The 54,497-nt window shown below is 65.6% G+C and carries 60 protein-coding genes (2 of these 60 cut by a window edge); 23 read left to right on the top strand and 37 right to left on the bottom strand.

Translation table 11 applies throughout. The features are described 5' to 3' along the window. The 3 genes from EJ068_RS28695 to EJ068_RS28680 form a co-directional block, all read right to left on the bottom strand. Positions 1–154: the beginning of an amidohydrolase family protein gene (locus tag EJ068_RS28695; protein ID WP_129555043.1), read on the bottom strand. 1,055 nt of this gene lie to the left of the window's left edge; only the first 154 of its 1,209 coding nucleotides appear in the window; the start codon lies at positions 152–154; the stop codon falls past the left edge of the window. Positions 155–445: 291 nt separating this feature from the next. Further along, entirely contained in the window at positions 446–901 is a 456-nt protein-coding gene (locus EJ068_RS28690; RefSeq protein ID WP_127253385.1) for a GFA family protein, read from the bottom strand. Positions 902–1,139: 238 nt separating this feature from the next. Then, positions 1,140–1,697: an isochorismatase family protein gene (locus EJ068_RS28680; RefSeq protein ID WP_128315038.1), complete on the bottom strand. Its 558-nt coding sequence runs from the start codon at positions 1,695–1,697 to the stop codon at positions 1,140–1,142. Between the two features lie 142 nt (positions 1,698–1,839). Between EJ068_RS28680 and EJ068_RS28675 the strand changes: the two genes are divergently transcribed. After that, a complete protein-coding gene (locus tag EJ068_RS28675) occupies positions 1,840–2,367 on the top strand; it encodes a hypothetical protein (RefSeq protein ID WP_189342771.1) in 528 nt (175 codons plus the stop codon). A 12-nt stretch (positions 2,368–2,379) separates the two neighbouring features. On the opposite strand, the gene EJ068_RS28670 is transcribed toward EJ068_RS28675, so the two are convergent. Beyond that, on the bottom strand, positions 2,380–3,288 hold the full coding sequence (locus tag EJ068_RS28670) for a LysR family transcriptional regulator (RefSeq protein WP_127253387.1): 909 nt from the start codon (positions 3,286–3,288) through the stop codon (positions 2,380–2,382). Between the two features lie 96 nt (positions 3,289–3,384). Between EJ068_RS28670 and EJ068_RS28665 the strand changes: the two genes are divergently transcribed. Further along, positions 3,385–4,623 carry an MFS transporter gene (locus tag EJ068_RS28665; protein ID WP_127253388.1) on the top strand — a complete coding sequence of 413 codons (1,239 nt, stop codon included), beginning with the start codon at positions 3,385–3,387 and terminating at the stop codon, positions 4,621–4,623. A 167-nt stretch (positions 4,624–4,790) separates the two neighbouring features. On the opposite strand, the gene EJ068_RS28660 is transcribed toward EJ068_RS28665, so the two are convergent. Next, positions 4,791–6,806 carry an amidase gene (locus EJ068_RS28660; RefSeq protein ID WP_127386389.1) on the bottom strand — a complete coding sequence of 672 codons (2,016 nt, stop codon included), beginning with the start codon at positions 6,804–6,806 and terminating at the stop codon, positions 4,791–4,793. Between the two features lie 381 nt (positions 6,807–7,187). Here EJ068_RS28660 and EJ068_RS28655 point away from each other — a divergent pair, with 381 nt between their 5' ends. Continuing rightward, positions 7,188–7,289 (top strand): putative RiPP precursor, encoded by a 102-nt coding sequence (locus EJ068_RS28655; RefSeq protein ID WP_112130457.1) that lies wholly within the window; start codon positions 7,188–7,190, stop codon positions 7,287–7,289. Positions 7,290–7,429: 140 nt separating this feature from the next. Here EJ068_RS28655 and EJ068_RS28650 read toward each other — a convergent pair whose 3' ends face one another. Together EJ068_RS28650 and EJ068_RS28640 are read right to left on the bottom strand one after the other, a co-directional pair. Beyond that, a complete protein-coding gene (locus tag EJ068_RS28650) occupies positions 7,430–8,617 on the bottom strand; it encodes a hypothetical protein (protein ID WP_127253712.1) in 1,188 nt (395 codons plus the stop codon). Positions 8,618–9,242: 625 nt separating this feature from the next. Further along, positions 9,243–10,016, bottom strand: coding sequence for an exodeoxyribonuclease III (locus EJ068_RS28640; protein WP_127253711.1), 774 nt, complete (start codon positions 10,014–10,016; stop codon positions 9,243–9,245). A gap of 227 nt (positions 10,017–10,243) precedes the next feature. Here EJ068_RS28640 and EJ068_RS28635 point away from each other — a divergent pair, with 227 nt between their 5' ends. Further along, positions 10,244–11,170, top strand: coding sequence for an IS110 family transposase (locus EJ068_RS28635; protein ID WP_129554944.1), 927 nt, complete (start codon positions 10,244–10,246; stop codon positions 11,168–11,170). A 127-nt stretch (positions 11,171–11,297) separates the two neighbouring features. Here EJ068_RS28635 and EJ068_RS28630 read toward each other — a convergent pair whose 3' ends face one another. The 8 genes from EJ068_RS28630 to EJ068_RS28590 form a co-directional block, all read right to left on the bottom strand. Continuing rightward, the gene (locus EJ068_RS28630; RefSeq protein ID WP_127253891.1) at positions 11,298–11,951 is read right to left on the bottom strand and encodes an alpha/beta fold hydrolase; all 654 of its coding nucleotides are present in this window, start codon (positions 11,949–11,951) and stop codon (positions 11,298–11,300) included. 248 nt (positions 11,952–12,199) lie between these two features. Further along, positions 12,200–13,294: a tetratricopeptide repeat protein gene (locus EJ068_RS28625; RefSeq protein ID WP_127253890.1), complete on the bottom strand. Its 1,095-nt coding sequence runs from the start codon at positions 13,292–13,294 to the stop codon at positions 12,200–12,202. A gap of 11 nt (positions 13,295–13,305) precedes the next feature. Beyond that, positions 13,306–14,214, bottom strand: a complete 909-nt coding sequence (locus EJ068_RS28620) for a Ku protein (protein WP_127386473.1) — start codon at positions 14,212–14,214, stop codon at positions 13,306–13,308. Between the two features lie 397 nt (positions 14,215–14,611). Beyond that, complete coding sequence (ligD, locus tag EJ068_RS28615; RefSeq protein ID WP_127253786.1) at positions 14,612–17,107, bottom strand: DNA ligase D; 2,496 nt, start codon at positions 17,105–17,107, stop codon at positions 14,612–14,614. 265 nt (positions 17,108–17,372) lie between these two features. Beyond that, the gene (locus EJ068_RS28605) at positions 17,373–17,597 is read right to left on the bottom strand and encodes a hypothetical protein (RefSeq protein WP_126083307.1); all 225 of its coding nucleotides are present in this window, start codon (positions 17,595–17,597) and stop codon (positions 17,373–17,375) included. 96 nt (positions 17,598–17,693) lie between these two features. Beyond that, complete coding sequence (locus EJ068_RS28600; RefSeq protein WP_127253783.1) at positions 17,694–18,920, bottom strand: GNAT family N-acetyltransferase; 1,227 nt, start codon at positions 18,918–18,920, stop codon at positions 17,694–17,696. Between the two features lie 9 nt (positions 18,921–18,929). Beyond that, on the bottom strand, positions 18,930–20,237 hold the full coding sequence (locus EJ068_RS28595) for a hypothetical protein (RefSeq protein ID WP_126083309.1): 1,308 nt from the start codon (positions 20,235–20,237) through the stop codon (positions 18,930–18,932). Beyond that, on the bottom strand, positions 20,234–21,415 hold the full coding sequence (locus EJ068_RS28590; protein WP_127386329.1) for a glycosyltransferase family 4 protein: 1,182 nt from the start codon (positions 21,413–21,415) through the stop codon (positions 20,234–20,236). Before EJ068_RS28590 ends, EJ068_RS28595 begins: the two co-directional genes overlap by 4 nt. 356 nt (positions 21,416–21,771) lie before the next feature. Here EJ068_RS28590 and EJ068_RS28585 point away from each other — a divergent pair, with 356 nt between their 5' ends. The 5 genes from EJ068_RS28585 (at position 21,772) to EJ068_RS28570 (ending at position 25,249) form a co-directional block, all read left to right on the top strand. After that, positions 21,772–22,959, top strand: coding sequence for a DUF1972 domain-containing protein (locus EJ068_RS28585; protein WP_245463263.1), 1,188 nt, complete (start codon positions 21,772–21,774; stop codon positions 22,957–22,959). 25 nt (positions 22,960–22,984) lie between these two features. Continuing rightward, entirely contained in the window at positions 22,985–24,250 is a 1,266-nt protein-coding gene (locus tag EJ068_RS28580) for a cellulase family glycosylhydrolase (protein ID WP_127250985.1), read from the top strand. Between the two features lie 50 nt (positions 24,251–24,300). Beyond that, positions 24,301–24,435, top strand: coding sequence for a hypothetical protein (locus EJ068_RS33765; RefSeq protein ID WP_281059005.1), 135 nt, complete (start codon positions 24,301–24,303; stop codon positions 24,433–24,435). Between the two features lie 161 nt (positions 24,436–24,596). After that, positions 24,597–24,779: a type II toxin-antitoxin system HicA family toxin gene (locus tag EJ068_RS33525; RefSeq protein ID WP_245442571.1), complete on the top strand. Its 183-nt coding sequence runs from the start codon at positions 24,597–24,599 to the stop codon at positions 24,777–24,779. 59 nt (positions 24,780–24,838) lie between these two features. Then, positions 24,839–25,249, top strand: a complete 411-nt coding sequence (locus EJ068_RS28570) for a type II toxin-antitoxin system HicB family antitoxin (protein WP_127250987.1) — start codon at positions 24,839–24,841, stop codon at positions 25,247–25,249. Here the strand turns inward: EJ068_RS28570 and EJ068_RS28565 are convergent. Together EJ068_RS28565 and EJ068_RS28560 are read right to left on the bottom strand one after the other, a co-directional pair. After that, positions 25,208–26,491, bottom strand: coding sequence for a VpsF family polysaccharide biosynthesis protein (locus EJ068_RS28565; RefSeq protein ID WP_245463496.1), 1,284 nt, complete (start codon positions 26,489–26,491; stop codon positions 25,208–25,210). The two genes, EJ068_RS28570 and EJ068_RS28565, sit on opposite strands and share 42 nt — an antisense overlap. Before the next feature lie 55 nt (positions 26,492–26,546). Then, complete coding sequence (locus tag EJ068_RS28560) at positions 26,547–28,646, bottom strand: Wzz/FepE/Etk N-terminal domain-containing protein (RefSeq protein WP_127250988.1); 2,100 nt, start codon at positions 28,644–28,646, stop codon at positions 26,547–26,549. Positions 28,647–28,892: 246 nt separating this feature from the next. On the opposite strand from EJ068_RS28560, the gene EJ068_RS28555 reads away from it, so the two are divergent. From EJ068_RS28555 to EJ068_RS28545, 3 genes are all read left to right on the top strand, one after another. Continuing rightward, positions 28,893–30,419: a formyl transferase gene (locus tag EJ068_RS28555; protein WP_127250989.1), complete on the top strand. Its 1,527-nt coding sequence runs from the start codon at positions 28,893–28,895 to the stop codon at positions 30,417–30,419. Further along, entirely contained in the window at positions 30,416–31,624 is a 1,209-nt protein-coding gene (locus EJ068_RS28550) for an NAD(P)/FAD-dependent oxidoreductase (RefSeq protein WP_127250990.1), read from the top strand. The genes EJ068_RS28555 and EJ068_RS28550 overlap by 4 nt, the downstream gene beginning before the upstream one ends. 320 nt (positions 31,625–31,944) lie before the next feature. Then, complete coding sequence (locus EJ068_RS28545; RefSeq protein WP_127250991.1) at positions 31,945–32,442, top strand: N-acetyltransferase; 498 nt, start codon at positions 31,945–31,947, stop codon at positions 32,440–32,442. 6 nt (positions 32,443–32,448) lie between these two features. On the opposite strand, the gene EJ068_RS28540 is transcribed toward EJ068_RS28545, so the two are convergent. The 7 genes from EJ068_RS28540 to EJ068_RS28510 all read right to left on the bottom strand — a co-directional run bounded on the left by EJ068_RS28540 (position 32,449) and on the right by EJ068_RS28510 (position 36,893). After that, the gene (locus EJ068_RS28540) at positions 32,449–33,213 is read right to left on the bottom strand and encodes an ABC transporter ATP-binding protein (RefSeq protein WP_127250992.1); all 765 of its coding nucleotides are present in this window, start codon (positions 33,211–33,213) and stop codon (positions 32,449–32,451) included. After that, positions 33,206–34,357 (bottom strand): hypothetical protein, encoded by a 1,152-nt coding sequence (locus tag EJ068_RS28535; protein ID WP_127250993.1) that lies wholly within the window; start codon positions 34,355–34,357, stop codon positions 33,206–33,208. The genes EJ068_RS28540 and EJ068_RS28535 overlap by 8 nt, the downstream gene beginning before the upstream one ends. Positions 34,358–34,526: 169 nt before the next feature. Then, complete coding sequence (locus EJ068_RS28530) at positions 34,527–34,925, bottom strand: periplasmic heavy metal sensor (RefSeq protein ID WP_127250994.1); 399 nt, start codon at positions 34,923–34,925, stop codon at positions 34,527–34,529. Next, complete coding sequence (locus tag EJ068_RS28525) at positions 34,922–35,362, bottom strand: hypothetical protein (protein WP_127250995.1); 441 nt, start codon at positions 35,360–35,362, stop codon at positions 34,922–34,924. Before EJ068_RS28525 ends, EJ068_RS28530 begins: the two co-directional genes overlap by 4 nt. Next, a complete protein-coding gene (locus EJ068_RS28520; protein ID WP_127250996.1) occupies positions 35,359–35,955 on the bottom strand; it encodes a sigma-70 family RNA polymerase sigma factor in 597 nt (198 codons plus the stop codon). The genes EJ068_RS28525 and EJ068_RS28520 overlap by 4 nt, the downstream gene beginning before the upstream one ends. A gap of 91 nt (positions 35,956–36,046) precedes the next feature. Next, complete coding sequence (locus tag EJ068_RS28515; RefSeq protein WP_127250997.1) at positions 36,047–36,430, bottom strand: hypothetical protein; 384 nt, start codon at positions 36,428–36,430, stop codon at positions 36,047–36,049. A gap of 28 nt (positions 36,431–36,458) precedes the next feature. Next, positions 36,459–36,893, bottom strand: coding sequence for an EF-hand domain-containing protein (locus EJ068_RS28510; protein ID WP_127250998.1), 435 nt, complete (start codon positions 36,891–36,893; stop codon positions 36,459–36,461). A 231-nt stretch (positions 36,894–37,124) separates the two neighbouring features. Here EJ068_RS28510 and EJ068_RS28505 point away from each other — a divergent pair, with 231 nt between their 5' ends. The 3 genes from EJ068_RS28505 (at position 37,125) to EJ068_RS28495 (ending at position 39,331) form a co-directional block, all read left to right on the top strand. Then, entirely contained in the window at positions 37,125–37,547 is a 423-nt protein-coding gene (locus EJ068_RS28505; RefSeq protein ID WP_127250999.1) for an EF-hand domain-containing protein, read from the top strand. A 43-nt stretch (positions 37,548–37,590) separates the two neighbouring features. Continuing rightward, positions 37,591–38,013, top strand: a complete 423-nt coding sequence (locus EJ068_RS28500; RefSeq protein ID WP_127251000.1) for a BA14K family protein — start codon at positions 37,591–37,593, stop codon at positions 38,011–38,013. A gap of 316 nt (positions 38,014–38,329) precedes the next feature. Then, positions 38,330–39,331: an aldo/keto reductase gene (locus EJ068_RS28495; protein WP_127251001.1), complete on the top strand. Its 1,002-nt coding sequence runs from the start codon at positions 38,330–38,332 to the stop codon at positions 39,329–39,331. 70 nt (positions 39,332–39,401) lie between these two features. Here EJ068_RS28495 and EJ068_RS28490 read toward each other — a convergent pair whose 3' ends face one another. From EJ068_RS28490 to EJ068_RS32860, 3 genes are all read right to left on the bottom strand, one after another. Further along, complete coding sequence (locus EJ068_RS28490; RefSeq protein WP_126083329.1) at positions 39,402–40,031, bottom strand: glutathione S-transferase family protein; 630 nt, start codon at positions 40,029–40,031, stop codon at positions 39,402–39,404. A 293-nt stretch (positions 40,032–40,324) separates the two neighbouring features. After that, complete coding sequence (locus EJ068_RS28480) at positions 40,325–41,422, bottom strand: NAD(P)/FAD-dependent oxidoreductase (RefSeq protein ID WP_127251002.1); 1,098 nt, start codon at positions 41,420–41,422, stop codon at positions 40,325–40,327. Between the two features lie 169 nt (positions 41,423–41,591). After that, a complete protein-coding gene (locus EJ068_RS32860; RefSeq protein WP_189341959.1) occupies positions 41,592–41,756 on the bottom strand; it encodes a hypothetical protein in 165 nt (54 codons plus the stop codon). An 884-nt stretch (positions 41,757–42,640) separates the two neighbouring features. Between EJ068_RS32860 and EJ068_RS33760 the strand changes: the two genes are divergently transcribed. Continuing rightward, the gene (locus tag EJ068_RS33760) at positions 42,641–43,087 is read left to right on the top strand and encodes a helix-turn-helix transcriptional regulator (protein ID WP_348527618.1); all 447 of its coding nucleotides are present in this window, start codon (positions 42,641–42,643) and stop codon (positions 43,085–43,087) included. Between the two features lie 167 nt (positions 43,088–43,254). Here EJ068_RS33760 and EJ068_RS28470 read toward each other — a convergent pair whose 3' ends face one another. Then, positions 43,255–43,476, bottom strand: a complete 222-nt coding sequence (locus EJ068_RS28470; protein WP_127251003.1) for a hypothetical protein — start codon at positions 43,474–43,476, stop codon at positions 43,255–43,257. Between the two features lie 14 nt (positions 43,477–43,490). Then, positions 43,491–44,357 carry an RNA ligase family protein gene (locus EJ068_RS28465; RefSeq protein ID WP_126083331.1) on the bottom strand — a complete coding sequence of 289 codons (867 nt, stop codon included), beginning with the start codon at positions 44,355–44,357 and terminating at the stop codon, positions 43,491–43,493. A gap of 122 nt (positions 44,358–44,479) precedes the next feature. On the opposite strand from EJ068_RS28465, the gene EJ068_RS28460 reads away from it, so the two are divergent. Next, the gene (locus tag EJ068_RS28460) at positions 44,480–44,665 is read left to right on the top strand and encodes a DUF3606 domain-containing protein (RefSeq protein ID WP_042642958.1); all 186 of its coding nucleotides are present in this window, start codon (positions 44,480–44,482) and stop codon (positions 44,663–44,665) included. 178 nt (positions 44,666–44,843) lie between these two features. On the opposite strand, the gene EJ068_RS28455 is transcribed toward EJ068_RS28460, so the two are convergent. Both EJ068_RS28455 and EJ068_RS28450 read right to left on the bottom strand, forming a co-directional pair. Further along, a complete protein-coding gene (locus tag EJ068_RS28455; protein ID WP_126061481.1) occupies positions 44,844–45,047 on the bottom strand; it encodes a KTSC domain-containing protein in 204 nt (67 codons plus the stop codon). 97 nt (positions 45,048–45,144) lie between these two features. Further along, on the bottom strand, positions 45,145–45,378 hold the full coding sequence (locus tag EJ068_RS28450) for a hypothetical protein (protein ID WP_127251004.1): 234 nt from the start codon (positions 45,376–45,378) through the stop codon (positions 45,145–45,147). 191 nt (positions 45,379–45,569) lie between these two features. Between EJ068_RS28450 and EJ068_RS28445 the strand changes: the two genes are divergently transcribed. Next, positions 45,570–46,163: a DUF922 domain-containing protein gene (locus tag EJ068_RS28445; RefSeq protein ID WP_127251005.1), complete on the top strand. Its 594-nt coding sequence runs from the start codon at positions 45,570–45,572 to the stop codon at positions 46,161–46,163. On the opposite strand, the gene EJ068_RS28440 is transcribed toward EJ068_RS28445, so the two are convergent. Beyond that, positions 46,160–47,584 carry a LuxR C-terminal-related transcriptional regulator gene (locus EJ068_RS28440; protein WP_127251006.1) on the bottom strand — a complete coding sequence of 475 codons (1,425 nt, stop codon included), beginning with the start codon at positions 47,582–47,584 and terminating at the stop codon, positions 46,160–46,162. The genes EJ068_RS28445 and EJ068_RS28440 overlap by 4 nt on opposite strands. 168 nt (positions 47,585–47,752) lie before the next feature. Here EJ068_RS28440 and EJ068_RS28435 point away from each other — a divergent pair, with 168 nt between their 5' ends. From EJ068_RS28435 to EJ068_RS28430, 3 genes are all read left to right on the top strand, one after another. Next, a complete protein-coding gene (locus EJ068_RS28435) occupies positions 47,753–48,007 on the top strand; it encodes a DUF1127 domain-containing protein (RefSeq protein ID WP_127251007.1) in 255 nt (84 codons plus the stop codon). A gap of 170 nt (positions 48,008–48,177) precedes the next feature. Next, positions 48,178–48,345 carry a hypothetical protein gene (locus EJ068_RS32855; RefSeq protein WP_189439089.1) on the top strand — a complete coding sequence of 56 codons (168 nt, stop codon included), beginning with the start codon at positions 48,178–48,180 and terminating at the stop codon, positions 48,343–48,345. Positions 48,346–48,408: 63 nt separating this feature from the next. Beyond that, positions 48,409–49,938 carry a winged helix-turn-helix domain-containing protein gene (locus EJ068_RS28430; protein ID WP_127251009.1) on the top strand — a complete coding sequence of 510 codons (1,530 nt, stop codon included), beginning with the start codon at positions 48,409–48,411 and terminating at the stop codon, positions 49,936–49,938. Here EJ068_RS28430 and EJ068_RS28425 read toward each other — a convergent pair. Further along, entirely contained in the window at positions 49,928–50,347 is a 420-nt protein-coding gene (locus EJ068_RS28425) for a VOC family protein (RefSeq protein ID WP_127251010.1), read from the bottom strand. The genes EJ068_RS28430 and EJ068_RS28425 overlap by 11 nt on opposite strands. Before the next feature lie 262 nt (positions 50,348–50,609). Here EJ068_RS28425 and EJ068_RS28420 point away from each other — a divergent pair, with 262 nt between their 5' ends. Next, positions 50,610–51,818 carry an MFS transporter gene (locus EJ068_RS28420; protein WP_127251011.1) on the top strand — a complete coding sequence of 403 codons (1,209 nt, stop codon included), beginning with the start codon at positions 50,610–50,612 and terminating at the stop codon, positions 51,816–51,818. Between the two features lie 59 nt (positions 51,819–51,877). Here the strand turns inward: EJ068_RS28420 and EJ068_RS28415 are convergent, their stop codons facing one another. Both EJ068_RS28415 and EJ068_RS28410 read right to left on the bottom strand, forming a co-directional pair. Beyond that, on the bottom strand, positions 51,878–52,174 hold the full coding sequence (locus EJ068_RS28415) for a DUF1330 domain-containing protein (RefSeq protein ID WP_127251012.1): 297 nt from the start codon (positions 52,172–52,174) through the stop codon (positions 51,878–51,880). Positions 52,175–52,207: 33 nt separating this feature from the next. Continuing rightward, on the bottom strand, positions 52,208–52,723 hold the full coding sequence (locus EJ068_RS28410; protein WP_245463262.1) for a GNAT family N-acetyltransferase: 516 nt from the start codon (positions 52,721–52,723) through the stop codon (positions 52,208–52,210). Between the two features lie 203 nt (positions 52,724–52,926). On the opposite strand from EJ068_RS28410, the gene EJ068_RS28405 reads away from it, so the two are divergent. Next, positions 52,927–53,562, top strand: a complete 636-nt coding sequence (locus EJ068_RS28405; RefSeq protein ID WP_127251013.1) for an ankyrin repeat domain-containing protein — start codon at positions 52,927–52,929, stop codon at positions 53,560–53,562. A gap of 24 nt (positions 53,563–53,586) precedes the next feature. Here the strand turns inward: EJ068_RS28405 and EJ068_RS28400 are convergent, their stop codons facing one another. Both EJ068_RS28400 and EJ068_RS28395 read right to left on the bottom strand, forming a co-directional pair. After that, positions 53,587–53,883 carry a DUF1330 domain-containing protein gene (locus tag EJ068_RS28400; RefSeq protein WP_126083347.1) on the bottom strand — a complete coding sequence of 99 codons (297 nt, stop codon included), beginning with the start codon at positions 53,881–53,883 and terminating at the stop codon, positions 53,587–53,589. Between the two features lie 63 nt (positions 53,884–53,946). Further along, on the bottom strand, positions 53,947–54,497 hold the 3' portion of the coding sequence (locus EJ068_RS28395; protein ID WP_127253961.1) for a GNAT family N-acetyltransferase. Its footprint extends 13 nt past the window's final position; 551 of the gene's 564 nt are visible here — the last part of the coding sequence; its start codon lies beyond the right edge, outside the window; it ends in the stop codon at positions 53,947–53,949.

Here is a 54,497-nt window from a genome sequence, read left to right as displayed (position 1 = left end):
GTCCGGCGAGGTCGACGGCGCCGTCCGTCGGCGGCGTCGTGTTCGCCGCAGGCGCCACAGCGCTGAAGCGGCCGCCCTCGACAGTGAGATCAACGACCGTGCCGTCGGCGAGCCTGGCGTTGAGGAAATGAGTCTGGTTCAAGATGCATCCCATTGAAAGTGAACGCATCAGTGGTCGTCGCTTGGCTGGCCAAGGTCAATGCGGGATTGGATAGAAAGTGTTTCGCCCTTGCCTTCTCCCGTTGTGGAAGAAGCCAAGTACAACGCCTGTTATATACCGCTTTCGCGTAAGTTTCAGCGAGCGGCAAATGTGCCATGGTGAAGTCTGCGGTATGAGGCCGCCGTGGTCGACGCGGACGCCCAAGCACATCCCCAACAATGCGCCCCCAACGGACGCGTCGACCATGAACAGAATGCGACGGCGACCTTGCCCAGGGTCGCCGTTTTACTTTTGCGCTCCGGCGTATTCGGCGACCAGCCCCTCATATTCCTCGAAGGCAGGCAGCGCTTCGTAGCTGTGCACGGCCGGTGTCGCCGCCCAGGGCAGTTTCTCGGCCGTCCAGGTCTCGATGAAGGGCGCGAACCAGGCATGGTCGTCGAGCATGGTCGGGCGCAGATTGACGAACCAGTCGATCCCTTCCGGCCGCGTGAACATCCAGGTCATGCAGTAGCCGCAGAAATAGTGTTTTGAGGCGCCATGCAGGTCGCCGATCACCGGCTCGCCCTTCGTCATCTCGAAACCGTCCGAGGGGATCGCCGCGCTCAGCGAATAGGCGCTGGACGACATACGCTGGCAGCCGGTGCAGTGGCAGGCCATGGTGAGCAGCGGTTTTGCCGAAATTTTCAGGCGCACGCGGCCGCAGCGGCAACCTCCTTCGGCGGGAAGAGCGAGGGCGGGCAAGATAGGCTCCTTGGGTTGGATCGTCTGATCGAGGCTTCACTGACAAATGTCGGCGGGACAGCGCCCCTCTCTGTCCTGCCGGACATCTCCCCCACTTGGGGGGGAGATCAGACGTCGCCTTGGCTTTCGCCAATTTCCGACGCCGCAGAACAAAACAGGGCGCCAGGACAGCCAATCTCCCCCCTTGTTGTGGGAGAGATGTCCGGCAGGACAGAGGGGGGCGCGAAGGAACGCGGCCTTAGTTATTAGCCGCAACCAGCTCCGCCGTCGTCGTCATGCGCGCGCCCTGGCCGGCAAAGGCCTCATTGTGGCGGGCGATGATGTCGGGCGCCTTCTCCTCGAGCGAATCCAGCGTCGAATGCGCGTCGGAGACCACGGTGACGGCCAAGCCCTCGGCCAAGGCGCCCTTGACGGTTGCGGCGACGCAGAAATCGGTCTGGGCGCCGATGAGCACGACATCCTTCGCGCCCTGCCCCGCCACCCATTCGGCGAGTTCGGGATTGGAGAAGGCGTTGCCGATTTTCTTGCCGAAGGTCGGCTCGTCGGCCGCCTGGCCGAGCAGCGGCCAGACCGGCCAGCCGGAGGCGCCCGGCGCGAGCGGATCGCCCTCCGGCCCGTCATGGCGGATGAACGCCACCTTGCGGCCGGAGCGCCGCGCCCAGTCGATCAGCGTGCGCGAGCGCTCGGCGATGGCGTCGGCGTCATGGATCGGCGGGTCGAAACGACCGTCGAACATGCCGGTCTGCAGGTCGATGACGATGAGCGGCGCGGCGGCGGAGGGAGCGGCGTTCGGCATTGCGCGAGGATAACGTGGGTGTGGGCTAGGTCAAGGCCGAGGCAGGAGCCAGCAAGCAGCAACTCGCGTCAACACATACGCAATTTTCAGTTGCATTGATAAATCATTGCAACTAGTGTGATCACAGGATTGGGGGATGACAATGGATGAACAATACACCGTGTTCCTGATCGGAGGGGGCACGGGAGGTGACGAGCAGGCGGTGTTCACGCCGCAGAATGTGGGGACTCGGTGCAGGCTCACCTGCAGCTATCGCGACAAAGTCATCGTTGCCGAGGAAGACGATTATTTCGAAGCCCTATGCCAAATCCGCAAACAGCTCGAAGTGGATGGAATACTGCCCTTTTGTTATGGCGCGAGCGCGAATGTTTTCCCTGAAGGCACCGTGACAGGGATGAGTCGTGGATTGGTGGTCTGCAAAGTGAAAGCGGGGGAGCGTCCCAAGGAGAGCGACTTAGTCAATATATTTGACAAAGGTTACGATGTGATGCCCGTGTTCGTCTCCATGCAGCAGCAGTTTTGGGATTCGTGGCTCGCCTCCCTGCCCCGATCGCAAGACCCGGAAATAGCGAACTCGACGGACGTTGCGGCCCGCTCCCTCTGGCAATCTCTAACACTTGGGTTTGCCAAGATGCTGAGATCGGTTTTTCCACGGTCAGGGGGGAGATAACGCGCCTGGCTTTTACGACATCAGCGGCATCGGACCCTTCAGCGCCTCGGCCAGCGCGTCGCGGAAGACCGCGATCGGGCGCGCCAGCCTGCCGGCCGGCGGGCGGTGGAGCAGCCAGCAGCGGACCTGCGGCTTGAAGCCGGGGCAGTCGACCACCTCGACCGCGTCGCGCCATTGGCTGCCCGACAGCGCGCCGGGCGTGACGACGCCAATGCCGTGGCCACGAGCGACCAGCGACATTCTCAGATCCGCGCCCTGCGCCTCGACGCCGACATGGAAGGGCAGCCGCGCCGCCTCGAAACGGTGGCGGATGAAGGCGCGGAAGCCGCAGCCGGTTTCGTTGAGCACCCAAGGGTAGCGCGCGAGATCATCGAGCTCGGCCGGCTTCGGCACGCCGAGGCTTGGCGAGGCCACCAGCAGCACCGCCTGCACGCCGAGATCGTCGCCGACGAGTTCGGGCGTCGGCGCGACGCCCTCGGCGAGGCAGACGGCCACCGCGTCGATCTCGCTGTGCAGCACCTGCTCCACCAGGCGCGGCGAGAGGCTCGAGGTGATCTTCAACGTAAGTTGCGGGAAGGCCGCGCGAAGACTGTCGAGCGGCTCGGACAGCGCGCTGGTCGAGAGATAGGGCATGATGCCGAGGCGAAACTCGCCACGCACCTCGCCCGCCGGCGAGACGCCCGCCTTCAGGTCTTCCAGCGAGCGCAGAACGCGGCGGCCATGCTCATAGGCCTCGCGACCGGACGCGGTGGGTTTGAGCGGCTTCGACTGGCGGTCGAGCAAGGGCGTCGCCAGCCGCTCCTCGAGATTCTGCACGCGACGCGTTACGCCGGGCTGGGTGAGGTTGAGCCTCGCCGAAGCACCGACGATCGAGCCGGTTTCGACGACGGCGACGAAAGCTTCAAGGTCATGGATGTTCATGCGCAACTCGCATAATCATTATCAGGTCATTTCAATTGTAGCATTATGATTGCTACGAATAAACTCCTCGCGAAACATGCGGACAGCGAGGCCACCATGAACGGAACAGACAATGTGAGGATCACTACGGCCGAGCTCGTCGAACGGCCGCGACATACCGACGGCAGCACCATCACCCGGTCACAGACCCTGCTGTTCGCCGCTTCGGTCGGCATCATCGTCACCAATCTGTTCGCGCCGCAGACGCTGGTCGGGCTGATCGGCCCCTCGCTCGGCGCCGCGGCATCGAAGAGCGGCCTGGTCTCGATGGCCACCCTGCTCGGCTATGCGGCCGGGCTGTTCTTCCTGGTGCCGCTGTCGGATCTGGTCGAGAACCGCGTGCTGGTGCTGCGCATGCTGTGCGCGGCCGTGTTTGCGGCAGCGGTCGCTTCTTTCGCGCCGTCCGCCACCTCGCTGCTGGTTGTGCTGTTCATCCTCGGCGCCGCCTGTTCCTGCATCCAGGTGCTGGTGCCGGTGGCGGCCTCGCTGGCGCCGCCGGGCCAGGAAGGGCGCGTCATCGGCGACGTGATGAGCGGGCTGATGATCGGCATCCTGCTGTCGCGTCCGATCGCCAGCCTCGTCGCAGACGCTTTCGGCTGGCGCGCCTTCTACGGCATCAGCGCCGCGGCGGTGGCGCTGCTTGCCATCCTGCTCGGCCTCACCTTGCCGAGACGGCGGCCGCTGGCGCAGGCGCGCTATGCGGGGCTCATCGCCTCGTTGGTCCGGCTCCTGCGCCAAGAGCCGGTGCTGCGCCGCCGCGCCTTCACGGCGAGCCTGGTGATGGCCGCCTTCAGCGTGTTCTGGACGGCGGTGGCGCTGCGCCTCGCCGCTCCGCCCTTCGACCTAGGCCAGAAAGGCATCGCGCTTTTCGCGCTGGTCGGCGCCGGGGGCGCGGCGGTGACGCCGGTCTTCGGCCGCGCTGGCGACCGCGGCTTTACGCGCTCCGCCACGGTCCTCTGCCATCTCGTGCTGATCGCGGCGCTCGGGCTTGCCGCATGGGCGGGCGCGGCCAAGGCCGGCGGGGCGTGGCTGCCGCTCATCCTCATGGGCGTCAGCGCCGTGCTGCTCGATATCGGCGTCACCGGCGACCAGACGCTGGGCCGCCGCGCGGTGAATCTCCTGCAGCCCAAGGCGCGCGGCCGCATCAATGGTCTGTTCGTCGGCATCTTCTTCATCGGCGGCGCGATCGGCTCGCTGCTGGCCGGCCTCGCCTGGGCGTGGGCCGGCTGGAACGCGGTGTGCGCGACAGGCGCGGTATTCGGGGTGGTGGCGCTGGTGGTGGATTGGGTGGAGTAGCGCAATCTTTCCCTTCTCCCCTTGTTTGTGGGAGAAGGTGGCCGCGAAGCGGCCGGATGAGGGGTGCTCCAGGGAAAGCCAACGTCTCACTCCGCTGGAACACCCCTCATCCGTCTCGGCGCTGCGCGCCGATCCACCTTCTCCCACAAGGGGAGAAGGAGAGCGCCTCAGCCAATCCCGCCCGTCACAACATAGGCCCCGCCGACTATCCCATCCGGCGACTTCGCAATGGCCGTGACGATCGAGCCATATGAACCCCGCCAGACGCTGTGGAAACCTTGATGCGTCGCGGCGGGCACCACGATCCGGCCGGTGTAGCGATTCCCGCCGGCCCGCATGATCACCGGCTCGCCGTTGACGTAGACTTTCACGACCGTTTCCGGCTCCGCCCGCTCGATCTCCAGCGCGATCGTGATCTCGTCGGTGTCACCGGCGGGGACCGTTTCGGCAGTCAGCTTCAGGGCAAACGGCGCGTCGCTAGCGCCCCTCCTCACACCGCTGCCCGCCGCAAACACATCATCGGCAAGCGCGGGCGTGCGCGGCGGGGCGGTGCGGCGCTTGGTGGCGCGCTCATAGTCGCCGGCAATCATCAGCAGCGCCGTGTCGTCATAAGCCTTGCCGGCGAAGGTCAGGCCCACCGGCATGCCGATATCGGCCATGGCGCCCATCGGCACCGTCACCGTTGGGATGCCCAGATGCCGCCAGACAAGATTGCCATTGGCGACCCAGGTGCCGTTGCGCCAGGCGAGCCGGGCGGAGGCCTCGTTCACGTCGGCATCGGCCGGCCCGACATCGGCCACCGCCGGCAGCACCACGGCATCGAAGCGGTTGGCATCGAGCCACTCCTCGAAGTCGACGCGGCGCGTTGCCTCGAGGCCTTTCAGGCCTTCCCCTATGGCTGGGATATCTTCCAGTCGCGCCACGCCCCGCTTCGCCCGCTCGACATACTGCGCCAGATCGAAATCGGCCTCGCCGTAACGGTCGCGCAACGCGCCCGGCGGCTGCGGGAAGATCTTTGCGCCGTCGACCGAAGCAAGATCGGGGATGGCCGGGTCGGCATTGGCGCGCAGGAAATCGTCCCACGACCAGATCGACAGGTCCCAGATCTCGCGCTCGGCGAATTCCGGCGGCACCAGCCCACGGTCGACCATGGAGCGGGCGCCGGGACGATCGCGCTCGTAGTTGGAGACGACGGGGAAATCGACCTCGACCACTTCGGCGCCGAGCGCTTCCAGGTCGCGCGCCGCCTGCCGCCAAAGCTCCAGCACCGAGGCGCGCGTCTCGATCGGCCTGTCGGCGCCGTCATCCTTGCCGATATACATTTTGGGCACGCCCAGCCGCTTGCCCTTTAGCGCGCCTTGCAACGGAAGGGCGGTGTAGCTCGCCGGCCGCAGCGTCGAGACTTTCGGGATATCCACCCAGGGCTGGACGCGCCAGAAATCGCCGCGCGCCTTGGCATCGTCGGCGACGATCACGTCGAGCAGCACCAGCATGTCGGCGATGCTGCGCGTATGCGGCACCACCACATCCATGGTCGGCACCAGGGGCCAGTTGCCGCGCACCGAGATCACGCCGCGCGAGGGCGTGTAGGCGGTGAGCGCATTGTTGGAGGCGGGCGCGCGGCCGGACGACCAGGTTTCCTCGCCGAGCCCGAAAGCGGCGAGGCTGGCGGCGGTCGCGGTGCCCGAGCCGTTGGACGAGCCGGAGGCGAAGGCGGCGGTGAGGAAATCCTTGTTATATGGGCTCTCGGCGCGGCCATAGACGCCGCGCTGCATGCCGCCATTGGCCATCGGCGGCATGTTGGTGAGGCCGATCAGCACCGCGCCCGCGGCGCGCAGTTGGGCGATGGTGAAGGCGTCCTCCGTGGCGACGAGATGCTCGAAGGCGGGCGAACCCGCGGCGACCGTCAGGCCCTTTACCTTGTAGCTGTCCTTGGCGGTGTAGGGGATGCCGTCGAGCGGTCCGAGCGCCTCGCCCGCGCGGCGACGCCAGTCGGACGCTTCCGCTTCCCCGAACATGTTCGGGTTGAGGACGGGCACGGCGTTCAGCGTGATGCCGTGACGATCGTAATGGGCGATGCGCCGCAGATACGCAGCGACCAGCTCGACACTGGTGACGGTGCCCTCCTCCAGCGCGCGGCGCAGGTCGGCGATCGAGGCTTCGACGAGGTGGAGGGTGGGCATGGCACGTACCTTGGACTTGGCGGCCGGAACCGATCGAGGGGCCGCGTTCCGTCACACCCCCTCTGCCCTGCCGGGCATCTCCGCCGCAAGGGGGGAGATTGATGTCACGATCGCTTTCGCCAATTTCCGGGCTGGAGTGTAAGCCGGCGCATGCTGCTGACCCCCTGAGGGGGAGACGGCCGAGCTTTGCCAAGACTAAGTGCGGGACATCATCGAGGCGAAGAATGTGGCTCGATAGAGAACCTTACGACCCTGCCGGCCCACGACTGTGCGCGGAAAGCCACATTGCCCAGGAATAGCTGGACTGAACGGAAGGCGCATTGGTTGACAGCACACGATGTTATGGGATCATCCGGCAGGGATTTTGCAGGAGAGCTTGGCATGAAGAAAGTCTACGAGAAGCCCACTTTGGTTCTTAGAGGCAGGCTTGGGGCGATCACCGCCGCGAATGCGCCTGTGGTGTTGTCCAACCCGCCGCAATAATGCAAGGCATCCGCCGAAGCAGGAGCAAACATTCCTTGGCGTGATGGAATTCCAGAACGGCGTGCGGCCTCTTCCGGCCCCATTGCCGGGACAAGATGCCGATGGCAGTCCGCCGAAATGCCAAAGGGTGTCTACGCCGCTCAGCGCGCCAGCACTAGATCGTCCAGCACGAGCTGCCAGTGGTGCCTGGTGGAAACGCGCACACGCGTCACAGCCTTCAGCATGGGCGCGTAGTGAACCGGCGCCAATGCCGATAGCACCACCTCATCGCTGGCGACGAGTTCGTCGCCCAGCCAGCTTTCAATCAGCGCCACCTCGCCTTCCGATCTCAGCCAGGCGGCGGTCAACATGACCGAATGAAAGCCGAAGGGTGTGCTGCCGCCGAACTCGGCTGGGTGGCCGCTGCTGGTATAGGCTGCGTGGTTGCCGCGGATGCTGCCGTTGAGATAGCCTTCGCTCTCCTTGACGTAGTTTCTAGCGATGGCGTTGATGTTGCGCCACTCCAGGCCGGCATGGCCAGAAGGCACTTTCTTGAAGTCGAGTGATGTGACGTCGTCAAACCCGATCCGCGACAGCACGGCCTCGTCGGCGATTGCGTCCGGCCTCAGTTCGCCGAGGTCGGTCGGATAGGGACAAAGCGCCAGACGCCGCCCGATATCCGGGCCCGAAATCTCCAGTGTGTCGGCCACGTCCGGGAGGTCGAAGTGGAAGCTGCCTGCCGCAAGCGGCATGGTCTGCAGCAGTTCGCCCTTGCCCATCACCTTCAATGTCGCCTGCGCCGATGCCGGGGTCTTGCCGCGCAGGCTGCGCCCCGGGACCAGCCCGACAAGTCCAGGCAGATCCTCTCCCACCAGGCCGGCGGGCGACCCCGGCAGTTCGACCAGCCGCAACATCTGGCTCTCATTGCCCGTGCTGACGCGCCATCCCTTGGGGACGGACACCGAAAACCGGTAGAGTCCAGGCGCGCGGAGGCTTGCCCACCGCTTTCTGGTCGACATGAGGAAGTTGGCGAAGCCGGAGCTGTTGCTGGTGGCCGAGGTAATAAACGCGCCCTTGTCGTCGAACACCCGTACGACAATGCCGCCCATCGGCCGGTCGGCCTCGCCGAACCTGCCGTCGCCGTCGACATCCATGAAGACGAAGGACGAGTAATTCAACGCGTGGTCGCTTGCCGACCAATTGGCGCGGGCCCGATAATCGTGCGCGGGATCGGCGCTGCGGCGCAGCTTGCGCCGCTTGCGGCGCCGGCGTAGGGCGAGCGCAATGAGCGCGATGGCCCCCGCAACCACGAGAGCCGAGACGAAAAGGACAAGAGCGTTAGCAGCCACAGGCGCCGCGCTCCTGGCCGCGCAACCGATTGCCGGCGATCAGTATCGCCAGCGCCGGCAGCCTGTCAGTCGGTCTCTTCATCGGTCTCCCCCGCGCCTCTCGCCGTCCGATGGCGGCAGGCGGCCAACATCCTAGCCGAGCCTTCCGCCGTGGCTAAAGCATGTCTCTCGAAAGTGGGAACCGGTTTCGGGATAAAGACATGCGTAAAATCAAAAACCTAAAGCGCATGGAGCGAATCTGAAAGATCGCGACGCGCTTTAAGTGCCGGACATCACAGAGAGGCGATAAATGTGCCTCGATAGATCCTCCCGGCGATATATTCCGAACGCGGCTCCAGCCGCCGCGGCCATCACACTATTGGGCGGCGGTTATTTCAGTAGAACGCTGTCCCCAGAAACAGAACGGCCCGTCCTGGCCGCTTACTTGACAGGAACTCGTCGTATGAGATTATCGGACGGAATTTTCGAGGAGAGCAATCGCATGAAGAAGACTTACGAGAAGCCTGTTTTCGTCCGCAAGGGCAAGCTTTCGGCGATTGTGGCCGGTTCGCCGGCTCCACAGTGATCGAGAGCCCCAAAGCCTGATCTTTCAAGAATCCCCGCCACGGCGGGGATTTCTGTTTTCTCACCCCAGTTCCACCCACACCGGCGCGTGGTCGCTGGGATTGTCTCCTCCCCGCACCTCGCGGTCGACGCCCGCCGCTTTCAGCTTTCGCGCCAGCTTCTTCGACAGCAAGATGTGGTCGAGCCTGAGTCCCGCGTCGCGCGGCCAGCGGTTCCGGCGGTAGTCCCAGAAGGTGTAGAGCCTCTCTTCCCTTGGAAAGACCTTGCGCAGCGCGTCGGTCCAGCCCTGGCCGATCAGCGCGGCGAAAGCGGCGCGGCTTTCAGGCTGCACCAGCGCGTTGTCGTCATAGGAGCGTGTCTCATAGATGTCGCGAGGTTCGGGCACGATGTTGAAATCGCCGGCAAGCGCCACCGGCAGGCCGGTGTCGAGGAGCTCGGCCGCATGCGCGGCGAAGCGCTGGTGCCAGGCGAGCTTGTAGTCGAATTTCGGGCCCGGCCTCGGGTTGCCGTTCGGCGCGTAGAGGCAGGCGATGACGACGCCGTCGACCGCGGCCTCGATGTAGCGGGCCTGGCGGTCGGCATCGTCGCCGGGCAGCGCGTCACGCGTCAGCACCGGCTCGGCGCCGCGCGCTAGGATCGCCACGCCGTTCCAGGTCGGCTCCCCCTTCCACACCGCGCCATAGCCGGCGTGCGCAAGCCTGGTCAGCGGGAACTGCGTGTCGCGGGATTTCAGCTCCTGCAGGCAGACGACATCGGGTTTGGCGGCGGCCAGCCAGGCCAGAAGGTTTTCCAGCCGGCTGTTGATGTTGTTGATGTTGAAGGTGGCGAGTTTCATGTTTGGATGCCGCCGCTTCGCGCTTCGTCATCCTCGGGCTTGACCCTAGGATCCTGTGTGTTGGTTCTGGTGTATGGTTGAGGTGGGAAGGAGACCGAGTGGATCGTGGTCGTCCTTTCGGACAGGCCGTGGCATGGCCCGGTCCCTTCCCACCGGTGAACCATCAACCTGAACAGTTGCACGGGGCTGTTCGAAGCAGACCCCGCACCACAGGAAGAGGCGTGGACATGATAGCCCAGAACTATGTCGGCTGCGACATCTCCAAGCAGTGGCTCGACTTTTTTGATGAGACAAGCGGCCGTCTTCGGCGCATCGACAACCAGGCCGATGCGATCGCCGCCTATGTGGCAGGCCTTGATCCCAGTCGGGACTTCGTCGTCATGGAGGCGACAGGTGTCCATGACCGGCTGCTGCGCCATGCGCTGGCCAAGGCCGGCGTGCCGTTCTCGCGGCACAACCCGGCGCACACCCACCACTATTCGAAGTCGACGCGCCGGCGCGCCAAGACCGATCCTCTCGATGCCAGGATGCTGAGCGACTATGGCCGTCGCTATAACCCTGAGGCCGAGCCGGCGCCGAGCGAAGAAGTCGAGCGGCTTCAATCGCTTGCCGGCCACCGCGATCATTTGGTCGAGATGCGGGCAGCGCTGAAGAAGCACCTCGCCGAGGCTTTCGAGGAGGCCGTCATTGCCGATCTGGAAGAGACGATCGCCTTCCTCGACACGCGTATCAAGGCGTTCGAGAGCCAGATTGCCGAAGTCATTCGTCAAAACCAGGACACCGCTCGCGACCATGCGCTGATGGTCTCCGTGCCCGGTGTCTCCAATGTCGGCGCGCTCTCTTTGCTGGCGCTCCTGCCCGAGCTCGGCCAGCGCTCACCCAAGGCGATCGCCGCGCTCGCCGGCCTTGCCCCGTTCGACAACAAGAGCGGCAAGCTCAGCCGCAGGAGCCAGATCCGGGGCGGGCGATCACGCGTGCGTCGCGCCCTCTATATGGCTGCCCTCACCGCCATCAGAACCTGTGAGCGCTTCAAGACCTTCTATACCGCACTTGCTGCCCGCTCAGGGTCCAAGAAACTCGCCATCATCGCCGTCGCAAGGAAGCTCCTGGTCGTCCTCAACGCCATCATGCGCGACAAAACCGCATTCGCGTGAACACAGTTGCCATGCCGTGACCTTCGCCGTGGAACGCGGCGGAGAAGAATTTTGCCCCGTCGCAGCGCTCGTATGTAACGGCATGGATCCTAGGGTCTGCGCGCGTCGCTTCGCTCCTTGCTTCGCCCTAGGATGACGAAGCCGAGGGCTGCGCGAATTTAGCCACTATCGTCTCCGCCACCGTCTTCAAATGATCCGCCGTCGAAAAGCCCGAGATCGCCTTGCGCGGTTTCAAATCGTGGTCGCCATCCTCCAGCCAGACCACCTCTATCGACGAGGACAGCCCGTAGGTCGCGACCTCCTCCTTCGTGCCGAACTCGTCGCGCGTGCCTTGGAAGATCAGCGTCGGCGTTTTCAGACCGACGAGATGTTTCGTCCGCAACTGCTCGGGCCTGCCCGGCGGATGGAAGGGATAACCGAGGCAGACCAGTCCGACGATCTCACCTTTGGCGAACATCTCGTCGGCGACCATGGAGGCGACGCGGCCGCCCATCGACTTGCCGCCGATGATGAGCTTGCCGGTCACGCCTTTGGCGCGCAGATCGGCGATCGCCTTGATGTATTCGGGGTTGACCGTCTCGGCGCGCGGCGGCGGCTTGCGGTGGCCATAGCGGCGCGCGGCCATATAGTGGAACTCGAAGCGCGCGACCTGGAAGCCGGCCGCCGCGAGCGCCTTGGCGGTGGCTGTCATCGAAGGCGAGTCCATCGACGCGCCGGCGCCATGGGCGAGCAGGATGGTGACGGGAGCAGTGTCGAAGCCGTCGAAGAGGAAGTGGGTCATGGATGCGCCAACCTCGCCTTCTCCCCTTGTTGTGGGAGAAGGTGGCCGAGTGAAGCTCGGACGGATGAGGGGTGCTCCAGCTTGGCGGATACGCCCGCCAATATCCTTACTTGCGACAAGGTCACCAGCGCCTCATTCCTTCCAACACCCCTCATCCGTCTCGGCGCTGCGCGCCGATCCACCGCCCGGGGGCGAGCCACGGGTCTCGCCCCGTCCTTCGGACCCCACAGGGGGAGAAGGAGGAAGCGCTACCCCGCCGTGCGTGCCATATGTAGATCCACGAATTGTATCCCCTTTTGCGCAGTCCGCGCCCATTCGGACTCCGAGTCCAGCTCCAGATAGCGCACCCACAGCCGGCGGGCTTCCGTCAGATTGCCCGCATCGAACTCCAGCCGCGCCAGGTTGAACACCGGGTCGGCATAGGCCTTGTCGAGCGCGATCGCCTTCTGCAGGTGGCGCCTTGCCGACGCCACCTTGCCCTCGTCGCTCATCAGGCCGGCGAGGTTGAACCAGGCTTCCACAAAGCCGGGATCGAGCTTTATGGCGCGGGCATAGTCATGCGCCGCTTCGGCGATCCGGCCGGCGCCGCGCAGGCAGTTGGCGCGGTTGAAGGCGGCAATCGCGTCCTTCGGGTCGATCGCCAGGCAGCGCTGGTAGAGCGCGGCCGCATCGTCATGGCGCTCTTCTTCTTCCGCCATCTCGGCCTCGGTGAAGAGCTCTTCCAGCGTGTCGTCTTCCGGCGAGCCGAGGTCGAACAGCAATTGGCCGTCGAGCTCGCTCGTCCCATCGTCGAGATAGATCGCGTCCGGGCGGCCATGCTGCGAGCCGAGATTGAGGGATTTTGCTGTGAGCGATGCGACCGGGCCGGAGCGATGCACGGAACGCACGATCGCGCCCCAGGAGGCGCCGCTGGCGATCAGCCCGGCATATTTGCGCGCCAGGATAAGGTCGCGGAAGGAATAGGGCTGGCCGTCATGCTCGAAAGCGTCGAACAGCGAGAGCATGTCGAGATCGCCGCCCGTAAGCCGCGACTGGTCGATCAGCGACTGCCTGGAGAGCGACGAGGCGTCGGGCGCCTTCATCAGCCCGAGAAGACGCAGGAAACCGTTCTCGCTGATGAGTTGCCGGCCAGCTTCGCGTTCGGCCTTGGCGCGGCGCTCAATCTCGGCATCGCCGGATTTCGCCTTGCCGAGAAGCGCGCGACCGAACACGACATGGCTGGTGCGGCGGGTGACGCCGCGCCTGAGCTCCGCATGGCGGCGCTCGACCTCGCGCGCGGCGAGCCGCAGCGGAAAGGCGGCCAGCGCGCCGACGACGCCGAAGACGGCGCCTGGAACGATCACCGGCCCTCCCGTCACTTCTTGCTCTTGCCGACGGCCTTCAACAGGTTCGCCTTGAGCGGGTTCTCAGGCGCCCCGCCGGCAGCCGCCTTCTTGGCCGGCTTTGCGGGCGCTTCCTCGGCCTTGCTCTTCGATTTGGCCGGGGGCTTTGCCTGCTGCGACAGGCTGGCCTTCAGCGCATCCATGAGGTTGATGACGTTGCCGCGCTCGGGCGCCGCCGCAATGATCGGCTTGTGGCCCTTCAGCTTCTCGCGGATCATCGCCATCAGCGCCACCTCGTAGCGATCCTCATAGTTCTTCGGATCGAAATGGGTTTGCTTCTGCTTGATCAGCGCCATGGCAAGCTCCAGCATTTCCGGATCCGGCTTGCCGGCCGGAATGTTGCCGAAATATTCAGCCGTGCCGCGCACTTCGTTGGGATTCCTCAAGGTGCAGACGAACATGCCGTTCTCGCGCGCGCCGATGGTCACCACACGCTCGCGGCTGGAGAGGACCAGCCGCGCAATCGCCAGCTTGCCGGATTTGCGCATGGCTTCGCGCAGCACCGCGAAGGTTTCCTCGGCCATGGCGCCGTCGGGCGCGAGATAATAGGGCGAGTCCTGGTAGATGACATCGACCTCGCCCTCGTCGACGAAGGCCTCGATGTTCATCGTGTGATTGGATTCGATCCTCACCGCGTCGAGATCGGCGTCGTCGATGATGATGTACTGCTTGTCCTCATACTCATAACCGCGCACCAGGTCCGAGCGCTCGACCAGGCCGAGCTCTGGGTCGACCGGCTTCATGTTGATGCGGTTGTGCGTCTTCTTGTGCAACTGATTGAACGAGATGCGCTCGCTCGCGCTGGTGGCCGGGTAAAGCCGGACCGGACAGCTGACGAGGCTGAGCTTGAGGTAACCTTTCCAACTTGCCCTGGGCGCCATGAAACACTCCTACGCGGCCATGCACTGACACTAAGTTGGAGCATGGTCTTGTCGCGATCATGCTCTTGCAGCGCTTCGTCCGTAGGACGATTGAGGCTGCGGAAATCCTACACCGACCGGTGATGGTACTGCCTAATTCCTAGCGAAGTGTTTTCTGAGGCCGGTTGGCGCGGAGGATAGTTCAAATTGTAGCTAGCGTCGATGGAGTGGATTGAGACGCTGGAGATTAGCCGAAGCCCCGAAGCTTCGTCATCCTAGGGCGAAGCAAGGAGCGAAGCGACGCGCGCAGACCCTAGGATGACGAAATCCTAGCGCTTGCGCTGCCCTCTCAAGCCGCTGGCACTCCCTCTCCGGCCGCCACGCGGCCACCTCTCCCCCACTCCGTGGGGGCGAGGAACTAGCGTTCCACCACCGGCAAATCCCGCGCCGCCTCATCGATCTCAGCCCAGGGGTCGCCCGAGGTCTCCAGCAGGCCCGGCAGCGAGGCGTAGTTCAGGTCCTCCGGCGCGTCGATGGTCTCGAGGTCTGTCCAGCTCACCGGCGTCGAGGCCGGCAGGTTGGTGCGGGCGCGCAGCGAATAGGGCGCGGCCGAGGTGTGGCCGCGGGCGTTGCGGTGGAAGTCGATGAAGATGCGCTTCTTGCGGTTTTCCTTGCCCATGGTGGTGGTGAAGGTGTCGGGCGCGCTTGCCGCGAGCAAGGTGGAAATGGCGCTGCTCGCCTGGTGCAGTTTCTTCCAGTTCTGCTTCCGGGTCACTGGCACGGTGATGTGGATGCCCTTGCCGCCGGAGGTCTTCACGAAGGGCATCAGGCCGAGGCTCTCCAGCCCGCCCTTGATGTGGACCGCCGCCTCCACCACCTCGCGCCACGAGATCCCCTCGCCCGGATCGAGGTCGAAGACGATCTGGTCCGGTCGGTCGAGCCTCTGGCGGTGCGTGCCCCAGGTGTGGAACTCGACGACGCCGAATTGCGCCAGCGCCAGGTAGCCCTTGGCGTCCTCGACCGACAGATAGGTCTTCGTCTCGCCTTCCGAATTGACGCTATCGAACACCGCCACCGAAGGCGGCATGCCGGTGAAGGCGTGGCGCTGGAAGAAGCAGTCCTGCGGTTTTCCCGTCGGGCACCGCACCAGCGACACCGGCCGGCCGATGATATGCGGCAGCATGAAATCGCCGACCAGCGCGTAATAGACGGCGATGTCGAGTTTTGTCGGCCCGGTCTTGCCGAATAGCCGGCGCTCCGGATCGGTCACCCAGATGGTGGCGAGGTCGGATTCGGCGATCAGCCGCTTGCGTTTCACCGGCATCGGCGTGGTCAGCCCGCCGACATCGCGCAATCCGCGAAAGACGCCGTGGCGGATCGCATTGTCGGCGGTGCGGTTCGAATAGCGCACGCGCGCCGACAGCAGCGGCTTCACCCAATGCATCTCGCGCATGATCTCGCGCGGCACGCCTTCCGGCGGGCTGGCGCCGGCCGTCAGCCGCTCCAGCCTGGCAAGCAGCTCGGTCGCCATGTCGCGGTCGAAGCCGGTGCCGACCTTGCCGCGATAGTGCAGCTCACCATTCTCGAACTCGGCCATGCCGAGCGCGGCCAACCCTTCGGCACGGTCGGAGACGGTGTAACCGGCGATGACGAAATCATCCGTCTTTTGCGCCTTCACCTTGGTCCAGCTCTTGGTGCGGCCGCTCATGTAGATGGCGTCGGCGCGCTTGGAGACGACGCCTTCGAGCCCCAGCTCCGAGGCTTGATCGTACAGACCCTGCCCGTCGCCCTCGACATGGTCGCTGTACTGGATGGCGGCATTGGCGGCCTGGCCGGCGAGCAGCTCGGCAAGCAGCGCCTTACGCTTTATGAGCGGCGCTTTGCGCAGGTCCCAGCCGTCCAGATGCAAAAGATCGAAGGCGTAGAAATGCAGCTTTGAACCTGCGCCTTCGGCCAGCGCGTCCTGCAGCAGCGCGAAGCGCGAGATGCCCCTGTCGTCGAGCACCATGATCTCGCCGTCGATGATCGCCTGGGCGACCGGCAGGCGCGAAAAGGCCTGCGGGAGATCGCCATAGCGCTTCGTCCAGTCGATGCCGCCACGGGTGATCAGCCGCACCTCGCCATCCATCACATGCGCCATGGTGCGGTAGCCGTCGAATTTGATCTCGTGCAGCCAGAACTCGCCCGTCTTCTCCGCCGGCCCCTCGCCGCCCGGCGGTTTCGGTACCTGGGTGGCAAGCTGCGGCTCGATGCGGGTCGGAGGGGCGGCCTTGACGGCGCCGGGCAGTGCGCCCGGTTTCAGCGAACCGGCTTTCGGAGGCAGGCGCTCGCGCCGCTTCCTCGGCGGCGCCGCCAGTTCCTCGATGCGACGGCCGGACTTCACGCTTTCGGGCCGCTCGCTCAGGATGTCGCGTTTCGCATCGGCAGCGAGGTCGCGCTCCTTGAACAGCAGCCAGTTCTTCTTGTTCTCGTCCTCGCCGGGCTTGGGCTTCAGGCGCGTCAGCATCCAGCCGCCATTGAGCTTCTGGCCGGCCAGCCGGAACTTGAAGGCGCCGGTGCGCAGGCTTTTGTCGACATCCTCCATCGGCGCCCAGGTGCCGGTGTCCCAGACGATCATCGGCCCGCCGCCATATTCGCCTTCGGGGATGACGCCCTCGAAGTCGATATATTCGATCGGGTGGTCCTCGGTCTCGACGGCAAGCCGCTTGTCGGCCGGGTTGAGCGAGGGGCCGCGCGGGACAGCCCAGCTCTTCAGCACGCCGCCGATTTCGAGGCGCATGTCGTAGTGATCGGCGGTGGCGTGGTGCTTGTGGACGACGAAGCGGTTGGAGCCCTCGGAGGCGAGGCCGCCCGCGGGCTCGGGGGTGCGGGAGAATTCGCGCTTGGCGCGGTAGGGTTTGAGGTTGGCGGGCATGGATCAGGCGCCGAAGAACGCAATGGAATACGACGAACGCCGAGTTCCTTCGCCCCCCTCTCTGTCCTGCCGGACATCTCCCCCTCTAGGGGGGAGATTGGCAGTTTGAGCGCCGGCACCTCTCTTGCAACGGTGGCGATTGGCGAAACCGGCGGCGACATCTGATCTCCCCCCTTGAGGGGGAGATGTCCGGCAGGACAGAGAGGGGGGCTGTCCCGCCAGCATCTGAGATTTTCCTATAGCGCGGCGGAGCAAAGGAAAGAGATCAATCGTCGATCGCCGGCGTCAGTTCCAGCTCGGCCGGGGTCAGCCCCTGCCTCAGCTGGCTCAGCCGGAACTCGTCGACCCAGTAGGCCTCGCCGTCGACCAGCACGCGGGCGCTGTAGGTGCCGCCGGAAAAACGCTGCGCGGTGACATAGACCTTGTGGCGCTCGAGCGCGGACTTCACCGCGGCGCGGCGGGACTTTTCTCTGGAGACGGGACTGGCCATGGCCTCACTCGAACACGCTGCCGCCGAAGGATGCGGCTGTCACAAGCATGGCGGAGAGCGGAATGTGAGTCAATTTGGCCAGCGCAGGCCGCCCGCTCACCGCCCCGCCCGTAGCCGCCGCCAGCGCTGCATGAAGTCCTGCGCGAGCTTGAACAGGCGCGGGTTGTCGCGCACGAAGGCGACGCCCCGGCCGCGATATTTGATGGCGCCGCTCGCGGCCAGGCCCTTCAGCGTGATGCCGTAGCAAAGTTCGGACAGAACCGACTTCACCGCGCCCATATGCTCCTTGTAGCTCTGGTTGCCGACCGACAGGTCGAAATAGTCGAAGCCCTGCCCGCGGCCCCAGCGGATCAGCTCGCCCATGATGCACAGCCCGGGCGAAACGTTGGGCACCGCGGCCTGGTCGATCGAGACCAGCAGCGCATGCAGTGTGCCGAGATGGACCGCAAGGTACTGGACCGCGACCATGACGTCGCCGGCGCGCAGGCCGAAGACGCGTACCGAACCGTCCTTCAGACCGCGCTGCGCCGCGCTTCGGTAGAACTCGGCGACCGGCGGCCGCGCCAGGAGATCGAACCGGCCGAGCTCGCGAAAACGGCTGAGCCGCATTTCGACCAGCTTGCCGAAAATCGAGTCCACCAACGCCGGCGTGTCGGCTTCCACCAACGCCAGGCCACCATTGCGGTCCAGACGGCGCAGGTCCTTGTTGAGGGCCTTGACGAAGGACGGACGGCAGATGCGCTTGACGACGGTGTCGGCGTCGCCATCCATGGCGATGCCGTAACGGGAATGGATGGAATCGCGCGCCGGCGAAAGCAGCGCCAGGGGATTGGCGACGCCGCCGATCTCCTTCGGGATACCGGTGATGTGGATGCGGTCCGCCGGCGGCAGCACGGAAAGCACCGCCGCCCAGGCGGCCTCGGCGGACTGCCTTGTCCAGGGCGTGGCGTCGGCGAGCAAGGGTGCCGCGTAGTCGCAGACCCCGCAGCTCAACCACTCGACCACCCAATGGCCGAACGCGCGGCGCCGCATTAGCGGCACGAGCATGACCGGTTCGGCCGTCGCGGCGTCCCGCAATTCGACGATGGCCAGTTCGGCTTTCGGGGGCATGAGCCGCTCGACGATCCCCTCGGCCCAGGCGAAATGCTGGTGGCCGGTGCACACGCCGGTCGTCTCGAGACGCAGCCAGAGCGGCTTGGCCGTTTCGAGGCTGGTGTGCAACTGCGCCACGTAAGCGATGCCAGCGGCGCCGGCGTGCGGCGCGGCCTCGCCCTCGGCCAGGCCGGTCGTCATCGCGGCCATCGGCATTGCCTGGCTTGCCACATCATTCTCCTATCGTCTCTGCACGGCGAGCGTCGCCGCGCGGCGCCAGGCGCCGACCATCGTGGGGCGCTGCTCGTTGGGGTGCTTGAGGTTCCACATGCGGTTGGCCGTGAAATACCATGAGGCCACCAGCACGAAGGTCTCCGACACCGCGGCGCCGGCCAGCGCCCATGTCGACGGCGCGACGGCCAGCAGGATGCCGATCGTCGCCAGCCCGACGATCGCGCCGGCCATGGTGATGAAGGCGACGATGCGGAAATCGCCCAGAATCTCGAGGACCACGCGCGGCATCACATAGGCCATGATCGGCACGAAGTTGGCGATGGCGAAGAGCCCGATCAGGCCGACCGAGGCATGCTGCAGAGCCTGCGATTTGATCATCGGCAGGATGAACAGGACGCCGCAGCCATAGGCCAGGCTGCCGCAACCCATGACAAGCGCCCAGATCTTGGCCTGCGTCCAGACGCGGTCGAACTCCTTGTTGCGCACCAGCTTTGCAAGTTCCGGCTGCAGCATGTTCGAGAAGGCTAGACTGGAGATGCGCAGCGGCGCGAACAGCACCAGCACCGCCGCCAGCGGGGCGTAGGCGGCAGGCCCGGCGATGCCCGCGACCAGCAGCGCCAGGGATTGCCCCTGGATGTTGGTGGTGGTGGCGCTGAACCCCGACCAGCAGAGCTGCGGCCAGAGCTTTGCATAGCGCCGCCAGGTCGGCGCGCGAAACGAGACGCGCAGCCTGCGGCGCGCCAGTTTCACCAGCACCGCGATGCCGACGATATTGGCCGCGGCAAGTGCGTAGAAAGTGGTCTGAAGCGCGTTGGCGAAGAACCAGATCGCCGCTGCCGCCAGCACTATGCCCGCGATCGTGAATGCGGCGTCGCTGATGGAGACGACGAGTTGCATGCGGCGCGCGAAGAATGCCGTACGCATATGGCTGCGCAGCGACCAGGCGCAGACGAAGCAGGCGGCGCCGATGCCGCTCGGGTCGCCCAAGAGGCGCATCAGCAGCCCCGTGCCCAGCCCCATCAGCAGCGCCACCACCAGCGCCGCCGATCCGAAGGTCATGTCATACGCGTCGACGCCGGCGCTGTTGGTGCTCTTGCCCATCCATATTGCGGCCGGAACGGCGGTGAGCGAGCGGATATAGGACAGGCCGACGCCGCCCATCACCATGGCCAGCGCGAAGAGGCCGTAACCTTCGGCCGACAGAAGATGCAGCAACGCGATGTTGAGGGCGAAATGGAAGCCGCTCTGCATCGCCTCGCCGCCGATCATCAGCATGAGGCGCCGCACCAGATGGGCCGGGAAGGTGAACTTCACGGGCTCGTCTCCGCCTCGCGGGCGACGCCCGCCCGTCCCCGCCGCGGCGTGGCCTTCAGCTTGTCGGCCACGATCGCCACGATCGCGGCGGCGGCGATATGCTCGCTGAAGAGCGTCTCGTAGCGCGTACGGCCGGCGGCGGCGAAGCCGCGCCAGAGCTCCGGCCGCTGGATGATCTCGCTGAGCTTGCCGGCAAAGGCCTTGGCATCCCCCGGCGGCACATGCCAGCCGGTCTCGCCGTCGGCCACCACTTCCACCAGTCCGCCGATCGCCGACACCAGCGGCGGCCTGCCCCAGCCCATCGCCTCGATGGCGACGCGACCGAGCGATTCCGGGCGGCGCGACGGCACCGCCACGATATCCGCCCAGCGATAGTGGTCGGTCGGGTCGGAGACGAAGGGCAGCACCTCGACATGCCCTGTAAGCCCCATGCGCCCGACCAGCTCGGCGAGCGCCTGCTCGCGCTCGACGCTTTCGAAGGCGCCGCCGACGAGACGGACCTCGACGCGATTGCGCAACCCAGCGGGAAGCGAGGCGACTGCTTCGAGCAGCACCTCCTGCCCCTTGATGCGGTTGACGCGGCCAAGCAGCAGGACCCTGAGCGGGCGGCTGCCGTCATAGGTCACCGGCAGGGCGGCCAGCGGCCCGGCGACGCCGTTATAGACGACATGCGTGCGCCGCCCCCTGGCATCGATGGCCGGCGGATCGCCGAACGTTGCGCGCGTGGCGCGCGAGTTGAAGATCAGGTCCGCACGGCTCCAGCGCATCAGGGCGACAAGCACCTTGCGCAATATGCGCTCGGGGATTTCGTGGATGTGCAGCAGCGCCTTGCGCGGCAAAAGCCGCGCGGCCAGCGCATAGTCGGCGATGATCGAGGTGTTGATATAGGTCAGGTCGCTGCCCCGCATGCGGCGCCAGGCGCGCCAGAGCGCCGCGGGCAGTCGCGCCATCTCGACGGTGGCGAGCCTGAGCATCGCCTGGCGCCTGAGCACCCAGAGCGGCTCGAACACGATGCGGCTGGCATGCGGCTTGAGGATCTCGACGATCGGCCCCTGGCGCGGCAGCACGACCTCGATCTCGGCGGCCGGAAACGCGGCGCGCAGCGCAGCCACGCTCTCGGCGAAGCTGCGGTCCGAACCATAGAGCTCGTAGCCCTGATGAACGCAGGCAATGCGCATCACTTTCTTTCCACCTGCACCTCGAGTCCGCTCGGCACCGGGCCCTTCAAGCGCGGAAGAAACTTCATGCCAAATCCGCACGCCGCTCCACCCAGCGGTGGCCACTGCAGGCCCGGGAGCAAGGATCGTGCCGGCTTCCTGATTGCCCTGCTGCGGCCCTGGTACCCGACCGTGCCCCGTATCGACACAGATACGTCGCGAAGGTTGACCGATAATGAAGCAAGCCCCGCGCTCTGAAGAGAAATTTTACACCTTCATGCGAGTATCCACCCTGGGGGTACCCCTGGCACGGAAGTTGCTGGGCGGTCATTGACATAGCGACAACCATGACCGGACCCCGGGGGAATCCTTTTATTTTGAAACCGGAACTATCTTCCAACCCGATCGAAAAGCCTTCGATCCTGATCCTGGGGACACGCGGCATTCCGGCTTCCCACGGCGGCTTCGAGACTTTCGCCGAGCGGCTGGCGCTTTTCCTGGCCGGACGCGGCTGGAAGGTCGGCGTCTATTGCCAGAAGGAAGTCGAGCGCGTCGGCCAAAGGGTGACGAGCGACACCTGGCGCGGCATCGAGCTCATCACCATCGAGGTCGCCTCCAGCGGGCCGCGCGCGACGCTGGAGTTCGACTGGCAATGCGTGCTCGATGCCGCCAGGCGCCCCGGCGTGTGCCTGGTGCTCGGCTATAACGGCGCGGTGTTCCTGACCTGGCTCAGGCTCATGCGGCGCAGGATCATCACCAATATGGACGGCATCGAGTGGCGGCGGCCGAAATGGGGGCCGGCGGCGCGCGCCTGGTTCTGGCTCAACGAATGGATCGGCGCCTGGCTGTCGCAACGGCTTATCGCAGACCACCCGGCGATCGCCGACCATCTGGCGACGCGGCGGCCGCGCAGCGCCATCACCACCATCGCCTATGGGGCCGACCCGGTGACCTCGGCGCCGGAGGAACCCGTTCGCGCGCTCGGGCTCGAGCCCGGCAAATACCTGGTCTCGATCGCGCGCATCGAACCCGACAACAACATCCTGCCGATCATCGAAGCTTTCCGCCGCCGCGATCGCAGCGACATGAAGCTGGTGGTGCTGGGCACGCTCAACGACGAGATCCCCTACCATCGAGCCGTGCGCGAGGCAGCGAGCGACACGGTGATCATGCCAGGCGCGATCTACGACCAGGCGACCGTGAAGGCGCTGCGCTACCATGCGCGCGCCTATATGCACGGCCACACTGTGGGCGGCACCAACCCCTCGCTGGTTGAGGCGCTGGCTGCCGGCAACATGGTGATCGCCCATGACAACCGCTACAACCGCTGGGTCGCCGGCGAGGCGGCGATCTACTTCAACGACACCGACAGCCTGAGCGCACGGATCGACACGGCGCTGGCCGACGACGCGCTGGTGGCGCGTTGCAGCAAGGCGGCGCGGGCACGCGCCCGCGAGGCCTTCCGCTGGGAAGACGTGCTCAGCGCCTACGAGAAGGAAGCGCTGCAGCAGCTCGGCGGCGCCACGGCCGCGCCGGCGAAGGCCGACCGCGCAAAACACGCATGACTGGGGCACGCATGACTGGGCACGCATGACCGGCTGGTCTCGCCGCCGTCTGCTCGGCGCGGCGCTGGCCGTGGCGACGGCGCCGCTGGCGGTCCCGCCGCTTGTATCTAAAGCGCGCGCCGCCGGCGAATGGCCTTTCAGGCGCGGCGTCAACGCCTGGCCATGGTTTGCACTGACGCGCGAATTCCCCGCGCCCCGCACCGACTATGACTGGCCGCCCTTCCAGTCTCAGCGGCCGGTGCCGACGCCGGCCGACCTTGCCCGGCTGCGCGCCAGCGGGCTTGACTTCATCCGCCTGCCTGTCGATCCGGGCCCGTTCCTGGTCGCCGATGCGGACCGACGCGCCGACCTCATGGCGATGCTCAGCGCGGCGGTCGAAGCGGCTTTGGCCGCCGATCTCGGCGTCATCGTCAACGTGCAGGCCAATGGCGCCACCCATTACTGGAACCCCGAGCGCATGATTTCCAGCACCGGCGCGCCGGAATTCGCCCGCTACCGGGCCTTCGTTGCCGACGTGGCGGGCATGCTCAAGGACATAGCGCCCGGCGGGGTCGCGCTGGAGCCGGTCAACGAGCCGCCGCAGGACTGTTCTTCCGAGGTGTGGCCCAAGGTGCAGGCAGCGCTGCTGACCGCCGCGCGTGGCGCGGCGAAAGACCTGCCGCTGCTCACCACCGGCGGCTGCGGCTCGATGGTGCGGGGCCTCACCGCGCTCGATCCGGCGCCGCTGGCGGAATTCGAGCCGATCCTGTTCACCTTCCACTTCTACGAACCCTACCTGTTCAGCCATCAGGGCGCGCCATGGATGCGCGAGCCGGTCTATCGCGCGCTGAACAACGTGCCGTGGCCAGCCTCGGCGGGCTCATTGGAGCAGACGCTGGCCTCGGTCCGGGCCAGGATGGCTGAGGATACGGAGAGGTCCGACGAAGCCAAGAAGGCCGCCTATGCCGAGACCGAGAAGGTGCTGAAAGTCTATTTCGACGCGCAGCCCGACCGCGGCTTCATCGACGGCTACCTCGCGCAGATGAGCGACTGGGCGGACGGCCATGGCATCGCGCCCGGGCGCATCATCATGGGCGAGTTCGGCGCGCTGCGCACCGACGCCCGCTACACCGCCGCGCCCAATCCCGACCGCGTCCGCTACATCGCCGATGTGCGGCAGAGCGCCGAAGCCGCCGGCTTTCCCTGGGCGTTCTGGGACCTATTCGACGGCATGGGCATGATGGACGACACCACTCGCGCTCTCGATCCCGCCATGGTCGAGGCGCTGGGCTTGACGATGCCGCCAACTTGATTTTTTGAATCACCAAACCGTTCCAAGCGTTTGGTTTGATGCGGGAGCCGGTGGGTGGGAGACCGGTGCATTCTTGCGAGATCACCATCTGGCTGTCGGTGATAGCGATCAACCTGGTCGCGGTGCCGCTGGTGTTGCTTGGGACGCGGAGGCATGAGGCGAGCGGGGTGGCGGCCAATGCGTAAAGGCTGTGCTCGGTCGCCCTGTTCTGCTCCGGGTGATGAACGGCGCCCGCCGCCAATCGCTCGCCGCCGGGCAGCCAGAATGTACATCTATTTGCGCATTTTCGTTGATAGGTCGTGCAAATTGTGCAAATAATTGCACGTTAGCTTCCCAAGGAATCCTTGTGCCGGAGACCAACACCACCAAGATCAAGGCTCGGCTGGAACGGGAGGGCTGGCAGCTTGTCGGCGGCTCGAAACACGACAAATACAAGAAGGCCGGGATGCCGACGATCATGGTTCCCCGGCACAAGACGGTGACGCCCTTGGTAGCCCGGTCAATCGCAAAAGCGGCGGGCTGGGAATAATACCGACTCCTCACCACGCTCCATCAAGAGCAAGGCAACGAAGAACATAGGACCAGGACATGTCTCGCTATATCGCACTCGTGGATGCCGCGGACGGCATCGTCGGTGTGTCGTTCCCCGATGCACCAGGCTGCGTGGCCCAATCGGAAAACCGGGATGAGGCATTCAAGGACGCAACCGCGGCTCTGGCTGAATGGGTGGCTGAAGAACTGGCGGAGGGTCGTGACGCTCCCCGCCCTCGCAGCATGGACGAGCTTATGGCCGATGAGGCGGTACGATCGGCCTTGACCGATGGCGCCGTTTTGATCTCGGTCCCCCTCATACGCGACTATGGCCGGCCGGCCCGGGCCAATATCTCATTGGATGCAGGCCTGCTGGCCGACATCGACGAAGCAGCTCATCGACTGGGTGTCACCAGGTCTGCGTTTCTAGCTGCGGCGGCCAGGGAGAGGCTTAAGGAAACTGTCTGATCGTTCCTTCGCCGGCCTGTACAGCGCCAGCGCGATCACCACGAATTTGGTCATCAGCGTCGTCTTGGAGGCGATGCTTTCGGAGGTGTTGAGCAGGATGAGCCAGCCCAGCATCGGCAGCCAGATGCCCGGGTGGCAACGGCGCGCAACCTCGTGCATGAACAGCGCGAAGCCGAAGAAGATCAGAAGCGTGAAGAAGGCGCCCTGGTAGAGCGTCAGGCGCAGGATCGGGTTCTCGATGCCCTGCTCCAGGCCGCCGATGCGGCGCATGCTGTCGAGCAGGTCGACATCGGGTCCGACGATCAGGTCGCGCAGCTCCAGATGCCTGAAGAGGTCGAACATCTCGACGCGGGCATTGGCGCTGCCGCTGTCGGAGACGAAACGTTGGAGCAGAGCGTCGAAGAAGCCGTAATAGCCGGCGAGCGCGATCGCCAGCGGCAGCAGCGCGGCGAGCATGATCACCAGGGCGGCACCCAAGAGGTTGACACGCCCGGTCCTGAGCTGTGCCAGGCCCTGGATCAGCAAATAGACGCCGCCGAGCAGGGTCGTCAGCACCATGCCCGAGCGGCCGCCGAAGGCGACCAGCGCGCAGAACTGCAGCCCGACAAGCGCCAGCCTGAGCGGCGTCGACAGGGAGCGCGAACCCGACAGCAGCGACAGCACATAGATCGAAGTGACCGTGGCATTGGAGAGCGGATGCCCCTGCAGCGCGGTGGAGCGCAGATCATTGACGAACACGGCGCCGTCGAACCTGTAGGGGAACACCAGATGCTTGGTGCCGAACTCGAACAGTGCCATCAGCGCGTTCACCGTCATCACCGCATGGATGACGATCCGCAGCTGGGCAAAGGTCTTCTCATCGTCCTCGCTAAGCAGCAGCACGACCAGCGCCGGTGCGACGAACGTGTCGATCATGCCGGCCATGCCGGGGCGCTGCCTGAGGATGACGACGAAGAGAAGCACCGTCGAGATCACCGCCATCAGCATCGTTGCCGGCCGCTTGTTGGTGACATGGACCACGTAGCCGACCGGATTGCCGAAGGTGCAGGCGCGCCAGACGAAGACGAGCACGAAGAGATAGGTGGACGGGTGGATCTTGCTCAGCGGGCTGCCCTGCAGGCCGTCGTAATTGTAGCCGGCCAGCCACAGCATGCCGCCCGAGATGGAAAACAGAAGCAGCACCGCCACGGTGATGCCAAGACGGGTCAGCGTGTCGACCGGAACAGTGCTCGGGCCCGCCATGCCGTAGCCCGGGGCCGGGACAGGCCGGGCGGGACCCGCCAGGATCGAGGCCATGTCAGGCCGCCTCGTCGACCAGCATGGCGCCGGTCGGCAACCGTCCCATGACGGAGACCGCTTCGGAGGTCGAGGCGACGTCCCGCATCGGCGTCGCGTTCAGCCTGGCGACGAGCAGGATCTCGTCAGCCATGGCGACCAGCGGCAGGACGTTGAGGTCGTCGGCCAGCGCGCCGCCGTCGATGACGACGAGCTCGAAACTGCGATTGGCCTCGGCCAGCATGCGGTGGGCGAAATAGAGCGCCTGCGCTTCCTGGAACACCGCGGCCGGCCGGCCCCTGCCGATCAGCGCCACCGAACTGCCGGGAGCATAGCGGCTGACCGCGTCGAGCGGATATTCGCCGCGCAGCACGTCGAGCACGCCGGGCTGCGGGTCCTTCTGGCCCTTGCCGGCATTGATGTCGATGAACAGCACGCGGCGGCCCCTGGCCGCCGCCGCGTTGGCAAGCTGCCATGCAACCCTCGAGCGCTGCACCTTGTCCTCGGGCGGCGACGCCACCAGGATCGAGGGCACCAGCGGCCAGTCGGCCGGGCGCCTGGTGGCGGCGGCGATGCGCTGCAGCGCCAGCCCGGCCACGGCGTCGGTCTTCTGGGCGGCAGCGCCGGAGCGGCGGCGCCCCCGGCCCGGCAGCACGCCCAGCACCGGCGCCTCGATGGCCGACTGCATCTGGTTGGCGGAAAGCACGGTCGGCGAAAGATATTCGGCGATCAGCGCCATGCCGATGCCCAGCGCCAGGCCGCCGAACACAGCGCCGAAGACAAGCAGGCCCTTCGGCGGCCAGCTCTTCTTCAGCGCCGGCATGGCATAGGAGATGATGCGGGCATTGGTGCTGTCGACATTGGTCTGCTCGCGTGTTTCCTGGGCGCGCTGCAGGTAGTTGGCATAGACGGTGCGCACGGCGTCCAGGTCGCGCTGCAATTCGCGCAGGCGCACCGAAGCCTGGTCGGTATCGAGCGACTTCGACTTGAGCGCCTCCACCTTGGCCTGCAGGGCCTGCTGGTTGGCCAGTGACCGCTCATAGTCGGTCTCCGCGGCGGTGACGATGCGGCCAAGCTCGCGCTGGATCAGCACGCGCAGGTCGCGCAGCTGCTGCTGGGCGGCGATCATCGAGGGGTGGCGCGGCCCGAGCCCGGTGCCGAGCTGGGCGATCTGGTCGACCCGCGCCGCTTCCTGCGCCCTGAGGCTCGAAATCGTCGAGGAGCGCGTGGCTTCCGAGGTCGCGTCCGGCGCGCTGCCCTGCCTGCGCAACTGATCGACCTGCGCCTTCAGCTGCTGGGTGCGCGCCTGCGCGGCGGTCAGCTCGGCATTGAGCCCGGTCAGCTCCTGGTCGCTCACCAGATTGCCCTGGGCCATCACCATGTTTTGCTGCGAGCGGTAGGCTTCGACCGCATTCTCGGCCTGCTCGACGCGCTTGCGCTGTTCGTCGAGCCGCGCGGTGATCGCCTCGGAGGCCTTGGCCGCCTTTTCCTTGCGCGCGTCGGCCTGGTCGGCAAGGTAGGCGTTGGCGATGGCGTTGGCGATGTCCGACGCCTTCTGCGCGCTCTTGGCGGTGATGATGATGTTGAGCACCAGAACCTTGTCGTCGCGCTTCACGGCGAGCACGCGACGCAGCGAATCCAGCGTTGTCGCCGTTCTGTCGCTGCCATTGCCGCCGAAGAGCGCGCCCATCCAGCGGCCGAGAACGCCCTGCCCGTTGAACTCCGGATCCTCGGTGAGGTTCTCCGCCTTGATCGCGCGCAGCAGCACGCCGTTCGACTGCGCGACGCTGACCTGGCTCTCGACCTGGGTGATGCCGCCGTCGGGCGAGATGCGGCTCGGATTGACGTCGTTGGTGACGACCTGGAGGTCCTCGGGATCGACGATGATCTGCGCCGTCGAGGAATAGAGCGCCGGCGTCAGCATGGTGTAGACAAGCGTCAATCCGGTGAGCAGCGCGGTGACAGCGAGGATCAGGAAGCGGCGCCGCAGCAGGATGCGGCCGAGATCGCCAAGCTCGACCGTGGCAGCCGCTGGCGCCGGTGCGGGCGCGTAATAGGCTGGCGCCGGCGCGACCGCCTCCGGAGCGTTCTGCTGGGGCACCATGAGCAGGGGTGGTTGCAAAGGTCGCTCCGACAACGCTCCATCGGCCGGCAAGACGAGAAATGCGGCGTTGGCCTAGCTATTCCCGGCAACGATTAAAACACTGTTAATTATGTTCATAAATTGGGGCTGCCCTGGCACGAAGTTTGCACCGACACGGTGGAAATTAGGTGCAGCTGAAATTTGAGACATCGTGCGCATGCGGCGGGAACTAGAACCGGCGGGCCTGCCTGCCGGCTCCGGAGGCGAGTCGCCCGGGGACGGGCCATGCGCCTGAACCTGCGCCTCGACGGCGATCGCGTGCGCGCTTTCCATGTCGCGCTGGCCGAAAGGCTGTCGCGGCTGCCCGGTATCGAGCTTTGCGTCGACGCGCGTCCGGCGGCGGGCGGTGTGCCGCAGGCGGCCGAAGCGCTGTTCCAGCTTGAGACGCTTATCCACCGCCTGCCCGCCAATGGGACGGCCAGGCGTGTGCCAATTTCGATGCTGGCCGGCCATGCGAGGGCGTCCCAGCCGGCCGATCTCACCATCGACCTCGTCGGCGACGTCGAGCCGCAAGGCGGACAGGTCTGGCGGCTCGCCTATGACGGCGTCTGCGGCGAGGAAGCGCTGCTGGCGCTCATCCTTGCCGGGGGCACGCCGCTCGCCCGCCTGGAGCAGAACGGCGCTGTTGTCGCCGAGGGGCGGCTCGGCACCGAATATCACGGCATTGCGCTGGCATCCTTCCAGGACATGCTGGCACGCACGGCCAGCTTGATCGTGGCGGCGGTCAATGGCGCCGCGCGCTCGCACCTGCCTGTGCTGCCCGAACCGCCATCCGGGGCGTCGTCCCCGTCCATGCCATCGGCCACGAAGCTCGGCGTGCGGGCCGCCAAGGCGACGGCGCGGCGCATCGTCCAGCAGATCTATCATCTGTGCTACAACGCCCCGCACTGGCGGGTTGGCTGGCGCGAGACCGGAGGCAGCGACCTCTACGAACTGCGCGCCCATCCGCAATCGGGCTGGCGGGACCTCGCCGACGACGGCAGCCGCTTCTACGCCGATCCGTTCCCTGTGCTTTACCGCGGCCAGGTGACGCTGTTCGTCGAGGACTACATCCACCGCACCGGCAAGGCGATCCTGTCGGCGGTGGCTTTCGGGCCGAACGGACCGGCAGGCACCCCGAAGCCGGTGCTGGAACTGCCCTACCACCTCTCCTACCCCTTCGTGTTCGAGCGCGACGGCGAGATGTGGATGGTGCCTGAAAGCGGCGCCAACCGCAGCGTCGATCTCTACCGCGCCACCGCCTTCCCGGGCGGCTGGGTCAAGGAAGCGACGCTGTTGTCGGACATCGTCGCCAGCGACGCAACGCTCACTGAGCATGGCGGGCGCTGGTGGATGTTCGCCACCGTGCGCGACGGCGGCGGCGCTTTCTCGGACCAGCTGCATCTGTGGTCGGCGCCGGATTTCCGCGGGCCGTGGACACCACATCCGAAGAACCCGCTGCTGATCGACATCGCGTCGGCGCGTTCGGCGGGGCGCATGGTGAACCGCGGCGGGCAGCTTCTGCGTCCGGTCCAGGATTGCCGCAGGAGCTATGGCGCCGCGCTCGGCATCGCGCGGGTCACGCGTCTCGACGAGGGCGGCTTCGAACAGGTCGTCGAGACGATCCTCAATCCCGGCGCCGGCTGGGCCGGCCGCAAGCTACACACACTCAACGAAGCGGGCGGGCTGGAATTTATAGATGGTTCGGCAATGGCGCCGCGCTGGAAGCAGCGGCGGGAGAGCATGCCCCCGGGCCTTGGAGACAAGCAATGAGCACCACCGAGAACCGCGAAACGCCCGCAGCCCCGCCCGGCAGGACCGAGGCGGAAGTGGCGATCGTCGGCGCCGGGCTGGCCGGAACCGTTCTGGCGATAACGCTCGCCAAGGCTGGCCGCAAGGTGGCGCTGATCGATCCGCACCGTGTCCACCATGACGAATTCAGGGCCGAGAAAACCCGCGACGAACAGATGGGGCTGTTCGAGAAGCTTGGCCTCGGCTCGGTCTTCAGGTCGCTCTCCACGCCGATGACCGACCTCCATGTCTTCCGCTTCGGCCAGTTGTTCGAGCGCAAGCAGACCTTCGAATACGCCTTCTCCTACGCGCCGCTGGTCAACGGCATGCGCGCGGCGCTGCCTCCGGAAGTGCCGCTGACGGTGGGCAAGGTCGCCGAGGTGTCGACCGGGCCGGACCGGCAGCGCCTCGTGCTCACCGACGGCTCGGTCATCGATGCGCGGCTTCTGGTGGTGGCCACCGGCTATAGCGAGGCGGTGCGGCGCGCCATCGGCGTCGAGCGCATCGAGGAATCGAAGGCGCATTCGCTGTCGATGGGGTTCGATCTCGCGATCACGCCGCAGGAATTCGGCCTGCAGTCCCTCACCTTCTACGCAAGGCGGGTTGCCGATCGCATTGCCTTTCTTACCATCTTCCGGATCGGCGAGCGGCTGCGGGCGAACATGTTCGTCTATCGGACCGTGGCCGACCCGTGGGTGCGGGCGTTCCGCGAGAACCCGCAAAAGATGCTTCTGGATCTGATGCCGGAGATTGCCCAGCGATGCGGCAACTTCGCCGTCGCCAGCGAGGTCGAGGTGCGGCAGGTCAGCCTGACGACGACACAGGGCCATCGCCGCGACGGCGTGGTCTTCATCGGCGATGCGTTCGCCACGACCTGCCCTGCGCAAGGCGACGGCATCCACCGCGTGCTTACCGATGTCGATTGCCTCAGCTCCACGCATATCCCCGCCTGGCTCGAAACGCCCGGCATGGCGGCCGACAAGATCTGCGCCTTCTATGACGATCCGATCAAGGTCGCGGCCGACACCAGGGCTTTGCGGGCCAGCATCTATGCCAAGCGCATCACCACCGAGACGGGACTGGAATGGCGCCTGCGCCGCCTGCGCAACAACACCGCGCGGCAGTTGATGGTCTTCAGCCGACGTGTCCGCGAAGCGGGAAAACCGGCCGAGACGCGCGCGGCGTGAGAGGGGCGCTGCGCCGCCGGGCGCGTCTGGGAACGTCAACGTGAGTGAGCTTACGAATCCGTAAGTCGCGTCCCTGGCGATGCCCGCTTAAACCAAGGTGAGCAGTGTCTCCTGCTCGGCGGGACAGCGTCGCATCAATGGCCCGCTGCCGCCTCTATCGGTCCGGCAGCGGGCTATCGAGCAGGCAGGATCGTTTGCGCCGCCCGTGATAGCCGCTTGAACGCCCGAAAGGCACCGACTGGATCCGCGCCTTCCGCGCGCCCGGGGGTTGGCCGCGCACCGTGCTTCGCCCTATCTTCGGATTGAACAAGGACACGACCATGACCCGCATCCGGGCGATGACGAGGAACGATCTTGCCGATGTGTCGCGGCTGCTCGGCCAATCCTGGCGGCGGACCTACGCGCCGATCATGGGCGACGAGACCGTGGCCCGGCTCTCCGACGAAAGGCACGCGCCGGACCAGCTTGCGCAAGAACTCAAGGACGAGGACAAGATGTCCTTCGTCGCCGAACGCGCCGACGGCTCGATCGCCGGCTATGCTATGGCGGCGATGGACGCCAAAGGCGACGTCACGCTGGAGCGGCTGCATATCGAGCCGCAGGCGTTCGGGAGCGGGCTTGCGGTCGATCTTCTGCATGCCGTGCTTGCCGCCCACGCCGGCATCCCCTCGATCGCCCTGGAGGTGATCGATGGCAACGACCGCGCGATCGCCTTCTACCGCAAGCACGGCTTCGAGGTGGTCGAACGCCGCGAGACCGCCCACGGCGTCAGCGGCCACGCCTCGCTGATCATGCGCCGCATGCTGCCCATGGCTTAGATCGCATCAGGCGGCGAGCAGGCGCAGCGCCTGCATGACGCTGTCCTCGAAGCCGCCTGGCGCCCTGCCTGCCTCGGCCAGTTGCGCAGTATCCCAGCTCCGGCTCAGGCTTCCGTCGGCCATCAGGACGGCGCGGCTGCAGAGCGCCGGCACAGCCTCCACCACATGGGTCGACACGATCACGGCGTGACGGCCGCTCGCGCAGAGCGCGGTGATGACGCGTTTCACCTCCCAGGCCGCGACCGGATCGAGGCCGTTCAGCGTCTCGTCTAAGATCAGCAGCGGCGGCCGGCCGAGAAGTGCCGCGAGGATCGCGACCTTGGCTCGCGTGCCAAGCGAATATTCAGCAATCGGGCGGTCGATCCAGCGCCCGAGCTCGAGCCGCTCGAGGAGGTCGCCGCTCGGCAGATCGGCACTCGGCAGATCGGTACTCGGGAGATCGTTTGGCGCGCAGCCGCGGATCGAGGCGACGAGCTCCATATACTGGCGTCCCGACAGTGCCGCCGGCAATTCGTGCGGCTCGATGGCGAGGCCGAAGCCGGCCTTGGCGCGCTCCGGCGCGGCGGCAAGCGCGACGCCGTCGACCGCCACGCTGCCGCCGAGCAACGGGATCTGGCCGGTGATCGCCCTGATGAGCGTCGACTTGCCCGAGCCATTGGCGCCGAGCAGGCCGACTATGTCGCCCCGGCGGAGCGAGAGATCGATGCCGCGCACCACGGCGCGCCCGCGATAGCCGGCGCTGAGACCGCTGACGGCGAGGACTTCATCCATTGCGATACCTCTGTCGGGCCCGATGCCACAGGAAGAACACCAACGCCGCCAGGCCGATCAGCACGGTGCGTCCATATTCGAGCGTTTCATAGCTGGCATAGGCGAGCGCGCTGGCGAAGCTCAACATGGCAACGAATGGCGCGTTGAGGAAATAGGCGCCGAACACCGCATAGGCGCCGTTCAGCACCAGCAGCCAGAGTCCGCCCGCCACCGGCACGGCCCATGCCGACGGCTCGGCCGCGAGCGCCGCGCCGGCCGGCAGCAGGAAGAAGGCGAGCGACAATTGCAGTGGCAGTTGCACCAGCCGCAGCCACACGCGGGTGAAGCCGATAGGCGCCGTGCGCAGCACCGGCGAGCCGAGCGGCTGGCAGCGCAGGCTGAGCATGAAGACAAGAATGCCGCCCGCCAGACCCGCGACCGCTGCCGGCCCGGCCGTGCGGCCGGCAAGGCTTGCCCATGCGCCAAGGATGGCCGCGACCGCAAGCATGAGGCTGGCGGCGGCCAGCTTCCATGACGGCCGCAAACGGCCGCCCGGCAGTTTCCAGGCCCAGCTCGAAAGCCAGCGCGGGCACGCCCGGTCGAGGCGGCGCAGCCACGGCCTTCCAACCAACACGGCCTCGCTTGCCGCGTCATCGAGGAGAAGGCGTGGCCGCCGCAGGCGCCAAAGAGCGGCCGTGCCGAAGCCCAAGGCAAACAAGATCGCCGCGCCCAGGCCCCAGGCCGCCGGCAACGGCTGCCCAATGACTGCGCAGGCCAAGCCCGCAGAAACGGCAACCAGGGCGCCCAGCGGCGCGAAGATCGCCAGCGTCGCCCTGCCGGCCATGTGGCGGCGCTGTCTGGAGCCAAGCGGCAGCGCCTTGAGGAAGGGCGCGAAAGCGCGTTCAAGGCAGAGCCTGGCGACTGCGTTGCCTGCGAGCGCCCCGAGTACGGCCAGGGTGAGCGGCAGGCCAAGCGTCCACAGGAGCTGGTCGTCCCGCAATTTCGGCGCCGCGGCATGCAGGGCAAGCACGATATCGGCGATCGCATAGGCCAGCAGCGCGCCGCCGCCGAGCCCGATCCAGGCGAGATCGCGGCACCGCATCGCCCGCAGGCCGGCGACGAGCTCGCGCCAGAGCAATATCAGGACAAGCCGGTCGTGCCGCATTGGTTCGCCATCATGGTTCCGACACTAGAGCGGTTCAGCGTTTCACGGAATCGCCGAACCGCTCTAAGCCTTTGTATTTACGCAATTCCTGACGGAAAACCGCTCCGCACTTTTCCTGGAATTGCTCTAGAATAGGTCACGGCAATTGTGCCGCGAGTGGGGCGATGGCTCACCCGGCCGGCTTGGCGTTGACGTTCTTCATGGCGGCAAGCAGGTAGTCCTGCACCGTTGCCTGAAGGTTTGTGGTGGCGGCGCGCACCGCGGCCATCGCCTGCCTAACCGCCCCCTCGTCGAAAGGCTGCGCCTTCTCGGCCGCAGCCAGGTCGGCGCGCGCCGCGCGCAGCTGCCGCAGCGCCTCGAACGTGCGGCCGCGGTTGTCGCGCATAACCGCGCGGAACTCCTTGCGCACCTCCGGCGAGTAGGCGCCCGCGACTTCCGCCAGCAGCCCGCGCCCGACGGCCGCCTGGCGCAGGCCATGCGCGGCATAGCCGATAAAGAAGAAGTTGAGCGCGAGCGAAAGGGCAAGCACGACCAGCACGGCAGCCCAGATCCATGAACGACCGGTCATAGCGCGTCTCCCTCGCTCGCATCGCCGGCGATCGGCGGTCCGCCGTCGTCGGGAAGCCTGGCGCCCGCGGCGAGCGCCAGAAGCTCAGAATCCTGCGACTGGTCCTGAAGACGCGCCACCTGGTAACCTGCGACTGTCGCGGTGACGAGCAAGGCCGCGGCGCAAGCGGCGATGCCGGCCGGCGCGACGAGGAAGCGCGGCAGCAGCGAAGGACGCGCCGCGCCGCGATCGATGCGCGCCAGCACCTTGCGCGCCAAGGCGCGATCGTCGCCCTCGATCAGCGCGGCCTGCCGCACGAGCCTGTCGAGCGCCGCGTCGGCGCCGGCATCGCCGTCAAGCGCCATGAATGCCAGGGCGGGCCCTCTCAAGGGCGCCGGCCAGGCATCGATGTCGTCGCCGAAGCGGCGCCGGTTGTTCTCGAATTCCTCGCGTGTCATGAGGACTTCCTTTCGCGGCCCGCGGCCGCATCTGCCAAATGATCCCTGAGCGCGCGGCGCCCGCGCACGAGCAACTGTTCGACCGAGCCGGCGCTGGCGCCCATCACCTCGGCGATCGCACCGATGTCAAGCTCGCCCACCGCCCTAAGAAGCAGCGCCATCCGCTGGCGCTCCGGCAGGCGCGACAGGCCATCGCGCACGATTGCCAGCTCCTGCCTGGCCGCCGTCGCCGTCTCGGCATTGGCTTCCAGCGCGGCCGGCTCCTCCGCGACATCGTCCAGGCCGAAGAAATTGCGCAGCGCGCGGCGCCGGCGCTGGTCGATGCAGCGGTTGGCCGTGATCCGGTAGAGCCAGGTCGAGGCGCGCGCCCTGCCGGGATCGAAGCGCGCGGCCTGTTTCCAGACGGTCACGAACACCTCCTGCACCACGTCCTCGGCATCGGCCGCATGACCGAGATAGCGCGTGGCGAATGTGCGCAGCCCACGGCCGTGACGGGCCATGAGCGCGGACAAAGCCGCCTGGCTGCCCGCGGCGATGCGGGCCAGAAGCTCCTCATCGCCACCGACAGCTTCATCCCGCACGGCGGCGGGCACCGGTCGAGGAGCCTCCGGCGGCGAGGGAGAAATCCGCGACGATCCGGCTCGGGAGAAGAACGAATTCCGACGTCAAGTCCACCACCAGATGTCAGCGGCGCCAACGGCGGAAGCCGTGAACCGTGTTGCCGTTCGGGCCCGTGAAGCTGCCGACCGAACGGCCGCGAAACGGTCCGGCCGCGCTGTAGCGCTGACCTGAAACGGTCTTGCCATTCGGCCCGGTGGCAGAATAGCTCCTGGAGCAGCGGTCAACAACGCCGGCCTTGCAGGTTGAGTTCGACGTGTAGGTGCCGCCATTCGGTCCGGTGCGCGTCGTCGAGCCGGTGTAGATATTGCCGTCCCGGTCGACGCTGCGGCTCAGTTCGCCGCCATGCACGGTCTCGCGCGTCCACTCCTCGGCCGAGGCAGGGGAAGCGGCCGACCAGACAACCATCGCGCCGAGGCAAAGCAGCGGAAGTTTGAATGTTGAAAGCATGTCATTTCCTTTCTGGAAGGCAGGTTGGTCAGTTGGCGTGGGCGGCCACGATCTTGCGAATGGCCGCGATCTCGTCGGCGGAGAGCCTGCCGTCGCCATTGCGGTCGGCGAGATCGAAGAGCGGCGTGCTGGCCTGGAATTCGTCCTCGGTGACCTTGCCGTCGCCATTCCTGTCCATGCGCCGCCAACGATTGCCGAGGCGGGCCTCGGCTGCCAGGGCGCGGTCATCGATGGCCTGGCGGGCGGTCTCGATCTCGTTCTCGTCGACGACGCCGTCGCCATTGCGGTCGAGCCTTTTGAAGAGACGTTCGCGGGCGGCGAGCATCTCGTCCTTCGAGATCGCGCCGTCGCCATTGGTGTCGAGGCGCTGCAGGATGCGCTGGCCGGGCATGTCCTGCGCCGCGGCGGCGCAGACCGGAGCGAGCCCGAGAAGCAGGCCCGCAAGGATTGCTGAGTGTTTCATGGTTGGTCCTTTCGACTGTCACGTCGCGGGGGCGACTGTCGGCCAATACGCAGCCCGGTTCGTGCTCCTACGCCGACGTCCGGATTTTTTTGCCGGCCGCCGTGGCGCGGCGCCCCGTGCATCGAACTTTCCGAAAAATTCGCGGGCAGCGCGTAGGAGCCGTCGAACTTGCGCGTAGGAGGCGCTGCAAGGACGGTCCGCGGCGGGCCGTCGATTACAGCGGAGACCCGGATGACCAAGATTGTGACGGCCCTCGCCGGGCTGCTTCTGTGCGGCTGCAGCGCCTTCGCCGCCGACCAGGGCGCCCGGGAAGCGTTCCGGCGCATCGACACCAATGGCGACAGAAAGCTCGAATTCAGCGAGATCCAGGCAGCGCGGGCGCGGATGTTCGACCGGCTGGACGCCAACCACAATGGCGTGCTCGACCCCGACGAGGTGCGCGCGGCCGTGGAGCAGGTCAAGGCGAAGCGCGACGTCCAGGCCGCGCGTTTCGCGGGGCTGCATGCCGAGGCGAGCCGCATGGACCGCAACGGCGACGGCAAAATCTCGCGCGACGAATTCACGGCCGTCATTCCCGACCGGCTGCTGCAGGCGGACACCGATGGCGACGGCGCGCTTTCGATTTCCGAACTGCGGGCGCTGAAGCGCCCGTGATCCCCCCGTGATCCCAGGTGACACACAACAAAGGAGAGAGACGATGAAATGGATAGTGACGGCCCTTTGCGGCCTGGTGCTCGGCGCATCGATGCTGGCCTCGCCGGCCGAGGCCGTTCCGATCGTGCCCGCCCCCGGCCAGGCATCCGTGACCAGCCAGGCGACGCCGGTCTGGTACCGGCGCGGCTTCTACGTCGTTGGCGGCGTCTATTACTACAACGGCTACCGCGGCTATTGGCGCGTGCGCCCCGGCTACCGCTACTACAATGGCTACTGGTTCCCGGCCGCCGCCTTCGCGGCCGGCGTGGCGGCCGCCACGGTCGCGCCACCCCCGCCCCCAGCGGCGCGCCTGGCGGCCGCCCATGTGCGCTGGTGCTATGACCGCTACCGCTCCTACCGCGCCTGGGACAACAGCTACCAGCCCTATGGCGGCCCTCGCCAGCAGTGCCTGTCGCCTTATAGTTGAGCCGGGCGTACCGGCGCGGCGTGAACTCTGGATGCATAAAAAAGCGCGTCGCGCCGAAAACGAGTTCGGGCGACGCGCTACAGTCTTTGTCCGATATTACCAAACGTCGGTGTGGGTGGTTCCGTGAGTCCCCGAGGGAGTGGAGTCGGCCGGAACCACCCGCCCGCCTTGTGTCCTTCCCAAGACGGACCGACTATACGGCGCCGCCCTGCGGTTTCCTTGACCTGGATCAAACGCCGCCGGCTCGGCGCTGGACGTGTCCTGTCCCCGCCCTATACTTTCGCGAGCGCTGATTTTTCGCGGGAGACAAGGACATATGAGCCTCGGCAAACACAAACTCGGAAGCCAGGGGCTCGAAGTCTCGGCCATCGGCCTCGGCTGCATGGGCATGAGCCAGGCCTACGGCCCAGCCGACGAGGCGGAGTCGATCGCGACGATCCACCGGGCGATCGAGCTCGGCTGCACCTTTCTCGACACGGCCGAGGTCTACGGGCCGTTCGTCAACGAGGAACTGCTTGGGCGCGCGCTGCAAGGCCGGCGCGACCAGGTGACGATCGCGACCAAGTTCGGCTTCCGCATCGTCGACGGCAAGCAGTCCGGCACCGACAGCCGGCCCGACCATATACGGGAGGTGGTGGAGGCTTCGCTCAAGCGGCTCGCTACCGATCGCATCGATCTGCTTTACCAGCACCGCGTCGACCCCGCGGTGCCGATGGAGGATGTCGCGGGCGCGGTCGGCGAGCTGGTGGCCGAGGGCAAGGTGCGCTTCTTCGGCCTGTCGGAAGCGGGCATTGCCAACATCCGCCGCGCGCATGCCGCGCATCCGGTCTCGGCGCTGCAGAGCGAATACTCGCTCTGGGAGCGCAACCTCGAGCCCGAGATCATCCCGGCGCTGAAGGAGTTGGGCATCGGCCTGGTGCCCTTCGCGCCGCTCGGCCGCGGTTTCCTGGCCGGCGACGTCAAGCGCGCGGAGGACTATCCGCAGGGCGATTTCCGCCGCGGCGACCCGCGCTACCAGGGCGAGAATTTCGACTTGAATGTCGCGGCCGCCGCCGCGGTGCGCGACATTGCAGCGGCAAAAGGCGTGAAGCCCGGCCAGATCGCGATCGCCTGGCTGCTCGCCAAGGGGCCGGACTTCGGCATCGACATCGTGCCGATCCCCGGCACCAAGCGGCGGACCTATCTGGAAGAAAATGTCGCGGCGGCGGACATCACGCTCGACGCGACCGAGATACTGGGGCTCGACATGGCGCTGACGCCCGACAAGGTATCCGGGCCAAGGTATAACGAGCGCACGATGTCGCTGGTGGACCGGTAGGGGTCGAAGTCCTGAGGACTATTGAACGTCGGCGCGAAGGAACTCGGCGCCGACAGCTGGCAATCAGCCCTCACCCGCCCGAATGCGGATCGATGCTGTAGGGATGCACCGGATAGCCGGGCCCGATCGCCTCGCCCACTCTTTCCACCCAGCCCTCTACCGCCGGATAATCGGCGAGGGAGAAACCGCAATCCTCAGCGCGGTGGCTGTAGGCATAGACGGCGATGTCGGCGATGGTGAGCGTATCGCCGACCAGGAAAGGCGTGTCGGCCAGGCTGCGCTCCAGCGCGCCAAGCGCTCGCACACCCGCCTCGCGCTTGCCGGCAACCAGCGCCTGGTTGCGCTCCAGCCGGCCGGTCAGGCTCCAGAAGCGCAGCGAGCCGATGACCGGCTCGACATAATACTGCTCGAAGAACAGCCACTGCATGACCTTGGCGCGGGCAAGCCGGTCCGTCGGCAAATAGGGCGTGCCCTCGGCGACGAGGGTGAGGATTGCGTTGGACTCGGCGATCGCCTGGCCATTGTCCACGGCGAGCACCGGAACGGCGCCGGCCGGGTTGAGCTTCAGGAAAGCCTCCGTGCGGCTCTCGCCCTCGAAGATCGAGACCATGCGGGTTTCGTAAGCGATGCCGAGCAGGCCGAGCAGGACGCGGATCTTCCAGGCGTTTTGCGACGGGAGATAATCGTAGAGCATGAGCATGGCCGATCCCTCATTGGCAGCAATGGCTTCGCATGAGGTGGTCCGATGCGCCACCCGATTCAGGTGGCGGGGCTCAAAACACAGAAAGGTCTTGGCGAGGCCCCCCTCTCTGCCCTACTGGGCATCTCCCCCTCAAGGGGGGAGATTATATGTCATGTATGCTTTCGCCAATCACCAGCGCTGCAGGGAGACGGCCGTCGGAAGCTGCCAATCTCCCCCCTTGAGGGGAAGATGTCCGGCAGGACAGAGAGGGGGGCGAAGGAACCCGGCCTATCATGTTGGCCGCGACCTCCTCACCTCCCCGCAATATCCCTCGCCACTGCCTGCGCCTCGATGCCGATCTCGCGCAGCAGACCCGTGACGGGGTTGTAGAAGCCGACGAGATAGACGCCCAATTCGCTCGCCCGCGCGTTGACGCCGCTCTTGTCCGGTCTGAGCTGCGCCGGCAGGAAGGCGTCATAGGCCGGACGGTAGCCGGTGGCGAAAATGGCCGCGTCGAATTTCTTCTCCACGCCATCGACGAATGTCACGCCGTCTCCGGTGAAGCTTGCGATGTCCGGCGCGATGCCGATCCGACCCTGCTTGATCGCCGCCACGGTGCCGATATCGATAACCGGAATGCGGCCGGCCTCGATGCCTTGCAGGATGCCTTGCTTGGGCCGCACGATGCCGTATCGCTCCAGCCGGCCCAGCGCCCGGTCGAGGATCTTGGGGAACATCCAATCGTTCAGCGCCTGCGGCATGGTCCGGCTGGCGATGCCCACCATCTGGATCGGCACGCCGAACAGCTGGCGCGGCACGATGTGGACGCCCTTGCGCACCGAGATGGTGGGGTGAGCGCCGCTTTCGGCCAGATCGAGCGCGATCTCCGCGCCAGTATTGCCCATGCCGACGATCAGCACGTCCTTGCCGGCATAGGGCGCCGCTTCGGTGTAGGCGGCGCTGTGCAGCACCTTGCCCTTGAAATCCTCGATGCCCGGGAAATCCGGCATGATCGGCTGGGCGTTGTTGCCGGTGGCGACGACGACCTTCCTGGCGCTGATCCCGCCGGCGTCCGTCTGGACCAGGAATTTTTCGCCCTCGCGGCGGATGGATTTGACCGTGACGCCGAAGCGCGGCTCAAGGCCGAAGCGCTCGGCATAGGAATCGAGATAGGCCACCACCTTTTCGCGCGGAACGTAGCGGGGATGGCGTTTCGGGAACGGCACGAAAGGCAGCGAGGAGAAGGATTTCACCGTGTGCAGATGCAGCCGCCGGTAATGCCGCCGCCAGGACGGCGCAACCTCATCAGCCTTTTCGAGAATCAGGAAATCGACGCCCGCCTGTTTGAGGCAGGCCGCGACAGCGAGCCCGGCAGGGCCGGCGCCGACAATGACGACATTGGTCTCCAAAACGCTTTTCCTCCCGCCAAAGCGGCAAAACCTATGACGGGAGGGGTTGGAGGGGCAAGTAGGGAGAAGCACCCATGCTCCACCGCGTGGGATGGAGCGGGGCGCCCGGCGCCTCATCTTCGTGCATGAACGCCGCAGAGATGCATAAATCGCGATTTATTCGCGAGCGTCATACTCGAAAGCGCCGTTCGGCGCCGCGGGAGAGCACGCAGATTTCGGCTTCGGTCAGCGTAATCTGATAGCGCTGTTTGGAATTCTTCGAGTAGATGTCGTCAGTAACAATCGAGACGGTCACATCGCCGTTCTCGTCGATCTGTACATCCTCGATCTGCAACGGCGCCGAGTATATGCATTTCGGTGATCCTGGCTTTCGCGCAGGCTGAGCAGACAATCGCAATGTGAAAAGATCCCTTGCTGTGCCAGCAATTCGACCGACGCAAAATTGATGCCAGCAATTCGGTCCCGAGATGGGACGACGTTGGTCTACTCCCTCGTTCGTCCTTATGGATGCGTGCCAACTATTTCGGCAAGAGCGTAGTGTTTCGCCAGCCGGCGCCGCGTTCGCCACCCGAAACCCAGCGCCGGCTAGGCCCGGCGGTCATCCATCAACGCTACCCAACGGAACCGCCGGGCCGCTCTTATCGGCAAGTGCGCCTCGCCGGTGGAATGGCGGCGATAGCCGTGCCACGATGCTCGCCAGCGCCGGCCTAAAGCGCGTCGCGATCTTTCAGATTCGCTCCATGCGCTTTAGGTTTTTGATTTTACGCATGTCTTTATCCCGAAACCGATTCCCACTTTCGGGAGACATGCTTTAGCGATTCCGGCTTACTACCAACGGCAGCGTGCCGATCCCTCGGCAGAGGCGTATATTAAAGCGAGCCGGTGCCATGTTTCGTTTCCGAGTCCCCGCCGGCTAGGCCCGGCGTTCGCTGGCCTACCCCGTCAGCCTGCCGGGCCGCTCCCGGCGCAGGGACGTCCATCCCTGTGCCATGGGCGAAAAACGGTGGAAAGTCATCAACCGTGATCTTTATGCAGCCGCACTAATATACCCACTGCTGCAACCGGCTCCCCACCGAGTCGGCTAGGCCCGGCGGTTCATCCAACGCTACCCCAACGCGGAACTGTCGGGCCGCTCCAGGGCGTGAACGGAAAGGGAGCCACTCCCAACGGAAGGAAGGGCGTCGGCCGCCACCTCATTCAGACTGAAGTCTTCATCAAATGTTAAAACCTGGCAGCCGCGCTGCCACCTGCTTCGTTGCAAAAATCGGCCTGGAACATTTTAGCGAGATTGAATGTTCCAGAGTTATGGACAGCCGACATGAACTCTCCGCAGAACAGGTCAGACTGGCCCGGGCCCTCTTGAACTGGTCGCGGGTACGCCTGGCTTCGAAGGCCAACGTCAGCGAAGCGACGATCAGCGGAATCGAAAACGGCCTAAAGAACACTCGACCTGGCAGTGTGCTTGCTGTGCGGCTGGCTTTGGAGGCTGGGGGAATTGTCTTTGCGCCGGATGGGCGCGCTTCGATAGTAGATCCGAAAGGCCAGATCACCGCCGACAACAGAACGTGGCGCCGACGGCTGGCGGACCGCTCCTTGACTCGCGACCGATCTGAGGTGCGATCTCAAATGAGAGCCGTCGCTCGAAAGAAAAACCCGCCGACCTAAGCCGACGGGTCATCTTCCCTCAAACTGCTGTGCGCCCCTTTCCCCGGATGGTCCGCCCGAAACCCAGGAAACCCCGCACAAGCCTTTTCTAATGGAATCTCATGTAAAGGGCTGTAGCTTGGCAGCAACAGCTACCCCGACTAATGAGGCAACGACCGTGATGCCGCTTAGAACATGTGTGAGCGACCCAGAGCCAGCCGTGACAGCGAAACAAGCTCTTCCTCATCCTCGATGCCGGCCATGAAGTTGGCGAGGATTCGTGACGCCAGGGCCTCACGTTCATCGGCAGTCTGCTCCTCAGTTTTCAGCCGGTCGAACACCCTTGCCACGAACTCCAATTGAGCAGGCTCGAAAATTCCGGCGTCCTGCGCCTTCTGGCGAACTGGCATCGCAGTAACTCCACCTACTTTTCGCGAAAATCCTTCAGTGAGGCATGACGCAACGTCTCCTCGCCCTTGAGGAACTTCACCCGTCCGACCAGGCCCGGCTTCAGCCACTCCGCCTTCTGCTTTGCCAATCCCTTTGGAGGCGGAGCACCAACTTTGCCCTGCACGCGATCCCAGAGAGCCTGTCGTTTGTCGGCTTTGAAGGTCACAAACGCACCGCCCATGTACCGGCCCTTGTCGGCCATCAGCACCATGGCAGGCTTCCCCGCCTCACGCTGCACGCCAATGATGTCCATTTCGGCTTCGACGTAGCACTTGATTTTCCGCCAGTTCATGGTCGCGCCGGAGCGATAGACACTGTCGAGGCGCTTCGAAACGATGCCTTCCAGGTTGGCCTCGCACGCGAGGTGGTAAACGGCGTCGCCAGTGCCCGGCAGAGCCTCCGAGAACTGGATATGCCCACCTGCCGGGATAAGCGCTTGCAGCACCTCCCTGCGATCTTTCAGGGCCATGTCGCGCAAGTCATGGCCATTCAGATGCAGGAGGTCGAATGTGACGAAATAGAGAGCCTGAGGCCGCTGTGTGATGGCCGACCGCAGCGCATGGAAGTCGGACAGGCCTTTTTCGTTGAGCACAATCATCTCGCCTTCGATAATGAAGCTCTCTGCCTCCAGGGTCTCGGCTTCCTTGGCGATCGACTTGTACTTCGCGGTCCAATCAATGCCCGACTTTGTGAACACACGGACGCCTTCATCGTCCCTGATGATCTGCGATCTGTAGCCGTCGAATTTCACCTCATGGCTCCAACCGTCTGCCTTTGGCGGTTGCTCGACAAGCTCAGGCTCCATCGGGCGAATGAAGGACAGCCGAACCGGCTTACGCATGAGAGCCCCAACGCATCACTCAAGTTTGATTCAATAGCGCAGGGTCGTTTCAGTTCCGTTAGCTGCAGCTAATGGGAACATTCGGTGCGGAACTCTGTTCTCTCTCACCAGGAGGAACGGCTATGGCAGACGACAAGACCAAGCGCGATTTCAGGGACCGCGACCGAGTTTCGGCGAATGAGGATTACGAGGTTCGCTACTTCGCCAAACAGCATCGCATCACGCCCGAGCAGGTGCGTGAACTGATCGGCGAGCACGGCAACGACCGAAAGACGTTGGAGCGCGAGGCGAGGAAGCTTCGAGGATGACGAGGCTTTCCGAGCTGGGTCCGCCGAAAGGGGTGACGGTGCACCGCCCGCCGGGCTCCATTCGGAATTCGGACTTCTATCGCTGCGAGACGTGCGGCCAGGTCGTCGACTGCAAAGACATCAGACAGGTTATGTGGCACCAGTTCCAGGATGAGCATGAGCCGCTTGAACTGGACAGCTAATCGGTAACGCGGCGATACCGGAAATGACCGCGGATATGGTCGTTGAAAAAGCGGCCTTTGACAAAGGCCGACCGGAACGCGGCGTAAGTCTCCGGCGGCACGCCCTCAAAGTCGTAGCGCTTGCCGCTGGCCACGAACCACACAGAGAGGATCCTGCTGGTCGGATCGTACTCGGTTTTCTTGATCGAGGTGGATGGCAATGGCGCACCTTGCGAGTTTGCATTCGCAAACGCCGGGAACGCGGCTTTTGTTTCAGGGATGGGAATCTATAACGCCTCCCCATGAAGCGCCGGCGCCCTAGTCCGCCGCGCGCGGCGCCTCGGGCTCGTCCTCCGGCGGTTCGAGGATCTCGATCAGTCTCGCCACGCGGGCGCCAGGCATGGCATGGCCCTCATTCACCAGCGCCTCGTCGGCGCCGATCCAGGCGAAGGCCTCGCGCAGCTCCTCGAGGCTTGCGCCGGTGAGCGCGATGTCGGCAATAACGGCCTCGTCGACCGGTCCAAGCACGGAAATGATCTCGTTGCGGGTCATCTTGTCCTCCCCCATCGGTTGGGATGATTGGCCACGGAAGATGATTGGCCAAGGAAACGGATGACGGGCGGAGCGGGTTCCGGCGCGGCGTCTCGTAGTCTCCTTCCTCAAAGGACGGATTGCCCGCGCGCTTTGATCTCGCACGAGACAACCGCTATGCACCTAACGCACGGAATCCCATCGAGTCCCTCATGAAATTCGCCATCCTGCTTTGCGCCTTGCTCCTTGCCTCCCCTGCGCGGGCGGACTGGAAGCCCATCGAGAGGATCGAGACCTATGCCGTCTCCGGGCAAAGCGCGGAGCAGCTCTATCTGTCGATCGGCGAGAAGGGCCCGCTGGTCGGCGCGGCCGGCGGCGGGCGTCGCGTCATCGCGCACACGTTCTTCAAGCTGACCTGGCAGCGCGACTACCAGCCGCAAGGCAGCGCCTGCGTGCTGAAGTCGGCGCGGCCGAAGCTGATCATCACCTACACGCTGCCGAAGCCGGCCGGAAAGCTGGACCCCGCCCTGCAGGCGCGCTGGGACAGGTTCGCGGCCGGCCTGATCGCGCATGAAAAGGTGCACGGCGCCGGAATCGTCGACATGGTCGACAAGATCGTCGCCTTCAGCACCGGCCTCACCGCCGAGAACGATCCCGGCTGCAAGAAGGTCAGGGCCGAACTGACGGCCTATCTGGACCAGCTCTCCAGGGCGCAGCGACAAGGCAGCCGCGACTTCGACACGAAGGAGTTCGGGCAGGACGGCAACATGCTGAAGCTGATCGCGGCGTTTCTGGGCGGCGGCTAACGGATCGCCACCAGCTTCGCCGCGTCGCGGATAGCGCGCACGGCGTCCGGATTGGTGACGGGATAGCCCGCAATGAAACCGTCCACCGAGAAGCCTGGAAATTCCGTGCGCAACCTGCCCGCGATGGCGGCCGCCTCGGCCCCCTCGCCCTCCCTCGCATGGGCGAGCATCAGAAATATCAGCACGTGCGGAGAATCCGGCGTGCTCCGTCGCAGCGCGGCTATGGCTTCCCGGTACCGGCCGGCCGTGAACAGGACGCGCCCCTGCATGCCGAAATACCATGGCGGGGCAAGCGGGTTGAGGCGCATGGCGCGCTCGATGAGCAGGATCGCTTCGGCCGGATCGCCGGCGACCAGCGCCTTGCTGCCGGCAAGCAGCGCCAGTGTGTCGGCATGATTGGACCCACATTCGAAGGCGCGCCGGTGCGCTCTTTCAGCTGCCTCCAGATCGCCGAGGCAGCCCATGAGATCGCCGAAGCAGTTGTGCGCAGTGCTGTCGCTCGGGTCGAGCCGCAGGGCATTCTCGGCCGCCCAGCGCCATTTGGCGATCGAGGCGTTCAGATCGTCGCCGAAGCCGTTGCAGGCCTCAATCGAATAGGCGTAGGCAAGTTCGGTCCAGGCCCTGACCAGTGTCGGGTCAAGATCGAGCGCGCGTGAAAACAGCCTGATGGCTTCCCTGTTGCCGCTGCGGCTGAAGGTGTTGTGCTGCTCGACGCCCAACAGATAGCAGTCGTAGGCGCGCAGGCTAGCCGGCGGCTTGCGGCGGATCGCATTGCGGCCGACCGTGGCGATCGTTCCGAAACAGCCGGCGAGCACGTTGATGACGCTTTCGGTCAAGCTGTCCTGCAGCGCAAAGATGTCCTCCACGGGCCGGTCGAAGCGCTCGCTCCAGAGGCTGACGCCGGTCTGTGCGTCGGCGAGTTCCATCGTAAGCCTTACCCGTCGGCCGTCCGCTCGCAATTGACCAGACAGGATATAGGCAGCACCCAACGCCTTGCCGTCGGCGGCGAAATCGGCCGGCCTGCTGCCAAGGGCCTTCATGGTGTGGAAGGCAACGACCGGCAGGTCCGCGTAGCGCGCAAGATCGACGGTAATGTCCGACGACAAGCCGTCGGCAAAACGGCGCCATTGCTCGTCGGCACTCAGGCATTCGATAGGGAATATCGCCAGCATCGGCGAAGCTTCGGGCCCGTTCGGCGACATGGCCGGCGCGGCTGCGATGGCGTTGATATGCATGGCGAGCGCGACCTTGCTGCGCACGCCTAGCTTTTCATAGATCGCCGCGAGATGGGTGCGCACGGTGGACGGCGCGATGAACAGCGCCTCGCCGATCTCGCGATAGGTCATGCCGGCGGCGAACCTCTCCGCCACCGCGCGCTCGCGGTCCGACAACGCCTCCGAGGTCGTCACGATGCGGTTCATGGCTTGTCCTGCCAGCGGGCATAGATGCGATCAACCGTAGAACCATCAAAATACTACAAATGCAGGACCCAAAACACTGCATGCGGCCGATGGTTCGGCGCATGGCGAAGGTTCAGCCTCCCCGCATGCCCTTGTCCATGGGGCAGCGTTCAAACGAGGGAGCCGACCATGAAAACGATGCTCGACACCATATCCGAATTCCGTGACGCCGTGCGGCTCGATCTCAGCGAACCGCTGACGGACGCCCACGCGGCCGAGCAGCGGCCCGGCCTGTTCGACCTGCTGTCGGCATGGGGCGAGCGGGCGCGGTTTCGTCACGAGCTTGCGATCAGGGCGCGCGAGACGCCGCATCTCATCGGCGATATCGGCCTGACGATGGACCAGGTGCGCGACGAACTCGCCAAGCCCTTGTGGCGCCGCTAGGCCGGACGGATTCAGCGAAAAATCAGGATTGTTTCAGGACAAACGGACGCCCTCGGGACGATGATGGCGTTCATGGCAGCACATGACGCCAGCCACGGAGGTCGATCATGCATGCGAGGACTGACGTATCATTTGCACCGACGTCGCTGTCGCGGGGTGAAGCGCTGAGCATGCTTTCCGCGGGCATCGCGGGACCCTGCTGCGGCGAGGCCAACGAGATGCTGGCCTGGCTATACCTGCTGCCGCCCAACGAGACCGCGCCTGGCGAGGCTCGCGTCGAGCCGAACGCCGCGCGCCGCCGTTCGTGGCTTGGCCTGCTCGGCATGTTTCGGGCTTGACCTTGCCGGGATTTGCCCTCCCAATGAACCCCGCGCAATCAGGCGTGTCGATGGGGCAAGGGCTTGGCGCTACGGATTGGCGGCGCTGTTCTCGATCTTGACCGGGGTACGCTCCGGCGCGACGGCGAGATTGTGCCCGTCAGGCCAAAAACCCTGGAACTGCTCGCCTTCCTGACGCGCAATCCCGGACGGGTGCTGAGCAAGGACGAGCTGTTGCAGGCGGTCTGGCCGGGCATCATCGTCACCGAGGACTCGCTCACGCAATCGATCCGCGACGCGCGCAAATCGATTGGCGACGAGGCGCAGGCGCTGATCCGCACCGTGCCGCGCCGGGGCTACCTTTTCCAGCTTCCCGAGACCGAGGCCACGCAGCCACCGGCGGCATCCGCGGCGCGGGCGGAGCCTACGGTGGCGGTGCTGCCGTTTGATGTGGACCCCGCCGACGCCACCGCCAAGGCATTGTTCGACGGTGCCGTCGAGGAAATCACCAACGCGCTTTCATACTTCAAGACCGTCGCCGTGCTGGCGCGCCATTCCGCCTTCGCCCTGGCAGAGCATTCGCGCGAGGACATCCGGGCGACGGCGGAGCGGCTCGGCGCGGACTATATCGCCGAAGGCCGTGTCGAAACCGCCGGGGCGGAATACAGCGCTCGCGTGGTTCTGACCGAGACGGCATCTGGCCGGCGCGTCTGGTCGCAGAGCTTCACTTTTGCCACGGCCGATATCTTCGCTTTCCAGACGATGGTAGCGCAGCGGATCGTGACGGCGCTGGTCGCCAACATCGAAAGCGCGGTGATGCGGCGCGGCCTGCCCGCGCCCGCCGCCAATGTCGAAGCCTATCTGCATTTCCTGCGCGGCAAGGAATTGCTGCGCAGCTATGGCGAAGGGGTCAACCAGGCGGCTCGCACGCATTTCCTCAAGGCGATCGAGGTCGATCCCCAATCAGGGCTGGCGCATGCCTATTTGGCCCTCGCCGAAGTGATTATCGGCGGCTATAACGACGCGCCGCGCGCCGTGCTCGACCAGGCGCGCGACCGGGCGCTGCATGCGATCGCGCTCAGCCCGGACGAGGCGCGCTGCCACCGCATGCTGGCGCTGACGCTTCTCTATCGCGGCCGCGACGAATACGACGCGGTCGAGAAGCACTTCGCCCGCGCGCTGGATCTCAATCCCTACGATGCAGACACGCTCGCCCAAACCGGCTTCTTCCGGGCGCTGCGTGGCGACGGCGAGGCCGGGCTGGCCCTGCTCGACAAGGCCATCCAGCTCAATCCGATGCATCCGACCTGGTATTATTACGACCGGGGCGAAGCCCTGCTGATCCTCGGCCGCTACCGCGAAGCGGCCGCCTCTTTCTCTTGCCTGCCCCGCAAGAGCGCCTGGCAATGGGCGAGACTGGCAACGTGCTACGCCCTGGGCGGTGACGCCGGGAAGGCGCTGGCTTGCGTGCGTGAAGGACGCGCCCTGGAGCCGGGTCTGACAATCGCGAAAATCGTCGAGGAAACGCGCATGGAGCGATCCGAGGACCGCGAGAGAATACGTGGGGGGCTCGAGCTGGCAGGCTGGGACGGCACGCCGCTCGCTAGAAGCTGATCTCCACCGCCGCGGCGCTTCGCCTGGCCTCGCCGTGGAACACTGCCTCGATGTTGTTGCCGTCGGGGTCGAGCAGGAAGCAGGCATAGTAGCCGGGATGGTAATGGCGCTCGCCCGGCGCGCCATTGTCCTTGCCGCCGGCCGCGAGCCCGGCCTGGTAAAAGGCATCGACCATAGCTCGGTCCTTCGCCTGGAAGGCGAGATGATGGCGGCCGGTCAGCACGCCGAGCGCGGCGCGGCTGTCGGCGCTGGAGACGAACAATTCGTCGGCCCAGAAATAGTCCTGCGCCTCGCCGCCGATCGGTATGCCCAGCACCTCGAACAGGGCGCCGTAGAAACGCCGGCTGGCCGCAAGGTCGCGCACCACGAGCTGGATGTGGTCGATGAGCCGGCCGCGATAGAGTTCCATGGGGTGCTCCTGCTGGTTGCTGCGGCTCAATCTAGAAGGGCCTGCAACGCGGTCAATGTGGAGCGCCGCAGGCTGCTGACACTGAAAGGCCGGCGGCGGAGCGTAGACGCCAAATAACGACACGCCCAAAAAACCAGATAAAAAATGCAACCGGATTTGTAGGATCGGTTCCCGCTCCGGCGTCCTTTGGACGCAAACGGCCCGGTGGACTGGAAAAACCGTGCCGCATCAAACAGGATGCCTTACGGCATGGAGAAGAACCATGAACCATTCCTATCGTTGGGTCATCGTCGCGGCCGGCGCGCTGATGACCTGCGTGGCGCTCGGCGCCATGTTCTCGCTGGCGATCTTTCTGGAGCCGATGTCGCTCGACACCAACTGGTCGCGCACCGGCATCTCCAGCGCCATGACCTTGAACTTCCTCGTCATGGGCCTCGGCGGTTTCGCCTGGGGCGCGATCTATGACCGGGTCGGCGCGCGGCCCGTGGTGCTTGCGGGCGCCGTGCTGCTCGGCCTGTCGCTGGTGGTGGCGAGCCGCGCCAATTCGCTCATCGTCTTCCAGCTCAGCTACGGCATCATTGTCGGCCTTGCGGCCAGCGCCTTCTTCGCGCCGATGATCGCGCTCACCACAGCCTGGTTCGACACCAACCGAAGCCTTGCCGTGTCGCTGGTCTCGGCCGGCATGGGCGTGGCGCCGATGACCATCTCGCCCTTCGCGCGCTGGCTGATCACCGCCTATGACTGGCGCACCGCCATGTTCGATATCGGCGTCATGGCCTGGGTGCTGCTTTTGCCCGCCGTCTTGCTGGTGCGCCAGCCGCCGGCGGCGGCCGCGGCAAGCGACGGCACGCCGGCACCCGCCGCCGACGATCCCGGCATGAGCGTCGGCCAGGCGCTGCGCTCGCCGCAATTCATCGTGCTGGGGCTCACCTTCTTCGCATGTTGCGCGGCGCATTCGGGCCCGATCTTCCACATGGTGAGCTATGCCATGTCCTGCGGTATCGCGCCGATGGCGGCCGTGTCGATCTACAGCGTCGAGGGCCTGGCCGGCCTTGGCGGACGCGTGCTCTACGGCGTGCTCGGCGACCGGCTGGGCGTGAAACCGGTGTTGGTCGCCGGGCTCGCGATCCAGGGGCTGGTGATCGCCGCGTATCTCGCCGTCGGCCGGATCGAGCAGTTCTACCTCCTGGCCGTCATCTTCGGCGCCACCTATGGCGGCGTGATGCCGCTCTACGCGGTGCTGGCGCGCGAATATTTCGGCCTGCGCATCATCGGCACGGTGCTTGGCGCGGCGACGCTGCTGTCCAGCCTCGGCATGTCGCTCGGGCCGCTTGCCGGCGGCATGATCTACGACGCCACCGCCAGCTACCACTGGATGTTCATCGGCTCCGCGCTGATCGGCCTGGGCGCCGCCGGCATCGCCATCGCCTTCCCGCCGCAGCCAAGCCGGCAGAAGCTGCAGATGGCGTGAACGAGGCGCTGTAGGTGCCAATCTCCCCTCAAACAAGGGGAGATTGCGCGTTCCAGCGCTTAAGCCGGCAACACTCCTTCGAGGGCGATAATGCGCGTGTGGGCGCAGCGGAAGCGGATTTGCTTCAGCCTCTCATACTCCGGTGAGTCGTACCACGCGGTCAGCGCAGCCATGTCGGGAAACTCGATTATGACCAGACGGTGCGGCTCCCAGTCGCCCTCGAGCACTCGCGTCGTGCCGCCGCGCGCGAGATAATGCCCGCCATAGCGAGCCTCGGTTGCCGGCACCTCCCGCCGGTACTCGTCGAACATGGCCATGTCAGTGACATCGACGTCTGCAATCAGATAAGCGGCCATCGAGCTCTCCCTCTCAGATCGTCTTCCACATCATCACGATCGGCACCGGCGCGCCGCCGGTGTCGTCGAAGATCCTCTTGCCCGGCTGGTAGCCGCATGCCCGGTAGAGCGGCTCTCCGGCCATCGTCGCGCCGAGCTCGACACGCCGGAAGCTTCCTTCCGCGCCGCGTCCTCGCAAAGGGACAGGATGAGGCGGCCAACGCCGCGCCGCACGAAATCGGGATGCGTGTACATCGCCCTGACGCGCGCGGCGTCCCTGGCGGGATCGAGCAATGCCGCGCTGCGCCCGGGCGTCTTGTCGCCGCCGTACATGGTCGAGCGCCTGCTCCAGCCACCGCAGCCGGCGAGCGCTCCCGCGCAGGTCACGACAAAGTAGGTTCCGTCATCGATGAGCTGGGTGTCGAGGCCCATGATGGCGCGGCTGGATTCGATCTGGGCGTCATCGAGGAAGGGTTTTTGCAGCTCGGCGATCGCCAGCCCCATCAGCGCCGAAATCCGTTCGATGTCGTCGCGGGTCGCTGTCCGGTACTGCAACTCCTGGCCGGCCATTCGCGGAATGCCAAGCTCCTTTGGAAAGGGGCTATGTTATATTAGCATCCACTCAAATCAATGACCGAGCGGAGCCACGCGTTGGCTAGCGCGAAAATCCATTTGCCCGATGCCGGTTACTGTGGAACCTTCAGCCGGGGAAGCCGCAAACTGATGACTGCCGGCCTGCTGCCGGTACGAACCATGTTCCGGGGAACATTGCAGTGACGGCAAGCTTGGAAGCCGAAGACGCCAGAAATTGGTCCGACCTGCTGGTCGCAGCTGAGAAAGGCGACGCCGAGACCGTAAGTGCCGAACTCGCGGCCGGGGCGGACATCAACCAGACCGACGAAGGCGGCTGGTCTGCGCTGCATCTTGCCGCCCACAATGCCCGCATGGCAGTGCTCGAAGCCTTGATCGCGCGGCCGGCTATCGACGTCAATTCCAGGAACAAATGGAAGAGCACGCCTTTGAGCCTGGCCGCGGCCAAGGGTCACTACGACTGCATCCAGGCGCTGGTGCGACACCCTCAGATCGATATCGACACGCGCGCCGACTATTATGGCCGCACGGCGTTGATCGAAGCGGCACGGAACGGGCATCTCGATGCCGTCACGCTGCTGGTCGAGCATGGCGCGGACGTCAATGCGGCCGACAAGACAGGGCGAAACAGCGCCCTCATCGAAGCCATCAAGGGGCGGCACTTCGCGGTTGCGCAGTATCTGCTCGAGACCAGGAAGGTGAACTTCCTCAACAAGGACATGCGGCTCAACGCGCTGATCTGGGCCGGCAGCACCCGCAACGCCGAACTCATCGAGCAGCTGGACGAAGCGATCCACAGCTTCTTCGAAGGCAAGTGAACCGCAGCCGTCAGCCTTGGACCGTCAGGCAGGAGCCACTCCTTCGAGGGCGATGATGCGTGTGTGGGCGCAGCGGAAACGGATTTGCTTCAGCCTCTCATACTCCGGCGAGTCGTACCACGCGGTGATCGCGGCCATGTCGGGAAACTCGATAATGACCAGACGGTGCGGCTCCCAGTCGCCTTCAAGCACCCGCGTCGCACCGCCCCGCGCCAGATAGTGCCCGCCATAGCGGGCCTCGGTCGCCGGGACTTCGCGTCTGTACTCGTCGAACATGGCCATGTCGGTGATATCGACATCGGCAATCAGATAGGCGGCCATCGTCGTTCTCCCGTTCTGATCGTTCCTTCCCAGTATATATTAGCAATTAATCATATATATGCTTCAACCCCGCGCCGCCACTCTCTTCTCAACCACCCAGCGGTGCTTACCGATCTGGCGGTTGCGGCTGAAACCTTGGCGCTCGAACATCGCCAGCGTGCCGTTGTGCAGGAAGGCGCCGGCGACGGTGCGCCCTTGTGCGTCCTCAGGATAGCTTTCCACCGTGCCACCGCCGAGACGACCGATCTCGGCCAGTGCGCCGGCAAGGGCTGCCGCGGCCACGCCCTTGCCGCGAAAGGCCTTGTCGGAGAAGAAGCAGGTGATGCGCCAGTCGGGCAACACCGCCTGCCCATCCTCGTATGCGCGCAGGTGCTTGATGCGCGGCAGTTCGCCGGTCGGCCCGAACTGGCACCAGCCGACACAAGCCGAACCATCGAAGACGAGCGCGGCATGCGTGCTGCCTTCGCGCACCCGCGCCTCCTTTGCCTCGCGATTGCCCACCGCGCCCGAACCCTTGGCGTGGAACGCCATGCACCAGCAGCCGCCCCAAACGCCATTGTGCCGCTCGACCAGCGCGGCAAAATCCGGCCAGGTGGCCATGTCGAGAGGTTTTG

This window comes from Mesorhizobium sp. M2A.F.Ca.ET.043.02.1.1, from assembly GCF_003952405.1.
Classification (GTDB): domain Bacteria; phylum Pseudomonadota; class Alphaproteobacteria; order Rhizobiales; family Rhizobiaceae; genus Mesorhizobium.
This window is presented reverse-complemented; position numbering and strand designations above follow the sequence as displayed.

Excerpts from the sequence above, each read along its gene's own strand:
- EJ068_RS28525 (WP_127250995.1), bottom strand. The coding sequence starts at position 35,362 with ATGACACGCGAGGAATTCGAGAACAACCGGCGCCGCTTCGGCGACGAC.
- EJ068_RS28470 (WP_127251003.1), bottom strand. The coding sequence starts at position 43,476 with ATGCCAGTTCGCCAGAAGGCGCAGGACGCCGGAATTTTCGAGCCTGCT.
- EJ068_RS28420 (WP_127251011.1), top strand. The coding sequence starts at position 50,610 with ATGAACCATTCCTATCGTTGGGTCATCGTCGCGGCCGGCGCGCTGATG.
- EJ068_RS28635 (WP_129554944.1), top strand. The coding sequence starts at position 10,244 with ATGATAGCCCAGAACTATGTCGGCTGCGACATCTCCAAGCAGTGGCTC.
- EJ068_RS28670 (WP_127253387.1), bottom strand. The coding sequence starts at position 3,288 with ATGAACATCCATGACCTTGAAGCTTTCGTCGCCGTCGTCGAAACCGGC.
- EJ068_RS28550 (WP_127250990.1), top strand. The coding sequence starts at position 30,416 with ATGAGCACCACCGAGAACCGCGAAACGCCCGCAGCCCCGCCCGGCAGG.
- EJ068_RS28515 (WP_127250997.1), bottom strand. The coding sequence starts at position 36,430 with ATGCTTTCAACATTCAAACTTCCGCTGCTTTGCCTCGGCGCGATGGTT.
- EJ068_RS28450 (WP_127251004.1), bottom strand. The coding sequence starts at position 45,378 with ATGACCCGCAACGAGATCATTTCCGTGCTTGGACCGGTCGACGAGGCC.
- EJ068_RS28630 (WP_127253891.1), bottom strand. The coding sequence starts at position 11,951 with ATGACCCACTTCCTCTTCGACGGCTTCGACACTGCTCCCGTCACCATC.
- EJ068_RS28510 (WP_127250998.1), bottom strand. The coding sequence starts at position 36,893 with ATGAAACACTCAGCAATCCTTGCGGGCCTGCTTCTCGGGCTCGCTCCG.
- EJ068_RS28435 (WP_127251007.1), top strand. The coding sequence starts at position 47,753 with ATGAAAACGATGCTCGACACCATATCCGAATTCCGTGACGCCGTGCGG.
- EJ068_RS28555 (WP_127250989.1), top strand. The coding sequence starts at position 28,893 with ATGCGCCTGAACCTGCGCCTCGACGGCGATCGCGTGCGCGCTTTCCAT.
- EJ068_RS28445 (WP_127251005.1), top strand. The coding sequence starts at position 45,570 with ATGAAATTCGCCATCCTGCTTTGCGCCTTGCTCCTTGCCTCCCCTGCG.
- EJ068_RS28680 (WP_128315038.1), bottom strand. The coding sequence starts at position 1,697 with ATGCCGAACGCCGCTCCCTCCGCCGCCGCGCCGCTCATCGTCATCGAC.
- EJ068_RS28425 (WP_127251010.1), bottom strand. The coding sequence starts at position 50,347 with ATGGAACTCTATCGCGGCCGGCTCATCGACCACATCCAGCTCGTGGTG.
- EJ068_RS28530 (WP_127250994.1), bottom strand. The coding sequence starts at position 34,925 with ATGACCGGTCGTTCATGGATCTGGGCTGCCGTGCTGGTCGTGCTTGCC.
- EJ068_RS28490 (WP_126083329.1), bottom strand. The coding sequence starts at position 40,031 with ATGCTCATGCTCTACGATTATCTCCCGTCGCAAAACGCCTGGAAGATC.
- EJ068_RS28605 (WP_126083307.1), bottom strand. The coding sequence starts at position 17,597 with ATGGCCAGTCCCGTCTCCAGAGAAAAGTCCCGCCGCGCCGCGGTGAAG.
- EJ068_RS28675 (WP_189342771.1), top strand. The coding sequence starts at position 1,840 with ATGGATGAACAATACACCGTGTTCCTGATCGGAGGGGGCACGGGAGGT.
- EJ068_RS28665 (WP_127253388.1), top strand. The coding sequence starts at position 3,385 with ATGAACGGAACAGACAATGTGAGGATCACTACGGCCGAGCTCGTCGAA.
- EJ068_RS32855 (WP_189439089.1), top strand. The coding sequence starts at position 48,178 with ATGCTTTCCGCGGGCATCGCGGGACCCTGCTGCGGCGAGGCCAACGAG.
- EJ068_RS28535 (WP_127250993.1), bottom strand. The coding sequence starts at position 34,357 with ATGCGGCACGACCGGCTTGTCCTGATATTGCTCTGGCGCGAGCTCGTC.
- EJ068_RS28440 (WP_127251006.1), bottom strand. The coding sequence starts at position 47,584 with ATGAACCGCATCGTGACGACCTCGGAGGCGTTGTCGGACCGCGAGCGC.
- EJ068_RS28640 (WP_127253711.1), bottom strand. The coding sequence starts at position 10,016 with ATGAAACTCGCCACCTTCAACATCAACAACATCAACAGCCGGCTGGAA.
- EJ068_RS28620 (WP_127386473.1), bottom strand. The coding sequence starts at position 14,214 with ATGGCGCCCAGGGCAAGTTGGAAAGGTTACCTCAAGCTCAGCCTCGTC.
- EJ068_RS28545 (WP_127250991.1), top strand. The coding sequence starts at position 31,945 with ATGACCCGCATCCGGGCGATGACGAGGAACGATCTTGCCGATGTGTCG.
- EJ068_RS33760 (WP_348527618.1), top strand. The coding sequence starts at position 42,641 with ATGTTAAAACCTGGCAGCCGCGCTGCCACCTGCTTCGTTGCAAAAATC.
- EJ068_RS28655 (WP_112130457.1), top strand. The coding sequence starts at position 7,188 with ATGAAGAAAGTCTACGAGAAGCCCACTTTGGTTCTTAGAGGCAGGCTT.
- EJ068_RS28660 (WP_127386389.1), bottom strand. The coding sequence starts at position 6,806 with ATGCCCACCCTCCACCTCGTCGAAGCCTCGATCGCCGACCTGCGCCGC.
- EJ068_RS28415 (WP_127251012.1), bottom strand. The coding sequence starts at position 52,174 with ATGGCCGCTTATCTGATTGCAGACGTCGATGTCACTGACATGGCCATG.
- EJ068_RS28565 (WP_245463496.1), bottom strand. The coding sequence starts at position 26,491 with ATGGCGGGCCCGAGCACTGTTCCGGTCGACACGCTGACCCGTCTTGGC.
- EJ068_RS28570 (WP_127250987.1), top strand. The coding sequence starts at position 24,839 with ATGTCTCGCTATATCGCACTCGTGGATGCCGCGGACGGCATCGTCGGT.
- EJ068_RS28590 (WP_127386329.1), bottom strand. The coding sequence starts at position 21,415 with ATGCGCATTGCCTGCGTTCATCAGGGCTACGAGCTCTATGGTTCGGAC.
- EJ068_RS28400 (WP_126083347.1), bottom strand. The coding sequence starts at position 53,883 with ATGGCCGCCTATCTGATTGCCGATGTCGATATCACCGACATGGCCATG.
- EJ068_RS28495 (WP_127251001.1), top strand. The coding sequence starts at position 38,330 with ATGAGCCTCGGCAAACACAAACTCGGAAGCCAGGGGCTCGAAGTCTCG.
- EJ068_RS28540 (WP_127250992.1), bottom strand. The coding sequence starts at position 33,213 with ATGGATGAAGTCCTCGCCGTCAGCGGTCTCAGCGCCGGCTATCGCGGG.
- EJ068_RS28465 (WP_126083331.1), bottom strand. The coding sequence starts at position 44,357 with ATGCGTAAGCCGGTTCGGCTGTCCTTCATTCGCCCGATGGAGCCTGAG.
- EJ068_RS28580 (WP_127250985.1), top strand. The coding sequence starts at position 22,985 with ATGACCGGCTGGTCTCGCCGCCGTCTGCTCGGCGCGGCGCTGGCCGTG.
- EJ068_RS28505 (WP_127250999.1), top strand. The coding sequence starts at position 37,125 with ATGACCAAGATTGTGACGGCCCTCGCCGGGCTGCTTCTGTGCGGCTGC.
- EJ068_RS28500 (WP_127251000.1), top strand. The coding sequence starts at position 37,591 with ATGAAATGGATAGTGACGGCCCTTTGCGGCCTGGTGCTCGGCGCATCG.
- ligD (WP_127253786.1), bottom strand. The coding sequence starts at position 17,107 with ATGCCCGCCAACCTCAAACCCTACCGCGCCAAGCGCGAATTCTCCCGC.
- EJ068_RS28410 (WP_245463262.1), bottom strand. The coding sequence starts at position 52,723 with ATGGCCGGCCAGGAGTTGCAGTACCGGACAGCGACCCGCGACGACATC.
- EJ068_RS28460 (WP_042642958.1), top strand. The coding sequence starts at position 44,480 with ATGGCAGACGACAAGACCAAGCGCGATTTCAGGGACCGCGACCGAGTT.